General features: G+C 35.6%; 53 protein-coding genes, 1 riboswitch and 1 other annotated feature (2 of these 55 running past the window's edge). Of the genes, 35 read left to right on the plus strand and 18 right to left on the minus strand.

Translation table 11 applies throughout. The features are described from left to right. From ACFXN8_RS06560 to ACFXN8_RS06605, 10 genes are all read left to right on the plus strand, one after another. Window positions 1–566, plus strand: partial view of a hypothetical protein gene (locus ACFXN8_RS06560; RefSeq protein WP_386843782.1) — the final stretch only. Its footprint begins 4,012 nt before the window's first position; 566 of the gene's 4,578 nt are visible here — the last part of the coding sequence; the start codon falls outside the window, past its left edge; its stop codon occupies window positions 564–566. Window positions 567–581: 15 nt separating this feature from the next. Beyond that, on the plus strand, window positions 582–1,445 hold the full coding sequence (locus ACFXN8_RS06565; RefSeq protein WP_386843784.1) for a phage tail family protein: 864 nt from the start codon (window positions 582–584) through the stop codon (window positions 1,443–1,445). A 12-nt stretch (window positions 1,446–1,457) separates the two neighbouring features. Continuing rightward, window positions 1,458–3,077 carry a hypothetical protein gene (locus ACFXN8_RS06570; RefSeq protein WP_386843786.1) on the plus strand — a complete coding sequence of 540 codons (1,620 nt, stop codon included), beginning with the start codon at window positions 1,458–1,460 and terminating at the stop codon, window positions 3,075–3,077. Window positions 3,078–3,090: 13 nt separating this feature from the next. Continuing rightward, window positions 3,091–3,531 carry a hypothetical protein gene (locus ACFXN8_RS06575; protein WP_386843788.1) on the plus strand — a complete coding sequence of 147 codons (441 nt, stop codon included), beginning with the start codon at window positions 3,091–3,093 and terminating at the stop codon, window positions 3,529–3,531. Then, window positions 3,531–3,641 (plus strand): CD1375 family protein, encoded by a 111-nt coding sequence (locus tag ACFXN8_RS06580; RefSeq protein ID WP_386843790.1) that lies wholly within the window; start codon window positions 3,531–3,533, stop codon window positions 3,639–3,641. The genes ACFXN8_RS06575 and ACFXN8_RS06580 overlap by 1 nt, the downstream gene beginning before the upstream one ends. Window positions 3,642–3,732: 91 nt before the next feature. Further along, window positions 3,733–4,716 carry a hypothetical protein gene (locus tag ACFXN8_RS06585; RefSeq protein WP_386843792.1) on the plus strand — a complete coding sequence of 328 codons (984 nt, stop codon included), beginning with the start codon at window positions 3,733–3,735 and terminating at the stop codon, window positions 4,714–4,716. Between the two features lie 116 nt (window positions 4,717–4,832). Further along, a complete protein-coding gene (locus ACFXN8_RS06590) occupies window positions 4,833–5,984 on the plus strand; it encodes a siphovirus ReqiPepy6 Gp37-like family protein (protein WP_386843794.1) in 1,152 nt (383 codons plus the stop codon). 86 nt (window positions 5,985–6,070) lie between these two features. Continuing rightward, window positions 6,071–6,799: a hypothetical protein gene (locus ACFXN8_RS06595; protein ID WP_386843796.1), complete on the plus strand. Its 729-nt coding sequence runs from the start codon at window positions 6,071–6,073 to the stop codon at window positions 6,797–6,799. A gap of 136 nt (window positions 6,800–6,935) precedes the next feature. Continuing rightward, entirely contained in the window at window positions 6,936–7,334 is a 399-nt protein-coding gene (locus tag ACFXN8_RS06600; protein WP_386843798.1) for a phage holin family protein, read from the plus strand. Window position 7,335: 1 nt separating this feature from the next. Continuing rightward, complete coding sequence (locus tag ACFXN8_RS06605) at window positions 7,336–8,073, plus strand: N-acetylmuramoyl-L-alanine amidase (RefSeq protein ID WP_386843800.1); 738 nt, start codon at window positions 7,336–7,338, stop codon at window positions 8,071–8,073. An 85-nt stretch (window positions 8,074–8,158) separates the two neighbouring features. Here ACFXN8_RS06605 and ACFXN8_RS06610 read toward each other — a convergent pair whose 3' ends face one another. Then, a complete protein-coding gene (locus ACFXN8_RS06610) occupies window positions 8,159–8,593 on the minus strand; it encodes a hypothetical protein (protein WP_386843802.1) in 435 nt (144 codons plus the stop codon). Between the two features lie 380 nt (window positions 8,594–8,973). Between ACFXN8_RS06610 and ACFXN8_RS06615 the strand changes: the two genes are divergently transcribed. Beyond that, a complete protein-coding gene (locus tag ACFXN8_RS06615) occupies window positions 8,974–10,710 on the plus strand; it encodes a hypothetical protein (protein WP_386843804.1) in 1,737 nt (578 codons plus the stop codon). Window positions 10,711–10,727: 17 nt separating this feature from the next. Next, window positions 10,728–11,000, plus strand: coding sequence for a hypothetical protein (locus ACFXN8_RS06620; protein ID WP_386843806.1), 273 nt, complete (start codon window positions 10,728–10,730; stop codon window positions 10,998–11,000). A gap of 115 nt (window positions 11,001–11,115) precedes the next feature. Here the strand turns inward: ACFXN8_RS06620 and ACFXN8_RS06625 are convergent, their stop codons facing one another. Continuing rightward, entirely contained in the window at window positions 11,116–12,069 is a 954-nt protein-coding gene (locus tag ACFXN8_RS06625) for a PH domain-containing protein (protein WP_386843808.1), read from the minus strand. Window positions 12,070–12,194: 125 nt separating this feature from the next. Further along, the gene (locus ACFXN8_RS06630) at window positions 12,195–13,394 is read right to left on the minus strand and encodes an MATE family efflux transporter (RefSeq protein ID WP_386843810.1); all 1,200 of its coding nucleotides are present in this window, start codon (window positions 13,392–13,394) and stop codon (window positions 12,195–12,197) included. 516 nt (window positions 13,395–13,910) lie between these two features. Here ACFXN8_RS06630 and ACFXN8_RS06635 point away from each other — a divergent pair. Continuing rightward, window positions 13,911–14,987 (plus strand): undecaprenyldiphospho-muramoylpentapeptide beta-N-acetylglucosaminyltransferase, encoded by a 1,077-nt coding sequence (locus tag ACFXN8_RS06635; protein ID WP_376074456.1) that lies wholly within the window; start codon window positions 13,911–13,913, stop codon window positions 14,985–14,987. A gap of 121 nt (window positions 14,988–15,108) precedes the next feature. Here the strand turns inward: ACFXN8_RS06635 and ACFXN8_RS06640 are convergent, their stop codons facing one another. Then, window positions 15,109–15,657, minus strand: a complete 549-nt coding sequence (locus ACFXN8_RS06640; protein ID WP_376074455.1) for a GNAT family N-acetyltransferase — start codon at window positions 15,655–15,657, stop codon at window positions 15,109–15,111. A 542-nt stretch (window positions 15,658–16,199) separates the two neighbouring features. On the opposite strand from ACFXN8_RS06640, the gene ACFXN8_RS06645 reads away from it, so the two are divergent. From ACFXN8_RS06645 to ACFXN8_RS06690, 10 genes are all read left to right on the plus strand, one after another. Further along, window positions 16,200–18,227, plus strand: a complete 2,028-nt coding sequence (locus tag ACFXN8_RS06645) for a diguanylate cyclase domain-containing protein (RefSeq protein WP_386843813.1) — start codon at window positions 16,200–16,202, stop codon at window positions 18,225–18,227. A 24-nt stretch (window positions 18,228–18,251) separates the two neighbouring features. Next, complete coding sequence (locus ACFXN8_RS06650) at window positions 18,252–18,419, plus strand: hypothetical protein (RefSeq protein ID WP_386843815.1); 168 nt, start codon at window positions 18,252–18,254, stop codon at window positions 18,417–18,419. A gap of 114 nt (window positions 18,420–18,533) precedes the next feature. After that, window positions 18,534–19,208, plus strand: coding sequence for a response regulator transcription factor (locus tag ACFXN8_RS06655; protein ID WP_386843817.1), 675 nt, complete (start codon window positions 18,534–18,536; stop codon window positions 19,206–19,208). Then, the gene (locus tag ACFXN8_RS06660) at window positions 19,205–20,590 is read left to right on the plus strand and encodes an ATP-binding protein (RefSeq protein ID WP_386843819.1); all 1,386 of its coding nucleotides are present in this window, start codon (window positions 19,205–19,207) and stop codon (window positions 20,588–20,590) included. The genes ACFXN8_RS06655 and ACFXN8_RS06660 overlap by 4 nt, the downstream gene beginning before the upstream one ends. Window positions 20,591–20,822: 232 nt before the next feature. After that, a complete protein-coding gene (locus ACFXN8_RS06665; RefSeq protein ID WP_386843821.1) occupies window positions 20,823–23,645 on the plus strand; it encodes a 2-oxoglutarate dehydrogenase E1 component in 2,823 nt (940 codons plus the stop codon). 92 nt (window positions 23,646–23,737) lie between these two features. Then, window positions 23,738–24,967 (plus strand): 2-oxoglutarate dehydrogenase complex dihydrolipoyllysine-residue succinyltransferase, encoded by a 1,230-nt coding sequence (odhB, locus tag ACFXN8_RS06670; RefSeq protein ID WP_386843823.1) that lies wholly within the window; start codon window positions 23,738–23,740, stop codon window positions 24,965–24,967. An 841-nt stretch (window positions 24,968–25,808) separates the two neighbouring features. After that, window positions 25,809–25,994, plus strand: a riboswitch (Lysine riboswitch). Window positions 25,995–26,109: 115 nt separating this feature from the next. Then, a complete protein-coding gene (locus ACFXN8_RS06675) occupies window positions 26,110–26,976 on the plus strand; it encodes a transporter substrate-binding domain-containing protein (protein WP_376074448.1) in 867 nt (288 codons plus the stop codon). A 185-nt stretch (window positions 26,977–27,161) separates the two neighbouring features. Continuing rightward, window positions 27,162–27,887, plus strand: coding sequence for an amino acid ABC transporter permease (locus ACFXN8_RS06680; protein ID WP_386843825.1), 726 nt, complete (start codon window positions 27,162–27,164; stop codon window positions 27,885–27,887). A 12-nt stretch (window positions 27,888–27,899) separates the two neighbouring features. After that, the gene (locus ACFXN8_RS06685; RefSeq protein ID WP_376074446.1) at window positions 27,900–28,631 is read left to right on the plus strand and encodes an amino acid ABC transporter ATP-binding protein; all 732 of its coding nucleotides are present in this window, start codon (window positions 27,900–27,902) and stop codon (window positions 28,629–28,631) included. Window positions 28,632–29,086: 455 nt separating this feature from the next. After that, window positions 29,087–29,284, plus strand: coding sequence for a DUF6501 family protein (locus tag ACFXN8_RS06690; RefSeq protein WP_386843828.1), 198 nt, complete (start codon window positions 29,087–29,089; stop codon window positions 29,282–29,284). A gap of 169 nt (window positions 29,285–29,453) precedes the next feature. Here ACFXN8_RS06690 and ACFXN8_RS06695 read toward each other — a convergent pair whose 3' ends face one another. The 3 genes from ACFXN8_RS06695 to ACFXN8_RS06705 all read right to left on the minus strand — a co-directional run bounded on the left by ACFXN8_RS06695 (window position 29,454) and on the right by ACFXN8_RS06705 (window position 31,976). Next, window positions 29,454–30,518, minus strand: a complete 1,065-nt coding sequence (locus ACFXN8_RS06695) for a toxic anion resistance protein (protein ID WP_386843830.1) — start codon at window positions 30,516–30,518, stop codon at window positions 29,454–29,456. After that, window positions 30,515–31,165: a 5-bromo-4-chloroindolyl phosphate hydrolysis family protein gene (locus tag ACFXN8_RS06700; protein WP_376074443.1), complete on the minus strand. Its 651-nt coding sequence runs from the start codon at window positions 31,163–31,165 to the stop codon at window positions 30,515–30,517. Before ACFXN8_RS06700 ends, ACFXN8_RS06695 begins: the two co-directional genes overlap by 4 nt. 463 nt (window positions 31,166–31,628) lie before the next feature. Beyond that, window positions 31,629–31,976 carry a DUF3139 domain-containing protein gene (locus ACFXN8_RS06705; protein ID WP_386843832.1) on the minus strand — a complete coding sequence of 116 codons (348 nt, stop codon included), beginning with the start codon at window positions 31,974–31,976 and terminating at the stop codon, window positions 31,629–31,631. Between the two features lie 220 nt (window positions 31,977–32,196). Between ACFXN8_RS06705 and ACFXN8_RS06710 the strand changes: the two genes are divergently transcribed. Together ACFXN8_RS06710 and ACFXN8_RS06715 are read left to right on the plus strand one after the other, a co-directional pair. Continuing rightward, entirely contained in the window at window positions 32,197–32,319 is a 123-nt protein-coding gene (locus ACFXN8_RS06710) for a hypothetical protein (protein WP_386843834.1), read from the plus strand. A 686-nt stretch (window positions 32,320–33,005) separates the two neighbouring features. Then, the gene (locus ACFXN8_RS06715; protein ID WP_386843836.1) at window positions 33,006–33,257 is read left to right on the plus strand and encodes a hypothetical protein; all 252 of its coding nucleotides are present in this window, start codon (window positions 33,006–33,008) and stop codon (window positions 33,255–33,257) included. Window positions 33,258–33,851: 594 nt separating this feature from the next. Here the strand turns inward: ACFXN8_RS06715 and ACFXN8_RS06720 are convergent. Next, window positions 33,852–34,388 (minus strand): methyltransferase family protein, encoded by a 537-nt coding sequence (locus ACFXN8_RS06720; RefSeq protein WP_376074439.1) that lies wholly within the window; start codon window positions 34,386–34,388, stop codon window positions 33,852–33,854. 535 nt (window positions 34,389–34,923) lie between these two features. Further along, window positions 34,924–35,040, minus strand: coding sequence for a YjcZ family sporulation protein (locus ACFXN8_RS06725; RefSeq protein WP_376074438.1), 117 nt, complete (start codon window positions 35,038–35,040; stop codon window positions 34,924–34,926). A gap of 142 nt (window positions 35,041–35,182) precedes the next feature. On the opposite strand from ACFXN8_RS06725, the gene ACFXN8_RS06730 reads away from it, so the two are divergent. The 3 genes from ACFXN8_RS06730 (at window position 35,183) to ACFXN8_RS06740 (ending at window position 37,222) form a co-directional block, all read left to right on the plus strand. Further along, complete coding sequence (locus ACFXN8_RS06730; protein ID WP_386843839.1) at window positions 35,183–35,479, plus strand: hypothetical protein; 297 nt, start codon at window positions 35,183–35,185, stop codon at window positions 35,477–35,479. Between the two features lie 276 nt (window positions 35,480–35,755). After that, window positions 35,756–36,442 carry an MBL fold metallo-hydrolase gene (locus ACFXN8_RS06735; protein WP_386843841.1) on the plus strand — a complete coding sequence of 229 codons (687 nt, stop codon included), beginning with the start codon at window positions 35,756–35,758 and terminating at the stop codon, window positions 36,440–36,442. A 72-nt stretch (window positions 36,443–36,514) separates the two neighbouring features. Beyond that, complete coding sequence (locus tag ACFXN8_RS06740; protein ID WP_376074436.1) at window positions 36,515–37,222, plus strand: DNA alkylation repair protein; 708 nt, start codon at window positions 36,515–36,517, stop codon at window positions 37,220–37,222. An 891-nt stretch (window positions 37,223–38,113) separates the two neighbouring features. On the opposite strand, the gene ACFXN8_RS06745 is transcribed toward ACFXN8_RS06740, so the two are convergent. The 3 genes from ACFXN8_RS06745 to ACFXN8_RS06755 form a co-directional block, all read right to left on the minus strand. Then, the gene (locus ACFXN8_RS06745) at window positions 38,114–38,827 is read right to left on the minus strand and encodes a hypothetical protein (protein WP_386843843.1); all 714 of its coding nucleotides are present in this window, start codon (window positions 38,825–38,827) and stop codon (window positions 38,114–38,116) included. 853 nt (window positions 38,828–39,680) lie between these two features. Further along, a complete protein-coding gene (locus ACFXN8_RS06750) occupies window positions 39,681–39,962 on the minus strand; it encodes an acylphosphatase (protein ID WP_386843845.1) in 282 nt (93 codons plus the stop codon). Window positions 39,963–39,980: 18 nt separating this feature from the next. Next, window positions 39,981–41,708: a methyl-accepting chemotaxis protein gene (locus ACFXN8_RS06755; RefSeq protein WP_386843847.1), complete on the minus strand. Its 1,728-nt coding sequence runs from the start codon at window positions 41,706–41,708 to the stop codon at window positions 39,981–39,983. A gap of 128 nt (window positions 41,709–41,836) precedes the next feature. Between ACFXN8_RS06755 and ACFXN8_RS06760 the strand changes: the two genes are divergently transcribed. Both ACFXN8_RS06760 and ACFXN8_RS06765 read left to right on the plus strand, forming a co-directional pair. Then, window positions 41,837–42,118 (plus strand): DUF1033 family protein, encoded by a 282-nt coding sequence (locus ACFXN8_RS06760; protein ID WP_386843849.1) that lies wholly within the window; start codon window positions 41,837–41,839, stop codon window positions 42,116–42,118. A 224-nt stretch (window positions 42,119–42,342) separates the two neighbouring features. Then, window positions 42,343–42,543: a cold-shock protein gene (locus ACFXN8_RS06765; protein WP_049665398.1), complete on the plus strand. Its 201-nt coding sequence runs from the start codon at window positions 42,343–42,345 to the stop codon at window positions 42,541–42,543. Between the two features lie 442 nt (window positions 42,544–42,985). Here the strand turns inward: ACFXN8_RS06765 and ACFXN8_RS06770 are convergent, their stop codons facing one another. Further along, window positions 42,986–43,351 (minus strand): winged helix-turn-helix transcriptional regulator, encoded by a 366-nt coding sequence (locus tag ACFXN8_RS06770; protein WP_386843851.1) that lies wholly within the window; start codon window positions 43,349–43,351, stop codon window positions 42,986–42,988. Window positions 43,352–43,494: 143 nt separating this feature from the next. Between ACFXN8_RS06770 and ACFXN8_RS06775 the strand changes: the two genes are divergently transcribed. Next, the gene (locus tag ACFXN8_RS06775) at window positions 43,495–44,370 is read left to right on the plus strand and encodes an SDR family oxidoreductase (RefSeq protein WP_386843853.1); all 876 of its coding nucleotides are present in this window, start codon (window positions 43,495–43,497) and stop codon (window positions 44,368–44,370) included. A 121-nt stretch (window positions 44,371–44,491) separates the two neighbouring features. On the opposite strand, the gene ACFXN8_RS06780 is transcribed toward ACFXN8_RS06775, so the two are convergent. Both ACFXN8_RS06780 and ACFXN8_RS06785 read right to left on the minus strand, forming a co-directional pair. Beyond that, window positions 44,492–45,301 carry a S1C family serine protease gene (locus ACFXN8_RS06780; RefSeq protein WP_386843855.1) on the minus strand — a complete coding sequence of 270 codons (810 nt, stop codon included), beginning with the start codon at window positions 45,299–45,301 and terminating at the stop codon, window positions 44,492–44,494. Window positions 45,302–45,551: 250 nt separating this feature from the next. Then, window positions 45,552–46,538 carry a S66 family peptidase gene (locus tag ACFXN8_RS06785; protein WP_386843857.1) on the minus strand — a complete coding sequence of 329 codons (987 nt, stop codon included), beginning with the start codon at window positions 46,536–46,538 and terminating at the stop codon, window positions 45,552–45,554. A gap of 482 nt (window positions 46,539–47,020) precedes the next feature. On the opposite strand from ACFXN8_RS06785, the gene ACFXN8_RS06790 reads away from it, so the two are divergent. Beyond that, window positions 47,021–47,491 (plus strand): DinB family protein, encoded by a 471-nt coding sequence (locus ACFXN8_RS06790; protein WP_386843859.1) that lies wholly within the window; start codon window positions 47,021–47,023, stop codon window positions 47,489–47,491. 77 nt (window positions 47,492–47,568) lie between these two features. On the opposite strand, the gene ACFXN8_RS06795 is transcribed toward ACFXN8_RS06790, so the two are convergent. Beyond that, the gene (locus ACFXN8_RS06795; protein ID WP_386843861.1) at window positions 47,569–48,318 is read right to left on the minus strand and encodes a LytR/AlgR family response regulator transcription factor; all 750 of its coding nucleotides are present in this window, start codon (window positions 48,316–48,318) and stop codon (window positions 47,569–47,571) included. A 12-nt stretch (window positions 48,319–48,330) separates the two neighbouring features. Further along, window positions 48,331–49,194: a GHKL domain-containing protein gene (locus ACFXN8_RS06800; RefSeq protein ID WP_386843863.1), complete on the minus strand. Its 864-nt coding sequence runs from the start codon at window positions 49,192–49,194 to the stop codon at window positions 48,331–48,333. Window positions 49,195–50,225: 1,031 nt separating this feature from the next. Here ACFXN8_RS06800 and ACFXN8_RS06805 point away from each other — a divergent pair. Together ACFXN8_RS06805 and ACFXN8_RS06810 are read left to right on the plus strand one after the other, a co-directional pair. Next, on the plus strand, window positions 50,226–50,891 hold the full coding sequence (locus tag ACFXN8_RS06805; RefSeq protein ID WP_386843865.1) for a septal ring lytic transglycosylase RlpA family protein: 666 nt from the start codon (window positions 50,226–50,228) through the stop codon (window positions 50,889–50,891). 242 nt (window positions 50,892–51,133) lie between these two features. Next, the gene (locus tag ACFXN8_RS06810) at window positions 51,134–52,243 is read left to right on the plus strand and encodes a TolB-like translocation protein (protein ID WP_386843867.1); all 1,110 of its coding nucleotides are present in this window, start codon (window positions 51,134–51,136) and stop codon (window positions 52,241–52,243) included. Between the two features lie 188 nt (window positions 52,244–52,431). Here the strand turns inward: ACFXN8_RS06810 and ACFXN8_RS06815 are convergent, their stop codons facing one another. Further along, window positions 52,432–54,036, minus strand: coding sequence for an ABC-F family ATP-binding cassette domain-containing protein (locus ACFXN8_RS06815; protein ID WP_376074424.1), 1,605 nt, complete (start codon window positions 54,034–54,036; stop codon window positions 52,432–52,434). Between the two features lie 1,391 nt (window positions 54,037–55,427). Between ACFXN8_RS06815 and ACFXN8_RS06820 the strand changes: the two genes are divergently transcribed. Further along, window positions 55,428–57,314, plus strand: a complete 1,887-nt coding sequence (locus tag ACFXN8_RS06820; RefSeq protein ID WP_386843869.1) for an FAD-dependent oxidoreductase — start codon at window positions 55,428–55,430, stop codon at window positions 57,312–57,314. A gap of 344 nt (window positions 57,315–57,658) precedes the next feature. After that, window positions 57,659–57,671 (plus strand) — a binding site (T-box leader); it runs 208 nt beyond the window's last position.

Below are 57,671 nucleotides of genomic sequence, written 5' to 3' on the forward strand. Positions count from 1 at the left end.
AAACGGAATGGGCAAATAAAATAAAAGAAGTTCGTACAGGTACCACAAAAGAATTTAACGCAATGGTAGCAACGATGCCTTCAATTGGCCGTAACGTGATTAAAGGAATGCAACAAGGGTTATCTGAATTAACACCTGATCTTCTTGCACAAGCTCAATCTATCGCTGAAAGTATCAAAGCCACTATTCAAGGCGCGCTAGACATTCATAGCCCGAGCCGTTGGGGTAAGAAGATGATTGGTCATAACTTAGTTAAAGGGATTATTATCGGTCTTGCAGATATGAAATCAGAAGCAATTAAAGCTGCTGAAAGAGTAGCTGAGTGGATTCAACCACATGTCGAGGTACGAGATATCATCAGTGATATTAGTGGTGCGATCGATGCTATTCAAACAGAAATTGAACACAAGGTAAAAGTGGATGTTGAGGTTAAAGGTGAAGGTGGACAAGGTACGAATGATAAAGGCGTACATCAAGAGGTACACTTACATTCCCCAACACCATTGAGCCCATCTGAAAATGCAAGACAGTTAAAACGAGTTGCTCAAGAAATGGCTTACAATTAAAGGAGAGGTCGCCTAATGGAGATAGTCACATATACCAATCGTTTTGGAGAGGTCGTCACATTTGGCGGTCCTCCTTTTTATTTGCAAGAAATTACAGGGCTCGGTGATGTACCAGCCATCTTACAAACACAACGGGTACCTTATGAGGATGGAAGTACCTTAATTGATGTATTGCTAGAGGAAAGACCGATTGACATTACATTCCTAATCGTAAACGCAATAGATGAGGGTGGGTACGAAACAGTATCAAGACGCAGAACAGAGGTAGCGCGTATCGCGAATCCTAAACTTGGTCCCGGTACTCTACGTTATGAAAATGACTATCTAGTACGTGAGATTTTAGTAGTCGCGTCAAGCGTGCCGGTTTTCCCGGATGGTGGTGGCCGAGCTAAGACCTTGCAAAAAGGCATGATTAATTTTGTTGCACCGGATCCGTATTGGCGTAGTTTAAAAATCGATGAAGAGCCAGCATTCAAACCGTTGTTTCAGTTTCCATTTAGTGGACCATTTCAGATGGGTATGCAACGAGACAGACGGATTATCAACAATGACGGAGATGCGGTAGCACCACTTTATATCGAGTTTTATGGTCCTGCTAAAAATCCAAAAATAGAAAACGTAACAACTGGAGAGTTTATCAAGGTCAATCAGACATTAGTTGAGGGCGAAAAGATGGTGATTGATACTACACCAGGTACGAAGTCTGTTGAGTTTGTAGCTATAGATGGTTCACGCAGAGACGTAATAAATTGGCTTGATTTAGATAGCATCTTTTTTAAACTACAACTTGGAGAAAACGACATCAATTATACAGCTGACAATGATGTCCAAGGGGCTGTCGTAAATATCAGCTATCACAAACGCTACAACGCAGTATAAGGAGGGATAAATGTGGCTGAAATATTTAAGTTTTTTAATAGTGCACCAGGGGATGAGAGATGGCACTACGCGAGTGATTTTGCGGATTTTTTTGCAAATGTTTTGTCTAGTGGGCTGTTACATAAAGACGGCACACCTAATCTACAAGTAAAAGTAAATGCTGGTACCATGCAGACGTATGTAGAGGCAGGAGAGGCTTTAATACAAGGTTATCAATATCAAAATACAACACCACTATTCTTAACACACGGATTACCTGAGCCGAATCTAGACCGTATTGACCGCATCGTCTTGCGATTAGATAAACGAAATAACGCACGATACATTAGATTGTTCGTAAAAGAAGGGGTATCAGCTACAAATCCTGCACCTCCAACCTTACAACGTGATCAATACGTATTTGAATTATCTTTAGCTCAGATTCGTTTAACAAAGAATACCTCAACGCTTGAACCGTTAAAACTTATCGATGAACGAATGAATCAAGATGTATGTGGTATCGTTTATTCGCTTATTAGCGTACCAACTAGCGTGTTCCAGCAACAATGGGATTATTGGTTTAATAACAAGAAACAAACGCTTGAGAACGATATGGAAGCATGGCAGGCATTACAGAAACAAGATTTCGATATTTGGGAATCGCAAGAGAAGGCAGATTTCGATGCATGGAAGTCGACGCAAAAACAGGAATTTTTAATATGGTTTGAATCTATTAAAGACATTTTAGAAGGTGATGTCGCTGCAAATTTGGCAACAAGAATATTAGCGTTAGAGCAAACGGTCGGAACTCATATAGCTGACGATGTTTCGCATATCAAGTGGATCGAAACAGTAGGTGGTACAGCAAACGCATTAACTGCAACAATTGACGGTCTTACAAGCTATAAAAATGGCTTGGGTGTGTCATTTCCTGTTAAATCAAACAGTACTGCAGCAATGTCATTAAACATAAATGGATTAGGTGCTATCCCTATCAAGAAGGCGAATGGCACAGCATTTAATAATGGGAAAGCTAAGGGCGTTTATACAGTTCGTTATCGTGATGGGGCTTTTATCTTACAGGGTGAGAGTGAGGTGGAAGTCGGAAAACAAATAATCACGCCGAGTACGGTGAACCAAGCTATCACGGCAGGTGTTCATGACGGAACGGGTTATGTAGTAGGTAGCCCTAACTTGATCCCTGCAAACATAAAGAAGGGTGTCAATATATTCGGGGTCACTGGAGACGCATCAACATATCCTGCACCATCACATGGAACAACAGTGGTAGCAGGTGTATATGATCTATCACAAACGAGTAGAACGACATGGGATTTTGCGAAGTCGATATACCCAAATTTCTATGGCGATGTTACGCTAGTGTTTGATCTAGCCAAATATAGTGGTGGATTAAATGATAAAGTCTATGCTTATGTTACCAAAAATGGTGCAACAATAGGGCAAGGAAATTATAGCACCAATTCATCGTCGTCAACTGTATTCACAATAAACACTACAGTGTTAGGGACCGACATCATAAGACTGTATATAAGTTGCGGATCATCAAGTAACGGCATGTATGTTAATAATTCGATGTTTTTATTGTGCTTCGGTGGAACACCACCACTTGGCGTATTTGAGAAAAACTTCTAAAGGAGGGTCTACAATGATAGGACCAAAATTATATTTCGACAGAACCACAGGTGAGGTCATTTTGACTATTCCAGAGCAAAATAATGTCGATGCAGTTGAAACCACAAAAGAGCAAGATTTCATCATGTTTGGTGTGCTTTCCGTAAGAAATCCAGAGATGGTCAACTTCATTCAGCTACCGTATGGTCAATACCGTAGCGATTTCGAAATCGCAAATAGTTGGAAGGTTGATATAAAGACAGGACAGTTACTATTTGATTATCCAATCTTTGATATTCCACTATCAGAGCAACTACAGCGTTTAGTTTCTGAAAATGAGAAACTTAAAGAAGAAAATAAAACATTAATGTTAGCACTAGCAGAGTCAGCAGAGGCACAGCAACAAGACAAAATAGAAAATCAATTAGCTATTGCGGAATTGGCAGAATTAATAGCAACTAAGGGGGATATATAATGGCAAAATTATATTGGGATTTAATTAAAATGAATTTGCGAACAGTTGATCAGGTGCCGTTGTTGTGGCGAGAAGCTGTACAAGCATTACTAAATAACGAAAACAAGTAAACGCAGCATAAGCTAGCGTTATTTTTTTGTCCAAATTTGAAGGTAATCCTTTCCTTTTCGTCGAATTAAGTAGATGGAAAGGAGAGGTTATATGGATTATTTATTAACTCCATTGCGACATTTTAAAATAGAAAATTACAAAGATAGTATACTTTTTTCGATAGATAATGGACAAATTTACTTATCAAATGATAGTGAAGATCAAGAGGAAATAGTAAGAAGTTATCAATATGTAGAGAGTTTTGGCTTAGTGCACGCAAAGCAAGTGAAGAATAATTTCGCATGCATAGTAAAGTATAAAGAGTGTCCTACTAACCTATCAATAAGAACTACAGAAATGCATATTCATTTTACGAAAAGTAAATATTTTATAATGTCTCTTTGGTTTATTAAAGATAACTCAGTAATACCGTATTCTACAACGATATCTAGTGATGAGGAGATTCCACCTCAAATTCTCATAACTGGTGAATACTACACTTTTTCTGATGGAGGAATTAAAGATGTTTCCTTTACTTATGATGAAATCAAAGAGGCTGAATATTGGGCTCAAGTACTCTTAACTCATGCTATTAAATTAAGTGGTGAGAAAGAAATAAAACCCGATGAAATTGTAAATATTAGTTTATTTCCGTACAGTGAAACCACTAGTTTAAGTAGGGCATTTTTGTATTTAGATATTGCTAGACAAGAATCATTTTTACCTGCGAAAATTGCTAGTTATATTACGATTTTAGAAATATTATGTGCAGTGAATGGTGAAAATACTTATAAAGTTTCTGAAAGAGTAGCCGCTTTATTAGGAGGGGATTCTGATGAGAAAATGGATCTCTTTAACAGTGTAAAAAAGGCATATGATTTTAGATCAAAGTTTGTTCATGGATCACATATAAACTATACTGACGTTTCAAAAGTAAGTGAGATAAGTACTGGCTTAGATGAAATAGTAAGAAAAGTTTTTAAAAAAATTATAAAAGATTATTTAAAACTAAATTATTCAAATAGAAGGAAAGAGGGATTTTTAAGTTTTGAAGAAGTAGATAAAGAATTTGTGAAATTAGTATTATCCAATTAAATCTAAAATATTAAGCATTCTCAGATTGAGGGAGCTCAAATAAACCCAAACGCTTGAGAACTTGCCTTCCACACATTGTGGAGGGTTTTTATTATGCCTTCGAAAGGAGAAAACACGTGCAAAATATCCCTTTAAGAATTATCGATAATGATTTTAACTTACTAGGCGAAGTTGACCGATACTCTTCAGCTCAAATAGGCATTTCATGGTCAGACATCGGAGAGTTAGAGCTTCGAATTAACCGATACTTACAGCATGCCGACAAATTAGTTAAAGGTAATATCATCTTCCCTTACAATCGCTTAGACCAAGCTTATATCATTAGACACCGAGAGATTGAACTTGATGAAAACGGCAAGCAAACAGAGAACTGGACTATTAAAGCCTTATCATTAAAAACCTTTACGTCTCAACGTCTTATCTATCCAGCGACAGGTAAGACTCACGAAAGTGAGAAAAGCAATGTAGAAACAGTAATGAGGCATTTTGTGAACACGCAGATGATTAACCCAAGTGATCCGGCTCGTATCTTCCCACGATTAGTGCTTGGCACCAACAAAAATAGAGGTCCAGTCATTGAAGAAAATTCGAGGTACGATGCATTAAATGAAAAGCTGAAAGAATTGTCAGAGCTACACGGGTTAGGCTGGAACATTGAGCTCGATTATAAAAATAAGCGTTTTGTATTCACTGTACAAGAAGGAAGAAACCTAGTAGCAAATGAACTAGATCTTCCACAAGCTATTTTCTCGACAGAATTCGGAACAATTGAATCTCTTGAGTACACTGAAAGTGACTTGGATTATAAGAACTTTGCCGTTGTTGCAGGGCAAGGTGAAGGTGTAGAACGCACAATCATCTCTATTGGTGATTCTACAGGTGCTGACCGATATGAGATGTTTGTAGATGCTCGTGATATATCGGAAGAAGATGAAGACGGGGAGCCACTTCCTGTTGAAAAGGTTGTAGCTAATTTAAATAAGCGTGGTAATGAAAAGCTATCTGAACATGCTCAAGAAACTTTTTTTGGCGGACAGATACTTACTACATCACGTTTAGTATTAGATAGAGATTACAGTATAGGGGACATGGTGACCGTACGTGATAATGGCTGGGGTGTCACGATGGATACTCGAATTACAGCGGCTAAAATTATTTATGAATACGGTAAACGGAAAATCGAGGTTGTATTTGATAATGACAAACCAACATTTATCAGCAAAATTAGACGTGAAATCAATGCATTCAAATATGAGTTGAAGAAATAGCTTCAAACAAAAATTATATTTGTCTAATAAAGAAGGGAAAACTTTCTTTTTGTCGAATTTACCTCTAGATTGGAGGAAAGAAAGAGATGAATTTCTTTGAATTATTATCAGGAATAAATATTAAATCGTTAGTACCTTTTGCATCAATAGCTCCATTTTTAATAGTTATGTTAAAACTAGGTGTAGATTCATTTAATCTAAAAGCTGTGGAAAAGGTTTTTATGGTACCTTCGAAGCGATTATTGATATTTTTTTCTCAAATTTTAATAATTAGTTTTGTATTATTTTTGTCTTTTTACACATTTTATGGATTACCTAATGATTTTAAAAAGGTTCAAATTATAGGATTAGCAATTATTAGTATAATAAGTACATTAATAATTTTTATAATTGTATTTCCATTGTTCAATGTATTAAGTGTTAAATTTAAGTTCTCCTTTATAGATTCGGAGCACGAGTGGGAGATTGAAAAGAGAATTAATAAAAATAGAGTTTTAACTTCTAGGGATAATGAATTTTTTAAGCATTTTGAAATTAATTCGGTATTGGATAAAGAATTGAAGATTATAATGGTGAAAAAATACCTACCAGGACATAAATTTATTAATACTTCATTTATATTAATTATTTTTGCGTTGATATGTATAATGAGTTTTAGTTTAGTTATTATTTGGAAAAGCATGAATGTTGAAGGTCTATTCTATAAAGTGCTTTTTGGTATTGTATTATTAATTTGTTATTTATCATATATTTACGCAACTTGTATAAAAATCAATGAGAATTTGATGCGAAAGTATTCTAAAAAAGAAAAATAATACGCCTTTCATATATGTTGAAGGTTTTTATTATGCGCTATGAGAGCAATTGAGATGGACAACAGTACGTGTTACTGAATCTCGATGCTTCTCATAGCTTTTTATTTTCATTAAAAAGGGCAAAGGAATGATGTTAATGGAAAGATGGGTAGCAAGAGTAAGTGGAGTAATCGGCACTTTGGTGTCTTATTCAGTAAATGGTTTAGGGATGGCAGTGACAGTATTAATAGGTTTTATGGCAATTGATTATATAACTGGTATTTTGTCAGGTGTTGTAAATCAAAACCTAAACAGTCGAGTAGGTTTCAACGGTATCATACGAAAAATTTATTACTTAATGCTAGTCGGATCAGTGTATTTACTATCGCTAGTGATTCCAGGTATCAAGTACGCAGGTGATGGGGCAGCAATTGCATTCTGTGTACTCGAATTTATTTCTATCACGGAGAACGGTACAAAGATGGGCTTACCAATGCCGGACTTTATTAAAAGCATTTTATCGATTGTGAAGGATAAATCAGGAGAGGGTGAGTGAAATGACAAAACCACAAGAAATAGAATTCCACGTAGGACATTACGGGGATGGAACTGGAGCACGTGGTATTGTTGACGAAGTACAATATGCTCGTAAATTTATTAAACGTATTTATGATATTTGTATGTCTAATGGTGTGCCATCGACGTATTACGAAGATAAAATTTCTAAAAATCAAACTCAAAATATTAACCACTTAATCATTCATCATAATGCAGATACTAACGGATTTATTGTATCTGGTCATCTTAATTCGAGTGGTTCTGTAACAGATCAAGGCATCGGAGCCGAAGTGCTTTACTATGATCAGGTTACTGTTGCTCAAAAAGTAGTAGAGGCTATATGTAACGCTAGTGGTTTGAAAAATCGTGGAGCTAAAAAACGCACAGATTTAGGTGTACTAGTACGAACTTACGAGCCGGCTATTTTAATTGAGTTTGGATTTGTTACTAGCAAAAAAGATGTTGAGTTGATGGACAAACATTTTCAAGCGATTTGCCAAGCTGTAGCAAAAGTATTGGCCGCGCATATTGGATTTACAATAATTCAAGTTGAAAAGGATGATGATAAAATGAAATTCACAAACGAGGCAACTAAAGGTGCGGTACGTGATCTAATTAAGCAAGCAGTAGATAAAAAGCTGATTGATAAGTCATGGTTAGATAAATTTGACGCTGGCACAATGACAAATGGCGATTATGAAGGCTTGAAACTTATCATTGCACAGCGTAGTAACTAAAATGTAAAGACCAAGATAGCTTAATTGCCGTCTTGGTCTAAGTTCATAAATTTAAATATATATTAAAAAATATTATTATAACAAATTAATACCACTTTATTTTTAAATCATAGTATGATGCGCCAGCACTAGGTCTTGTATCTACTACTTCAATATAATTCCAACCGTTAGTTAAATCATTAGCTAGTATAACATCTCTGTCCGTTCCAATTTCTATAAAGTTACCGTTTAAAACACTTAGTTTATGAGAGCCCTTACTATCAAAAGTTACAATGAGACCATCATTACCATCGAAATAAAATTTATAATATTTAATAGGATTATAAGTGTTAGTATAGGAGTTTCCGCTGCCTCCATTCTTTAGTTCATAAGCTCGATCATGAATACTACTGTATGTATTTATAGTAGAAAGAGTTTGAATTTGGTTTGTATTTTCTGTTTCCGCTGCTGATACACCACCAGTTAAGCCACCAAACAATCCTAGAGAGATAACAGGTACAAGTAATAATTTTTTCTTCAAAATAAAAACCTCCTAAAAATATTATTATATTACAATATTAGGATAACGTAAATATTTTTGGTAGTCAACCAATTATGGGATATAGCTGTAGGAGGTGAAGTATTTATATACAAAACAAGCACTGAAAACACAGGTGGAAAAATTATTATTAAGTTACCAAAATAAATAAACCAGGCGCTCAAGTGAAAAATTGAGTACCTGGTCTTTTTTGTTTATTCGCATTGGAATGTCTTTATAACATGCTCTATCAGCTGCGATCTAACAAGTAATTAGATTCATTCGATACAGGGTATTTTTACTTATTTATCATTCCTTTATTGAGGTTGTTTATGGTAAAATTGGACGTAAATGTTATTTGATGTTGGAAAGGAGAGTTGGGAATGAAAAAAGTTGCATTTTGCTTTTTTAGTTTGATTTTGTTTATAAATATTATTTTCATGCATCCAGTACGTGCAGACGCATTTAGTGTTGTTGGTAGCAATGCGCTTAAAGCTACAGTGATTGGAACAATGGAACGTGCCGGAGTTAAATTTGAAAATCGTGAAGCAAAAGAAAGAGCTTTTGACGCTTGGAATATGAAAGCCTATGAAAAATGGAGAATCGATGAAGCTACAGGACGTAACAAAGATTTGTGGGAGGCTTTTGAAACTATAAAAAAAAGTTCTGTTACTCCTACTCCTTTGGATGAAGTACCGGGCTTTGGAAAAGTTTTAGTTAATGCAACTTGGTTTGGTATGGCTGCATGGATTGGTGCTGAGGTTGGTCTTGATATACAACAAAATGCACTGGATAAAACTCGTATGCAGTATTGGGCTGATGGCTATCGTACATATGAGGGTATATCTTATAATCCTAGTTTTGGTATACGTTATGGTTCATTTTACGAAAAAGATGGTTGGTGGAAAATTGATGTGCTTTGGATTCTTTCGTCTGATAGGTTGACTTTTTTGAATAGTACTTACAAAGATGATCCAGCTTTATATTTTCACATTACAAAAGTTGAAGATTATTCATCAAAGGATGTAAAGATTTTTTATGAAGAACAATATAGGTCTTGGCAAGGTGAACCGTTTATACAAAAAAATGATTTTTTGTGGGATAAAACAAAAATCCCTCCATTAGAAAAATATGATTTTGTGCCTAAACCTACAGACGTTCCAGCTCGTAATATTCCAGAGCCTTTAACAACTGTTGTTGAAGTGCCAGATGTAGGTAAGATACCGGGAGTAATGCCATCTGCAGAACCTGTACCAATTATTGTTCCTTTGGGTGACCCTTTTGCTGATAATCCGCATAATCCACCGTATGAGATTCCGGGTAAAGGGCCGGGAGAAAATCTTGATCCAGGAAAAGACACTGACCCGGAGGAAGACCCTGACGATAAAGAGCGAGATTGTAATGAGCCGAATGAAGAGATGAAAGTAGATTCAGGTGTATGTGAGGGCATACCTTATTTCGGTAAAAAATTAGAGTACATTTTTGGGAATGCAACGGGGAATAAAAACCATATAGAGCGTTCTCTGGCTTTAGAAATACAGTTAAATAGCATCGGAATTTTTAATGATGGAAAAGGTAAAAAACTTGTTCTTGATAACTTGTCAGATGCTTACAATAACCCTTCAAGCATTATAAAGACCCATGATAATGGTCGAGTAGTCAGAAAATCTATTCTTACAGGCCCCACCGGTGTACTTAAAGTTGAATCTGTATGGGATGCAGAAAAATTGATAACTATTAAACTTGAAGAAGATGTTGAAGAGGAGGCAGGAGGGAATGTTGAAGATGGTGATTCCAACGAGGGTAGTGAAAATGATTTAAGTAATATAAAAGATTTAGACGATATATTAAATGACCCAAGTATATTAAAAGGGGTTAAACCTAAAGACCTCCACAAATATTTAAAAGAGAATGGGTATAACCCGCAACCTCTCAGTGGAGGTTCATTAAAAGGAAAGCCTTTCGAAGAGGGTGGTGGATTTAAAGTTACATGGGGTGGTGATAGAATCTTACAATATCATCCTGGTAGTAGACACCACGGTGGAGTTCCATATTGGAAGATTTCTTCAGGTAAAACTGGAACAGTTCGGTATGATATGCAAGGGAACATCATTAAATAATTCATAAGGATGAGTTTATGGAATTAAAGAAAAAAATTGAATCGTTATTTGAGGAATTAGGTTTTAAAAAAGTTAGAGTAAATAGTACTACACTTTTTTTACATAGTGGTATTTATTACAAAGTTACTTTTATTAAAGGATTAAAATCATATGTTATTGAATTTGCAAATAGTTATGATGAAGCAAATAACAATGTTTTTGAGGATGGCGACTTATACTCCATGTCAATGAATGAAGATGAATTAATTAAAAAACTTCGTCATGACTTAGTGAATTACTATATTAACTAGTATGTTAATAAACCTTGTTAGCCTCTTCTCCTTTAAGGTTCATCGTATTAAAGAAGACATTCAACTAAATTAACAAAAAGACCACTCTTATTGAGTGGTCTTGTGATTTAGATTCCTAATAGCTGTTTCTTTTTAGTATCGAATTCCTCTTGAGAAGAATCCCATCATCCAACAATTGCTTGAATTTTAGTATTTCGTCAGCTGCGCTAATTTGATTTTGTACTACTGGTTGGGGAATTTCAACTTCATGATCATTTTCAGCAACTATTAATAGTGAGAGTTTCTCTAAATCCTTCTTATCACATTTAATAACTAAAGGTACTTTTTCATCGTTTTCTCGTTTAAGGAAAAGAGTGGCCATCGATTTATCCTTGCCGATATTAGCACCCATAGCCCCAGCAATTGAACCAGCATTACCGAAAGTACTTCCGATTAATGACCAACCAGCAATATCAAACGCACTCTTTTGAATGTTCTCGACACGTTCCCATTTTATTAAATTTAATGTTTCTGGTTCTCCACTATTTACTGAAATATCTATATAACCAGGTTTTGTTTGAGAAAGTTTGAAATTACTACCTTGACCCTTCAACAGATCCTTACCGTTAAGAATTTCGAGGTTCATTTTAATAGGCTTCATAACACGCACTATTTGCCTTTTTTCAGTTTCTTCTTGAACTGGAGGAAGGATTCCTAAAGCATTTTGTATTTCAGATAAAAAAGCTAAGCTTAAATCAACATTATTAAAACTTAGTGTATGTTCTTCATTATCATAAGTGAAACCCATTTCAGTAGTAGTTAATTTTTTGTTGAAATTTATATTGCTAATCTTATCTAAATCATACGATAAGAAGTTTTTTTGCTTATCTGTAGTTAATAATCTATTTGATGTAAGTACAGCTAAATATTGTTTTAATCCACCTAATCCACGAACGGCAATTCCAGCATTTTCAACAATTTCGTCGTCTTGTACTTGTTCACCTATCATTTTAATTTCCTTCTTTAGGTTACTTAACACGATCCGGCCTTCAGGCTTTAAGTATTCTTTTATTTGTTCTATCGCGTACATCGAATATCCACCTTTCACATCTGTATCTACACGCTTAAACTATACCACTTTTTACAGATTGTAGGGTAAACAAACTTTAGAATTTAGGGGCAACAAACTCCAAAAAGGCAACAAATGTCAATGCTTTAAAGCGATGAAGTGGGTAAACAAAGGCAACGAGGGTAAACAGACTTTGTTGCCGTTTCTTTGAATACCGAACTCTTGCGGTCAAAGGATTCTCTTATATAAGTAAACAAAGTAAACAAATAATATCTATTGAGTGTATTTATATAATATAGGTATATGTAGTATATATAATATATACCTAATACGCCTAATACACATATACTATATACATGAGAGAAAAATTGTTGCCGGACAAAATAAAAATAACCGCTAAGCGGATAACACAGATTCGTTATCTCCAGCTTAGCGGTTTTAATATAACTACGCCCATAGAGGTTAAAAGAAGAAATATATATTAAGTTTAAACTAGTGAAATTTAAAGCTATTTGATGAGCTGCAATAATTTCTGTACTAAAGCTACTCATCATCATCGTGACAGCAGAAAAAATACTCGTTTCTGCAAATAAGGATATTCCGATTGGCACGCCAATGATTAAAATTTCCTTCCAACGAAGCCATTCAAATGTTGGCCAGTCATGGAATAGGCGGAAGCGTTCAAAGGGCACACGTTTAGCGATAATCCAAACGGTGATCAAGAAAACAAGCCAGTATGTAATCGCTGTAGCAACGCCTGCACCGATTCCGCCAAGCTCAGGTGCACCAAACTTGCCAAAAATAAAAATATAATTCAACACAATATTAATAGGTGTTGTAAGTAATGTAATAATCATTGTAACGCGAGTTTGCCCAAGCGCATCGATAAAACAGCGCATGACAAAAAATAAAAAGAGTGGTATAAGTCCGGCGCACATCGCATGAACATAGGATTTAGCAATAGTATGTACAGACGCTTCTAAATCCATATTGCCAAGAATCCAATCCATTCCGACTAATAACGCAATAAAAATAAGTATTGCTAGAACGATGGCTACATAGATGCCTTGCTGAACAGCTTTCTTTGCTGCCATCTCTTTTTTAGCTCCAACAAGTTGTGAGACAATAGGTGTGATCGCAAGGAGAATTCCGGATAACCCTATGTAAATAGGCATCCATATAGAGGAGCCGATTGACACTCCAGCTAGGTCAGCGGTACCGTACCGACTCGACATTAAAATATCGAAGAAAGAAATAAGATAAATAGCTACTTGCGTCACTAAAATAGGTACGATAATTTTTAAGATTAATGCATATTTTTCTTTTAACGTAGTTGTTTGATTCATAGTGTATAATCTTCCTTCTTTAACATAATTAATTAATTAGTATAGCATACGAATTAGAGGAAAGTTGAAAAAATCAAATATGCCTCGACATAATTAGGTCGGACGATGTTCCTCTATTTCAGCAGATGATTGGACACCTGTACCTGTCGCTACACTTTCGGTACAAAAGACATCTGTAGCTGACGCTTCGCTTTCGCTACATAAAACACTTGCTGAAAGAAGTTAAAAGCTTCATCTGTATCTTTTTGTTCGCATATAGTAAAATAAAAGACTGTATACAAAAGTTGTGATGGCTACAATGGCTTTTAACTTCTTTCAGCGAAAGTCACCACCTATATAGGTGACGAGATGAATACGAGTTTAAGTTACTTTTTAGTGCGTATCCAAGCATCCGCTGAAATAAGTTAAAGCCTCCGGCGGATGTCACGGAATCGGAAAGGAGTTCTTTGTGTAAACACAAAGCCGGTTCCGGACGCAATTATGCCGGGGCATAATTGATGGAATAGGAGAATTTATGTGAAACAACAAACAATCATTTTAACCGGTGGAGGGACAGCTGGTCATGTATCGCTCAATCAAGCGATACTCCCGTCTTTACAAGAACTAGGTTATGATGTCCATTATATTGGCTCAGACCAAGGCATTGAAAAAGAATTAATAGGTGAGGCATTTCCTAGTGTTCCGTTTTACGGTATTTCAAGCGGGAAATTGCGCCGTTATTTCTCAATGAAAAATTTTACAGACCCATTTAAAGTGCTTGCTGGAATGATGCAGGCTTTTCGTATTATTAAAAAAGTAAAGCCCCAAGTCATTTTTTCAAAGGGTGGCTTTGTTTCTGTACCTGTTGTGATGGCTGCGAAACTTGCTGGTGTTCCAGTAGTCATTCATGAATCAGATGTGACACCTGGCTTGGCCAATAAAATTGCGCTACCATTTGCATCACACATCTTTACGATTTTTGAGGAAACATTACAGCACCTACCGAAAGAAAAGGCAACGTGCACAGGCTCCATTATTCGCCAAGAGTTATTTACGGGAGATCGAGCGAAAGGGTTATCTCTTTGTGGCTTTACCACATTAAAACCGGTTCTTCTTGTGATGGGGGGAAGTCTAGGATCCGTTGTCTTGAATGATGCACTTCGTCAAAATTTACCAGAGCTTGTAAAACAGTTTCAGATCATTCATTTGTGCGGTAAGGGGAATTACGACAAATCATTTGAATCTATGTCTGGGTACAAACAGTTTGAATATGTGACAACAGAATTACCGGATTTATTACATGCGGCAGACTTTATCGTCTCACGTGCTGGCTCCAATTCGATTTTTGAATTTTTAGCACTTCATAAGCCGATGTTATTAGTGCCGTTATCTGCACAAAAAAGTCGTGGTGACCAAATATTAAATGCTAACTTATTTAAAAGACAAGGCTACGCAGAAGTGTTACAAGAGGAAGAGTTAACAAAGGAATCCTTTAGAAAATCGGTTCATGTGTTAACAGAGCGCAAAACAGAAATGGTTGCAACGATGGAAAAAACGCAAAAACCGAAAACGCCAGAAGAAATGGCGAAATTGATTTTACAATATAAAAAGTAGGCTTTTTATTCGGAATCACTACCTTTTACTAAATCACAATTACAGCAATACTATGTAGCAAAGCTCAAAAAAGCTATGTGTCTGTCATGAAGACAGCGCACATAGCTTTTTTTTATGGAATTTACATCGCTTGTTCTTCGCCTTCTGCCATTTGATTGGCAGTTGTAAGATAGAACAAATCTTTTGGAATTTTATACAAATCAAATTGTGCCTCGCCTCTGTTAACCTGTGCTAATAATGTTGGGTGACTTTCATTTGCGCTCATAACATAGGGTAGCTTTAAGGCTGCACGCTGCGATTTTATATTTTCAACACGAATACGGAGAAATACCGTATGGAAATTATAATCATAAAATAGTTCATTCAAAAAAAGCATTTTAGCTTTTTGGTTATAACCTAACCCTTGATAAGGGAGTCCAATCCACGTTCCTAAAAAGCCTGCACCATCCTCAACATCATGAATGCTAATGGTGCCGATTGGTTGACCCCAATCATCAGTAATTGTCCTTGAAATAGCGAGTCCCTTCGCTTCTTCTTCAATCAGTTGTTTTGTCATAAACCAATATTCATCAGCGGATGTGGCTTTTTGACGGACAAAAGGGAAGACAGAAGGGTGTGATAATAGCTCATAAAGCTCTGTACATTCATGTAGGTCTCGATGTTTAAGCATACGAAACGCCTCCTTTACTAGGGTAGTTAAAACAATTCCTTTAAAACATAAAGAAGAAAACTAAAATTCGTACTGGAATTAAAACCCAAAGAACTAGACGTTAAAACTATGATATCCATAATCTCCCGCAGTCTTACTGATTTTTCGACCATACCGAAAAAAGGCTAGTTTTTTTAATATAATATAACAATCACACTGCTTTATGCAATCATTTTCCTCGCTAAAACAAAAAATAAGTTTCTGCATCAGTGAATTCTGAAAAGTCGGTCATTACGTACATTGTTATAAATTGTTAATACATAATTTTTAAGAGTATTAAGTCTAAAATATCAATTTTTAAACGAAATAATGTTTCTTTAGGATTATGTTATTTCTTCGAAAGAGGTAAAATATCAAAAAATATCCTAAAAAGGATATAAATTTTCCAATTCGAAAAGAGTGGTTCTTTTAAATTATGTTATAATAGTAGTATTGATTTTTTGGTATGAATAAAAACTATATGAAAATTTTATATTAATATTAACGACTTATGGGGTGACAGCATGGAATATCTTTTAAGTGAAGTCTTATTTAATGAATTATTTATTGGCAAAGACTTTGTCTTTTTAATGAAAAAAGCGGGAGACGATTATCAATATATTCGCTTAAATCAAGCAGCTAGAGCTTTGTTACCACATGAGGCGAATGGGAAAATGCTTTCTACCCTTACCTCGAGTCGCAATTTCACTACAATTCAAGAAAATTACAATCGAGCGATTTCGATGCATAGTCAAGTTGATTATGTGGATTATGCTTATTATAAATCAGAGATTCGTAAATATGAGACATCAGTTCGGCCGTTTAAATACAATAAAGAAGACTATATTTTAGCCATAACAAAAGAGATTCTCAATGATCGTAGCATCGAAGATAAGTTTTTATTTCTGCGTTCAATGTTTGATCATGCCTTCTTTTCGACGGTCATCTTATCAGCAGAAGGGACTATTTTTGAAGTGAATTCCAGCTTCACAGAAGACTTTGAATTAGATACTGAATCGGTTAAACAGCAATTATTCGTTGATCTACCAATTGTTCCTAAAGATGAAGTAGAAAACATACAAAACTATTTACAAAGAGCAGCTACGGGCGAAAACATTGGTGAAAAACTGATTAAACTTCATACACTGGATAAAAAAGAGCGGGTGTATTTAGTTTCACTATCCCCAGTTATGAAGGGGGATAACTCATTTGCTATTTTTCTGATCATGCAGGATTGCACACAATTCACCGAACAAAAGGCAGAGTTACGCTCGAAATCTCATGGTTTAGAGGTTTTTAAGGCTGCTCTCAATTCGGCAGCTTCCATTGCTGTTTTAGATAGAAAGGCAAAAATTTTAGAAGTGAATGATTTGTTTTTAAATGCAACCGGCTTCATAGCAGAAGAGCTAATAGGTCAATCTTCTTTTAAATTAATCGAGCCTCGTAACTATACAGATGAGTTAGTACAATTAATTAGGAAAACACTTGAATCGGGGAGTATTTGGCGAGGGGAGCTATGCTATCGTACAAAATTCCATGCTGATTTTTGGGTAGAGACAACGATAGTTCCATTGAAAAATGAAATTGGCGAGACAGAAAAATATTTATCCATTAACTATGATATTACGGACAAGAAAAGAATGTTAACGGAATTGAAAAATATTGAACGCACATTCCGTCTAATTACAGAAAATACAAATGATTTGATTGTCATTACAAACGAAGATGGCATTATTATTTATGCCTCGCCCTCCTATGAGATTTTTTTAGGCTACGAAAATGTAGAATTACAAGGCCAGTTTTACAATTACATTGTCGATGAACAAAGCAAGAAGGCTTGGCAAACGTTTCTAAATAATTTTTCGGGTCAAACGGAAACACAATTTGAGCTACTACTAAAGGCAAAGGACGGTACGCCTGTTTGGACTGAAGGAAACGTAACAGTTGTTCATGATCCGAATCGTGAAAAAGTTTCACAAATTATGATGGTGTCGCGTGAGATTACTCATCGTAAGGAACGAGAGAATGATCTATTATATTTAGCCTATCACGATACGTTAACTCAACTACCAAATCGTCGTTTTTTAAACAAGGAGTTCCCGAAATTATTGGCAGAAGCAAAAGAACATAATGATTGTTTAGCTATGCTCTATATCGATGGGGATGACTTTAAGAATGTAAATGATCGGCATGGCCATGACACGGGGGATGATTTTATCCGAAAGTTTGGTCAAGTATTAATTACTGCGGTACGTAATCACGATTTAGTGATTCGTATGGGTGGCGATGAATTTATTGTCGTCTTAACAGGGTTAACTCGGGATGATAAGAAAAGACATACTCAAATGATGGATATTATTGATCGCATCCGTAATGAACTAAAAAAAGGCTGGACGATCGAAAGACATCACTTTGCTCCAACAGCCTCCATTGGTATCGCTTACTATCCGGATCACGGCCAAACATTAAATGAATTGCTAGATTTAGCAGATCAAGCATTATATAAAGCGAAGCAAATCGGAAAAAATAATCTCTATATTACTAACACTTAATCAATTATGTCTCAGTATAATTTCGTGACATCCGCCGTAGGCTATAGGCCAACAGATGTTTTTTGCGCGAAAGCGAAGCGTCAGCAGCAACAGCATGAAGTTGGTCACTTAGTCGTTGCCACAGGACGTGGCGTTCTTAGACTGAGTTCCTCTATTTCAGCGGATATTTGGACACCCGCTGAATGGAGTTAAAAAAGTCTGTACTACAAGTAGTTGCTTGTGGTACAGACTTTTTGTTTGGTGGTATGCTATAACAGTATTAAGGAGAATACCCCTTATAATTAATTTGGAATAGAAGGTGATGAAATGCCTAAAAAAATACTTTTGGTGGAAGATGAGAAGCATATCGCTCGTTTTGTGGAGCTAGAATTAAAACATGAAGGCTATGATGTATTAGTCGCTTTTGATGGACGTGAAGGACTTGCGCTAGCTGCATCTGAAAATTTTGATGTGCTGTTACTAGATGTCATGCTTCCTGGTATTAATGGAATTGAAATTTGTCGTCGAATACGTACACAGTCAAAGGTACCTATTATATTGTTAACAGCACGAGATGCTGTGATGGATCGCGTAGCTGGCTTAGATGCTGGTGCAGATGACTACATAGTAAAACCATTCGCTATTGAAGAACTATTAGCTAGAATTCGTACTATTTTACGTCGGGTGACACCTGATGAAAAAGTGGGTGGATCATTACATTTTCGTGATATCGAAATGGATGTAGCGGCTTATGAAGTTTTTGTACAAGGGAATAAGCTTGATTTAACGAAAACAGAATATGATTTACTCAAATTATTAATAGAGCATAAAAATAAAGTTTGTACACGAGAGCTAATTTTAACCTCTGTTTGGGGATATGATACCGATATAGAGACAAATGTCGTAGATGTATATATTCGGCATTTGCGAACAAAACTACCGGGTGATATGAATGCCTATATCGAAACCGTTCGTGGGGTTGGGTACGTGATGCGTGAATGAAAAAATGGAGAGGTTATTTAGTCAATCAGTCATTACAAAGAAAATGGATGCTAACATCTAGTGCTGTTATATTTTTTAGCTACACAATTATTTGTATTGTCGTATATATTTCACTTCATACATGGCTATCAAATGACGAGGCAAGTAAAATCAAACGAACAAGTGATGATTTGTTGTATTTTTTAGAGTCACAGGGACCCAATCTTACCGTTCAGGAAATTAAGCAAAATAAAGGTCTTATAGATTCTATTGCTGATCGTGATCAAACAATTAGAATGTTTAATTCAGATGGCGTTCAGATTCTTCGTATTAATAATACCTCTCAGGCTGCACCTCTAACCTCAATGGGGGAAATTGTTGATATGACGATTGATAAAAAAGATGTCTTTGTCATTAATGAACCGATTCAACTTGGTTTCTTTCAAGGATATATTCAGGTGATTCATCCATTATCAAAGTTCCAGTCTTTGATGCACTATTTATTGACGACAATGCTAATAGCAGGCTTAGGAGCATTATTGTTATCAGCATCTATTGGCTATTATCTTGCCAATTATTTAATGAAACCACTACGTGCGTTACGTTCATCCATGAAAACCGTTATGGATAAAGGATTTAATGAACCGATTCAATTAACTTATACCTCTCATGATGAGATAGGTGATTTATTGAAAATGTACAATGCGATGATGAATGAATTGCAAATTTCATTTGCACAGCAGCAACAATTTGTTGCAGATGCCTCTCACGAGTTACGAACACCTATTCAAGCAATTGAAGGGCATCTCTCCCTTTTGAAAAGATGGGGAAAGGATGATCCAGAAATTTTAGAGGAATCTATTGATACCTCATTAACAGAAATTGCACGAATGCGTAAAATGATCGAAGAATTACTAGAACTTGCTCGTCGTGAAGAAAAAGACATCGATAGTGAGGCTGATGCAGTAGCTGTTCTAGAAGCGGTTATTGAGGAGACAAGGCTCCTTCATCCAGAAGCTCGAATAACGCTGTCGAAAGATGAGGAAATAGGGCGGATATTTATAACAGAAAATGCACTTAGCCAAATTGTTCGTAATATAATAGAAAATGCAATTCGCTATTGTGAAATAATTCCTGAAATTCAAATTTCACTAGCTGTTTCTGGGAAGGAAGTATTGTTTAGGATAGAGGATAATGGAATTGGTATAGCAGAGGAAAATATTCCATTTATTTTCGATCGCTTTTATCGAGTTGATGAGGCAAGAAATCGTCAAATCGGTGGTACAGGCTTAGGGCTTAGTATTACAAAAATGTTACTTGAAAAATACAATAGCTCAGTGGAAGTCAAGAGTGATAAAAATGTTGGAACCGTTTTCTTGATGAAATTCCCGCTGAAATATTGAGAAAAATACACGCTTTATTTCATTATTCTATTCTTTGAGAAAAAAATTGCTTAATTTGCTAAAAAGAGTTGTATTTTTTGTGAAGAGTAGTAAGATTGAGATGGAAAAAACGTTCTTTAAAATATGGGTATGTTGTGTTAAACATCCTTTTAAAGAGCGGAGAAATATTATATAATTAATTGTAATTTAATTAATGGAACTGCCGAAAGGCAAAATTTGGAGGTCATTTTTCATGTCGAACAACGTTACAACTGTAAGTTCTCCATGGTCAGCTTTCTCTGGTCCTAACCTAGGATATGTGATGGAGCAATACGACTTATTCTTACAGTCTCCTGAAGAAGTAGAACCGGAGTTAGTATTATTATTCCAACAATTTGGTGCACCAGTAGTAGTAGAAGGTGAAGTAGCTGTAGCTAGTAATGCAGCAGCTCCTGCTGGCGATTACAAGAAAGTGGTAGCAGCTGTGAAATTAGCAGATGCAATCCGTACAAACGGTCATTTAGCGGCAGATATTTACCCTTTGAAAAACCGTGAACTACAAACAGCTCAAATTGAAGAAAGCGCGTTCAACTTAAGCGCTGCAGATTTAGCTGAAATTCCTGCAGCTGTCTTCTTCAAAGATGTGCCAGCAAACGTGAAAAATGGTAAAGATGCAATCGATTACTTAAAATCTGTTTATACAGATAAAGTAGCATTTGAATATAATCACGTAGTAGCAACAGAAGAACGTGATTGGATTCAAGCACAAATTGAAACAGGTTCATTTAAACAATCATTAGCTTCTAATGAGAAAAAAGCTTTATTAGATCGTTTAACTCGTGTTGAGAACTTCGAGAAGTTTATTCATAAAACTTTTGTAGGTCAAAAGCGTTTCTCTGGTGAAGGTTTAGATACTCAAATCGTCCTATTCGATGAAATTTTGAAAACAGCTGAAACAAATAGCGTTGAAAATGTACGTATTGGTATGGCCCACCGTGGTCGCTTAAATGTGTTAACACACATTTTAAATAAACCATACGATATGATGTTCTCTGACTTTGCACATGTTTCTAATGAATTATTTACCCCAGAAAACGGTCGCCTTGAAATTACTAAAGGCTGGACTGGTGATGTTAAGTATCACATGGGTGCTTCATATATGCGTGAATCTGGTATGAATGTTAAACTTGCTTACAACCCATCTCACTTAGAAGTAGGAAATCCAGTTGTTTTAGGTACTGCACGTGCAGCACAAGATGACACTTCTAAACCAGGGCAAGCTGTCCATAACCGTACAAAAGGATTAGGTATTCTTGTGCATGGTGACGCTGCGTTCCCAGGTCAAGGAATCGTAACAGAAGTATTAAACTTTGCAAAAACTGAAGGGTTCACTACTGGTGGTACAGTTCACATCATTGCTAATAACATGATTGGATTTACAACTGAACTACAAGACTCTCGTTCATCTGTTTACTCTTCTGACCCTGCAAAAGGTTATGAAGTACCAGTTGTGCATGTAAATGCAGATAGCCCTGAGTCTGTAACTTTAGTAGGTCGTTTCGCAGCTAGCTACCGTCAAAAATTCGGTAAAGATATCATCGTTGACCTTATCGGTTACCGTCGTCATGGTCACAATGAAACGGATGATCCAACTGTAACAAACCCTGAAACATATAAATTAGTTTCTAAACATGAGCCAGTTCGTGCTTTATACGGCGCTCAATTAGCAGCTGAGGGTGTAGTTTCTGCTGATGAAGTAGCAGCTTTAGATAAAGCTATTTATGCAGAAATGCAAGCGGCATATGATCATGTAAAAGAAATGGCAGATAAAGATGAACATAAACATTTAGAAATGCCAGAAGAATTAAAAGTAGAATTCCCACAAATTGATACAGCAGTTGGTGCGGAACGTCTAGGAAAAATTAATGAAGAGCTTTTAGTGTTTGAAGAAAACTTTGAACCACAGAAAAAACTTGGCAAAATTTTAGAAAAACGCCGTGATGCATTTGCTTCTGCAAAAATCGACTGGGGTCATGCAGAAACTTTAGCTTATGCAACAATTATTCAAGATGGCACACCAGTACGTTTTACAGGTCAAGATGCACAACGTGGTACGTTCTCTCAACGTCACTTAGTGTTACACGACAAAAACAATGGTAATTTATTCACGCCACTTCACCATATTTCAGGTGCAAATGCATCATTTTCAGTACACAACTCTCCACTTACAGAAGCTGGGGTAGTGGGCTTTGAATATGGTTACAATTTAGAAAATGGCCATGTATTATCAGTTTGGGAAGCTCAATTTGGTGACTTTGCTAACATGGCACAAGTTATGTTCGATAACTTTATTTCAGGTGCACGTGCTAAATGGGGTCAAAAATCTGGTTTAGTCATTCTTTTACCACATGGTTATGAAGGTCAAGGTCCAGAACACTCTTCAAGCCGTATGGAACGTTACTTACAAATGTCAGCTGAAAATAACTGGTTCGTAGCAAACTGCTCAAACGCAGGTAACTACTACCACTTATTACGTCGTCAAGCAGCATTGTTAGGTACAGAAGGCGTTCGCCCACTTGTGGTTGTATCACCTAAGTACTTACTTCGTCACCCATTAGCTGCAGCGAATGCTGATCAATTAGCAAATGGTTCATTCCAAGAAGTAATGGAGCAACCAGGCCTAGGTTCAAAACCAGAAGCTGTAGAACGCATTGTTTTAGGTTCAGGTAAAGTCATGATCGACATTGCAGACCGTATTAAAGACGGTGAAGGCTTCGATCACCTACACATTGCTCGTGTAGAACAACTTTACCCATTCCCAAAAGAGCAAGTTGCTGGTATTATTGCAAAGTATCCTAATGTTAAAGAAATCGTTTGGGTACAAGAAGAACCTAAAAACCAAGGTTCTTGGAATTATGCATTAGAAACATTACACGACCTTTCAGAAGGTAAAAAGCTACGTTATGTAGGCCGTCCTGCAATGAGCTCGACTTCTGAAGGTGATGCAGATTCTCATAAAGCAGCTCAAGCCGCACTTGTAGAAGAAGCAGTTGCTGAGCCTGTAAAGGTTAAATAATCACATATTAAATTTTTGAGAGCCGGGCTACTTGCTTAGGCAGTAGCCCTTTTATGTGCACCAATGCACGTTAATTAAAGGAGGAAATGAAAGTGGCTGAAATTAAAGTCCCTGAATTAGCAGAATCGATTACAGAAGGTAGTATCGCACAGTGGGTAAAAAAAGTGGGCGATCGCATTGAAAAAGGTGAATTCATCGTTGAACTTGAAACAGATAAAGTAAACGCTGAAATCATTTCTGAAGAAGCGGGAGTATTAACTCAAATTTTAGCTGAAGAAGGCGATACTGTACTTGTAGGTCAAGTTATCGCAGTTGTTGAAGCTGGCGAAGGTGCAGCACCTGCTCCAGCAGCACCAGTTGAGGCAGCATCTCCAGCGCCACAAGCGGCACCTGCTCCTGTTGCAGCAGCTCCAGTAGTAGAAGAAACTTCTGGTGAGCGTGTAATCGCATCTCCAGCAGCTCGTAAACTTGCTCGTGAAAAAGGTATTGACCTTGCTGCTGTATCTCCAGTAGATCCACAAGGCCGTGTACGTGTACAAGACGTAGCAGCTCATGGTACAGCTCCAGTAGCGGCACCACAAGCATCTCCAGCAGCACCTAAAGCAGTTGCAGCAGTAGATGAATCACGTGTGACTGTTGAAAAAATGAGCCGTCGTCGCCAAACAATTGCAAAACGCTTACTTGAAGTAAAACAATCTACAGCAATGTTAACAACATTCAACGAAGTAGATATGACAAACGTTATGGCTTTACGTTCTCGTAAAAAAGACCAATTCTTCGAGTCAACTGGCTCAAAACTTGGTTTCATGTCATTCTTCACAAAAGCTGTAGTTGCAGCACTTAAAAAATACCCATACGTGAACGCACAAATCGCTGGTGATGAAATTCACTTAAACAACTTCTTTGATATCGGTGTAGCTGTATCAACAGAAGAAGGTTTAGTAGTACCAGTTGTACGTGACGCTGACCGCAAAAACTTTGCTGAAATTGAAGATTCAATTGCAGACCTAGCTAAAAAAGCACGCGACAAAAAATTAGGTTTAGCTGATCTTCAAGGTGGCTCATTCACAATTACAAATGGTGGGGTATTCGGTTCATTAATGTCTACACCTATCATGAATGGTACACAAGCTGGTATCCTTGGTATGCATACTATCAAAAAACGTCCAGTTGAAGTGAATGGTGAAGTAGAAATTCGCCCAATGATGTACTTAGCTCTTTCTTATGACCACCGTATTATCGATGGTAAAGATTCTGTAGGCTTCCTTAAAACTATTAAAGAACTACTTGAAAACCCAGAAGATTTATTATTAAATTCTTAATACCTGAGTTTGTTAAAACCTTGCGAAACATTTTTTCGCAAGGTTTTTTTATGGAACATTTGAGAAAGTAAAGGTTAAAGTAATCTGAACAATGGAAACGAAGCGACGTAAAGAAGAGCCGAAGTGACGGAAAGAGAAGCTGAAATGACGGATAAAAGAGCCAAAGAGACGGATAGGACTCGAAGCGACGGAAAGAAGGGCTGAAGCGACGGATAGAGGAGGCGAAACGACGGATAAAAGAGCCAAAGTGGCGGATAGGACTCGAAGCGACGGAAAGAGAAGCTGAAACGACGGATAAAAGAGCCAAAGAGACGGATAGGACTCGAAGCGACGGAAAGAAGGGCTGAAGCGACGGATAAAAGTGCCAAAGAGACGGAAAGAAAACGAAGCGACGGATAAAGCATTCGAGGCGATGGAAAGAAGGGCTGAAACGACGGATAAAAGAGCCAAAGAGACGGATAGGAAACGAAGCGACGGAAGAAGAGCCGAAGTGACGGATAAAAGAGCCAAAGTGACAGATAGGACTTGAAGCGACGGATAAGGCAATCAAAGCGACGGAAAGGAAACGAATCAAATCAACGGATAGGTTATCCCAACGTTTGCGAAAGTTTCATAAAGATGCATATAGTGCAAAGACTATTATTTTTACTGATCAACAATTTCTTTTGAATTAATAGAAAGTAAGTTAAGTATTAATTATTTGCGGATTTTCTTTAAAAAGGATAAAAAACCCTAATATTGTAATTAGTCAGAAAAATAATAAAATTATCTTGACGAATAAGTTAGTTTTATAGTAGTATCTTAATAATCAATTAAATATTCAAACCTCACGTTTTTTCTATTGTGAGGTAGAGGCGCGGTATTTATTAGTTCATTGTTGAGTAAAAGCAAGCGAAGACGCAATGAAGAAGGATCTATCGCCGAAGTGTAAAAGGAGCTCGTACTTTTATGCTGGGTCTGCAGTGAATAAGTGCAGGACTGTCCTAGTAGATTTTTTCCAGGTTTACTAGGTTGTGCTATCTCGGAATGATGGAATTATAGTGAGGATTTGGGCAACTGTTGAAAAGTAAGACCTAAGTTCAGAGCTTAGGCTTTTTTAGTACAGTTGTCTTATTTTTTTACAGAAAAAGGGGGAGTTTTACATGAAAAGAAAATGGTTAGTAGTAATGTTGACCGTAGTGACTGCAATTTTGCTAGCTGCATGTGGTACTAGTGACAAGAAGGAGCCATCGTCATCTAGTAATGACGGGGGCAATACGAGTAACGAGGAAGCTGGCGGCGAATTCCGTATTGGGATGGAAGCAAGTTATGCTCCGTTTAACTGGACGCAGCAAGGTGATGCAAATGGCGCAGTAAAAATTGCCGATAATGCAGAATATGCAGGCGGTTATGATGTACAAATGGCGAAAAAAATAGCTGAAGGCTTAGGAAAAGAATTGGTTATCGTAAAATTGGAATGGGATGGCTTAGTACCAGCTCTACAATCAAATAAAATCGATGCTATCATTGCAGGTATGTCACCTACTGAAGAACGTAAGCAAACGATCGACTTCACAGAAAACTACTATACGTCTGATTTTGTAATGGTTATTAAAAAAGGTAGTAAATATGAAAAAGCAACATCTATCCAAGATTTCTCTGGTGCAAAAATCACATCACAGTTAAATACATCTAACTACACTGTTATTGATCAAATCAAAGATGTAAAAAAACAAACAGCAATGGATAGCTTCCCAGCAATGCGAGTAGCATTAGAAGCTGGAAAAATTGATGGCTACGTAGCAGAACGTCCAGAAGGTATTTCCGCTGCTGCTGCAAACGATAAATTCACATATGTAAAATTTGAAGAAGGCTTCGATACAGATATTTCAAATACATCGATCGCAGTTGGTTTACGTAAAGGTGATGCAAATCTTGAAAAGATTAATGAAATCTTAAAAGGTATTTCTGAAGATGATCGCCAAAAAATTATGGAGGAAGCCATTCACCAACAACCAGCAGCACAATAATATGATTGCGCGGGCTAGCTGCTAGTCCGTGCAATATCATTATACTATATTAGAATCTTTCTAAATAATAATAATGTCTTAGCTAATTGTTTCATATGATAAAAGAAACAGGGGCCCAATGAAAATGGTAGATAGCTAAGACGATTGTAAAGAAAAAGCAACATGACGTTGTTAGGAGGTACATCATGAGTCTTGAATGGATTATTTCTATAATTGAGAACAACTGGCAAATGTTTTTACGAGGTGCGTATTATACACTACTTATTTCTATTAGTAGTACAATTATTGGTGCACTTATCGGATTTTTCATCGGAATTATGCATACCATTAAAGTTCGTAAAAAGGGTGTAAAATTTTATAGCTTAAAACTCATTAATTTTATACTAACATGCTATGTCGAATTCTTCCGTGGTACACCAATGATTGTACAAGCAATGGTTGTATTTTACGGCTTAGATATAGCATTTGGTATTGATATGCACTTTATTACGGCAGGTATTTTAGTTGTTTCACTAAATACAGGCGCTTATATGGCAGAAATCGTGCGTGGCGGTATTGTTTCAATTGATCAAGGACAGTACGAGGCTGCATCGGCAATTGGTATGAATCATGTTCAAATCATGCTACATGTTGTATTACCACAAGTTGCCCGAAATATATTGCCTGCAACAGGTAACCAATTAATTATGAACATTAAAGATACAGCAGTTTTAAACGTTATTGGGGTTACGGAATTATTCTTCCAAACAAAGTCGATTGCAGGTAATAACTTCCGCTATTTCGAATCCTTCTTCGTAGCATGTGTCCTTTATTTCATCATGACATTCACAGCATCAAGAATTTTACTGTATGTAGAAAAACGGCTGGATGGACAAGATGCCTACCAAAAAGCACAGAAAGAAGCAGTATAGGGGGGCTCATAAATGACAGTTATTAAAATAGAGCATTTAAGTAAATCATTTGGGCGTAACGAAGTGTTAAAGGATGTAAATTTCCAAGTAGAAAAGGGCGAAGTTGTCTGCTTAATCGGTTCTTCAGGATCTGGTAAATCAACATTACTACGCTGCATTAATTTACTGGAAACACCAAGTGGCGGTCAAATTATTTACAAAGGTGAAGATATTTTAGATGAAAAACATAATATCCAGGAATACCGTACACATTTAGGCATGGTATTCCAGCAATTTAACCTATTCAACAATCATAATGTGCTGAAAAATTGCACAGTTGGTCAAATGAAAGTATTAAAGCGTTCGAAGGCAGAAGCCGATGAAATAGCGCTAAAATATTTACAAATTGTTGGTATGGATCAATACGTCAATGCCAAGCCACGACAGCTATCTGGCGGTCAAAAACAACGTGTAGCGATTGCACGAGCATTGTCAATGAGCCCAGAAGTAATGCTGTTTGATGAACCGACGTCAGCCCTTGACCCAGAAATGGTGGGGGAAGTTTTAAAGGTAATGCGTCAGCTAGCAGATTCCGGAAATACGATGTTAATCGTTACACATGAAATGGAATTTGCCAAAGAAGTAGCAGATCGCGTTGTCTTTATGGATAAAGGTGTTATTGTAGAGGAAGGCCCTCCAGCACAGGTTTTAGTAAACCCTCAGCATGAACGGACAAAAGAGTTTTTAAAACGGACATTAAAATAAAGTTCGGTTACAATAACAAAAAAAGTGAGTCCAAATTAATGGGCTCACTTATTTTCTAGAATTCCATTCTGCGTATATAATAAAGCAAATTGCAAATGCAACGGCTAGTATAAAAAACCATTGCGGTACACTACCAAAACTCATGTTAACACCTCTAAGTAAAATTTTTATTAGTTATCTTCATTTATTAGGGGACTCCCAACTCTGCATGTAATGGGATGAGACCTACAGTGCATCTACTGAATGAAGATCATGCCTCCTGACGCATTGTTTATCTGTGCGAAAGCAAAGCGACAGCATCAATTACGCCAAGACGAAATTGATATAGTTAAAAAAATGGATAGTTACGGAGAAAATATCGTCTTCTATGGTTTTTTTCTCCACAAGAGTACAAAAATATTATAAAATAAGTTGTAGACATTAGCTTCGTGCTAGTAAAGAGAGGTAGAGAGATTATGTTACATTTAAAATGGAAAGATGCTGCAACTGTACGTACAGTTACTTGTAAGCATACAAATGCATCAAAATATTTAGTTTCAAACGTATTAACAGTAGGGAATCAATATGATGTAAAAAATGAAACAGAAGAATTCATTTTTATTATCGATAACACTGGTAATATTGGTGGCTACTATAAAGATTATTTCGAATAAGTAAATCAATTTCGCCTTGGTGTCATTGCGTCCGGATTGTGAATTGTGCACGCACAGTTCATTCCTGGGCATCCACCGAAGGCTTTATTTTCATTCAATAGGTTTGAATGAAAATAAAAGGGTGGTTCAGATGATTTCTGAGCCACCCTTGTTTGTTGGAAAAACGAAATCATTCCCTCTTGAAGGCCTTTATTTCAGTAACATCCTGTAGATGCTCTTTTTCCTGCTCGGAAGCCGTATGAAGGTCAAAGACATCTTGGATAGCTGATTTCAGCTCATGCTGTGTTTCTTTGAATTTTGATACTTGCTGTTCAAAAGAAGGGCTCGTAAAACGATCATGTGTACGAGATAATCTTTCTTCTAGCTGCGCGTAGCGATGATCCATATGCATAGATAACATCATAGCTAACTGATTTTTCCAAAGTGGTATAAGGGTAACGATTGAAAATTCTATTTTTTCCGCTAGTGTTTGATTGGACTGTTGGATCATGCGTATTTGTGGTGCAGTTTGTAAGGCAACCTGCTGAGAAACTTGTAAGTCATAAATACGTTGATCTAGACGTTCGATTTGAGCGGCAAAGTCATTAAGCTGTTGGATAGCTAGAGGCTGTTTCGCGGCCTGTACACTAGTCACCTTTTCAGGAAGTTCCACTTCAATGGCTTGATGCTTCTTCATTTGTCCTGCTGCAATAGCAGTCGCTAACTCTTCAAAGTATCCTCTATTATGTGCATACAGTCCTTCTAGCATTTCTACATCTTTAATCATTTGAAGTTGTGCACGTTCAAGCTGAACACCAATTCGTTCTACTTGGATACTAATACGTTCAAACTCCGTTAATGTTTGCTTAACAGTAGGCTCAATTTTACCAAACATTTTTTTAAAAAAGGACTGTTTTTTTGGTTCTAATGCGTTAGGGTCTACTCGGTCTAACGTATGCATTAATGAGTCTAGCATTTGGCCGATTTTTGTGACATCTTTCTGTTTTACTTGTGCAAGCATTCGATCGGCAAATTGAGAAAGTGATCGCTGTGAATCTTGCCCTAAAGACAGGACTGATTCGAAGTTTGTCAGGTCAAGCTGACTAGCAAATAGAAGTGCACGACTTTGTGCAAGAGGCGATAGCGTTTCATACGTCGCCATCGCCTCATTATTTGTAGTCTCTAAATAAGATTGCACAAGTGGGGAAATACCTTGTATTGTATTTAGTTGAAATGCGTGATCATTTGCCGTCACTTGTCATCGCCTCGCCACTCCAATTGTTCTTTTCGTCGTATATTTGAACGATTCGCAAATTCGATTTCCATTTGAAGATGGTCGATGTCGTTGGAAAGCGCATCCTTTAAATCAATTTGAATCGTATCATTCAAATCGGTAAGTGTTTCTCTTGTTTTTGATAATGTAATTTGGATTTCCTTATCCTTCACAGGCTGCCTTGATAACATCGTATATTTATCCGTTAATTCAACAGCGGATGGGAGATGTGCATAAAAAAACTGTTCAACATTATAAAATTTTCGTGGATCTGTTTTAACTATTTTCACGATATTTTTTGAAATACGTGTCATCTCGAGTAATTGTTTAAATGCAGAAACAGAGCGTACACGTAAGTAGTTTTGACTTAATGTTTGAATGTTTTTATTGGCTGCTGTAAGTTGTGTTTCAATATGTTTGTACTCTTCTTTTGTTATACCAGCTATTTGCATGAATTTCTTTTTCTGTCTATGTTTCAACAACGTCGTACTGGACGCATATGTTCCAGCAAACAATAAACTACCAAGTAAGTATCCTGGATTTGCCGCAAATGCTGCGATAGAAACAGTTGTGAGAGAAATTAAGAAGCTAGCGGTATGTCTAGAGAAAAACTGTCCGACACTGAGCATGTTTCTTCCTCCTAGCATTTAAATATGTCTATCTTCTTATACGAAATAATCGACATAAAGTTTCAACGAAAAAATAAACCTTACATAAATTTTACTGCTATTTGTAAAGTTTCTCAATGATATTACATTAGAACAAGAAAATCCTTTGCTTTATTAGGAAGAAAAGGGGAAAGACGAAATAGAAGTAGAACTAACTGTCCGACATTGCTGTTTGATCTAACCCAGTTGAGTGGTATTAGTCTATCAGGACCAATCATTTTCTTTATATCGTATTCAAAATGAATGTGATTCGCGATTATTTGCAGTGCTTTACACGATTTTTTTATTTTTTCTTATAATAGGTCAACTATTAGTATTGTTTTTTTATCTGTTGTTAATTCCTCACCAACGGCGTTATATAATAAAATAAATAAGCGTATTCGAGATTTTATTCTCAAAATACGCTTACATTTCGAGTAGAGAATCATGCCTGCTTTAAGTTTATACAAGGCTTAAAATGCTTTAATTGTTCTGTTGAAAGAGTTGTCCCATCTATTGTATGGTACTCAAATTGCCCTAAATGGTCTTTATCATGAGCTAAATAAAGATAGATGACATTTGGTTCATCTGAAAAAATAACGTTTACCCAATAACTTGGAAGACCTGCAAAATGCCATTTACATTCAATAGATTGGATAGCTTTCTTCGGATAAGACAAATCTTCAATCAAATAGTTTTCGATTCTTTTTTCATATAGTTGCTTTTTGATGTGTTCTATACAAAATGGTGCAAGCAACATAATGATTATCCCAACGATCAAAAATTTTTTCATTCGCCATAATAAGTTCTTCCTAATATTTTCCGATAGCTATTTTTTCGACAGTTAAGCTTCGAACACCTTGTTACGCTATTATTTCTGTAAGGGGATATAGAAGGTATTTTACTTTCGAATAATAAGTCCAGACTTGCGTGCGGGCTTTTCCTATTGGCTCTAAAAGGAATTTACCGATATTATCATTTGTGAAACAAGAAATATCAAAAAGTACCATTATATGTGGGAAGAAATACGAGATCATGCCGTATATACGGAAGGGCATATGAAAATTAAAGATGTGATTATGGGCATGGAAGAAGCCTATAAAAAGTTTGAAGCAGATTCATTAAATAGCAATTGAAAATTTTAAATGCAACAAAAGATAACTGACAATCATCCGAACTGCACCTTATTGTTAGACAATTGTGGTGCAGATTTTATATGGATAATTTTCTCCTGATGTGGTGATTTAATTGTCAGTATTTTTAAATTGCAATTGCACAAATATATGCTGTTCTCTTTAACGGTTTTATATAAAAATGATGATCCGTTTCCGCCACGTCCTGTGGCAATTTATCTGTGCAACAACAACAACAACAACACACGACTGAGTGACCAACATCATGCTGTTGCTGTCGCTTCGTTGCACTGCGCTTTCGCACAGAATGAAACCCTTTTGCTGATGCTACGCTTTCGCACAAAAAACATCTGTTGGCCCAAAGCCTCTGGCGGATGTCACGGAATCGGAAAGGGGTTCACAGAGGATGTTAGCCTAAAATCATCGCATCCATGCGATAACGGCTAACTGACCTGCACCGTGCAGGCCTAAGCCGATTCCGGACGCAATTATGCCGAGGCATAATTGATCTTCATTTGAATGAGATAAATATTGTTAAATAAGTTAAACAACATTATAATAGTGTTAATCAAATCTAATGTTAATTAAATCCAATTCTTAATATGTTATGTCCAAAGTTTTTTTCAATATCTCATATAACAAAGATTGCGCCATAATGATGACTTTATAGAAGAAAGGGAGTCTGCCATATGCTAAAAAACACAAACAAGAAGGTTGAGATATTGGAAACTAAATTTATTTTAGAGAAGTACAAGGAAAATATAGAATTAATTCAAAAATCATTAAACCAACTTGAGTTGGAAGTTAGTAATTTACAAAGTGAAGGATTGATTGAATTAGAAAAGTTGACGAACGAATTAAGTATGTTGCAGATGCTTTCAACGAGTATTGAATTTAAAACTAATCTAATCTGTAATAATAATAAAACCATAAGACATTAATGACTGAATAAAATATTGATATAAAGTTTAAAGTCACATTCAATTTAGTATGGGTTTTTATTATGGTTCACACGTTCGAATGTTACATATTCTGAGGGAGATAGATTCAAGAGTGTGCGTTAAAACGTAAATCAGAAGTTCAAAGTGTTTTCTTATTTTAGGAATACCTATAAAGCTTGATACACCTAAATATTATTAGCCTTCAAAAGTAAAGAAGCCAGACTATACAACGACTTATACTTGTTATACTAGTAACAAATGCTTCTAACAGGAATGAGCATTGGACTGTCTAATCCCATGAGGGGAGATATTCTAAAATCCATAATTAACTCACGATGAGTAACGAGTTCTGTTTTGATGTGCTAAATAAGGGTTTGTGTTATATTTCCATCTCTAAAAGGACTAATGATTGAATATCTATTTAAGTGTCTATAACAGGAGTGAAAATAAGTGAAATTTATTAAACTGAAAAACAGAAACGCGAAAATTGTGGATTGGAAAATTCGTAGAAAACACAGAATATAATCAGATATTATGCAGAATACACCGAATACACAGAAAAAGAACTTGTAGATGAATTTTCTCCTATAATCTCTAGTATAGAAACGGAATAATTCGCCAAGTCTTGGACTGATATTGTTTATATTGTTCACCAAACAGTGTAACAAGAATTCTCTCTTCAATTTTTATACGATACGAATACGCAAGGAAAAATAAAATGATATTTATGATAATGGCAATGAACGAAGATAAAGATATAGCAAATCCTAAAAAGGTCAAAAAAGACCCTAAATAACCAGGATGGCGAATATATTTATATAGACCGTTTTGAATTAACTTATGTTCCCCCTGCATTCCGACATTCCTACTGTAAAATCTCCCTAATATTTTCATTGAATAAAATCTTATCCATACTCCAATTAGCCCGACAATAACACCAAAAAACAGCAATGAATTAATCGTATTTATTGTAAAGAAATACGTAATCTCTGGAATGGTTAACATCAAGGCTAAAACTACACCGATAAAAAAACTAGAACCACGATTTTGTTTTTCTTCTTTAACAGGTGAACTTCTATAAAATTCTAATAATAGGTACAGAAAAATAGGTAAATATGCTATGAAAAACATAATTCTTTTTCCTTTCAATAAAGGTATCTTATGATTAACTCATTTGTTTTTTTCAATTAGGTCACGCAATTTGGAGATCCCTTCAGAAATAACTAATTGCTCTTCCTTGTTCGATGCCTATATTTTTGCAAGTAATGGCACATAATGCTCAATTCTTTCACGGTTAAACCGTTGCAATCCAATAGTGCATCAGGCTCAAAATTAACTGAGGACCAGTTAATTGACCTTTAGCTATTTCTTTATCTATATCTTGTTGTAAAGCTCACGAATTGCTTGCAAATTTTTAATGAAGTTACCCCAATCAATTTCATTTCCCAATATAATTCACCTCTTATTTTGCACGTCAAAACAGAACCCGTTACACGACGAGTAGTGGCTTTTTATTATGCATGTAATTGAATCATTAAAAGGGTCACCGAAGGGTAGTAACCCATAGAAAAGAAATAAAGATGTATTATTTTGAAAAATGCATTAGAGGTTTGAAGTATTAATTGCAATGTTATGGATTAAATATCTATGATTTATGTTAGAAATGTTAATACGAATTAAACAGGAAAGCAGCACCGATAATAATTAGAAGAATGAATAGAACAACAAGTAGCGCAAATGCAGAACCGTAGCCAGTACCACGATTACCACAATATTGAGACATAATAATTCCCTCCCTTCTGTAATTTATAATATGTATAGTTTTCGATAGGGGTTGAGATATCTATCATAGGTTGTCTTAGAAAATGATCTAATCATAAACATATAGTATTAAGACTAAGGTAAGGTGCTTAAAGCGAATACCTGTGGAAGGAGAGGAAATACCCGCGGAAGCAGGAAGAATACCCGGGGAAACAGAGGAAATACCCGCGAAGCAAAGCAATACCCGCGGAAGGAGGACGAATACCCGCGGAAGCGAAGCAAATACCCGCGGAAGCAAGGCAAATACCCGCGAAACAAAGCAATACCCGCGGAAGCAAAGCGAATACTCGCGAAAGCAAGGCAAATACCCGCGAAGCAAAGTGAATACTCGTGAAAGCAAGGCAAATACCCGCATGGATAAAAAAGACAATGGGCGAGGTTGCTTTCCGAATACATTGTAAGTAGATAAATAGCAATTACTAAGCATTTATTATTTGCTGAATATGGCATGTTGCTTATACTATTCTCTTTAAGAGGGATATATTTTTGTTCAGTAATTAGGCCATATTGGCAGGAACTCTCGGGCATGTAGTAGAAGTTAATATTATTCAATGAATTTGTAGGTTTTTGTGATAATGGAAGTATATGTGCAAAATTAGCTTTATTTTTTCAACTTCGTGTGTAACCTAACCCAACTTTAATAAATTAAAAAATTTAGTATGAAGGAGACCAAAGTTATGGAAATATCGAAGGGGGTAGAAATGCTCCATCTTGAATTTCATGGCCATATTATTCATCCAACTCTTTTATGGGATCAAGAAATGGCTGTTATAATAGATACTGGGTTCCCTGGACAAATGGAAGATATACACGAGGCAATGGAAAAGGTAGGAGTGTCGTTCGACAAACTAAAAGTTATCATTTTGACACATCAAGATAGAGATCATATAGGAAGTCTTCCTGAAATATTACAGAATTTTGGGAATACTATTAAAGTATATGCTCACGATTTGGATAAGCCTTATATTCAAGGGGATTTAACTCTGTTGAAAGATGGGCAACTAAAGAATCTACCAAAGGGCAAGGTGGATGATATCTTGAAAGATGGTCAAGAATTACCATATTGTGGTAGGATTCGGATTATCCATACTCCAGGGCATACTCCTGGCCATATCAGCTTGTATTTGAAACAAAGTAAAACTCTGATTGCTGGAGATTCGATGTACAGTGTAAACGGAATAATTGAGGGAATTCATGAACCGACAGCACTGGATATAAAAGAAGCTCATCACTCTTTGAAGAAATACCTAGACCTCGACATTGAATCTGTGATTTGTTATCAGGGAGGATTAAGTATGGAAAATATTAATGAGCAGATTCAAAAAGTAATTTCTGAATTTAAAAAGGCTACTATGTATACTTGAGAAGTATGGAAGACTTGATAAAGAATAGAAACAAGTTGGTACTAATTAAAATAAGAAAGGAAGTACAACACTTTGGATTTTGAAACAGTTATGCAGGAGCTTGAATCCCTCGGTAAGGAACGAACTAAAAAAATGTATATATCCAATGGAGCACATGAGCCTCTTTTTGGTGTTGCTACAGGTGCTATGAAACCTATTGCAAAGAAAATAAAAAAAAATCAACGTTTAGCTGAAGAGCTTTATGCTACGGGTAACTATGATGCAATGTATTTTGCAGGCATTATTGCAGACCCAAAAGCTATGACTGAGTCGGATTTTGATCGTTGGATGGATGAAGCGTATTTTTATATGCTATCTGACTATGTAGTGGCAGTAACATTATCAGAATCAGGTATTGCCCAAGATGTTGCTGATAACTGGATTGCAAGCGGTGACGAGCTGAGAATGTCAGCGGGTTGGAGTTGCTACTGCTGGCTTTTAGGGAGTCGCAAAGACAATGAATTTTCCGAAAGCAAGATTTCCAATATGCTTGATATTGTGAAAAATTCTATTCATGATTCGCCAGAAAGAACAAAATCTGCTATGAATAATTTTCTATCCACAGTGGGGATTTCGTATTTGCCACTACATGAAAAGGCTATCGAGACCGCAAAGGAAACAGGTATAGTAGAACTCAAAAGGGACAAGAAAAAATCAAGTTTTTTAAATGCTTACGAAAGTATTAAAAAAGAAATGGATAGAGGGAGAATCGGTTTCAAGCGTAAGTATGTTAGGTGTTAAATTTAACTTTGAATCGGTGTGTTGATCCAAACGAATAATATCCTAAGTCGCATCTAACAAGGTGTGGCTTTTAATTTTGCCTGCAAAGTCAAATGAATGTATCGAATTAACTTTGCTTATTGAACTAAGAATTATGAAGGACAAAACGCATAGAGAGCAAAGTTGGAATTTATAGTAACGCCTACTTTAATAATATGTGGTCGAAATGATTGTACAGTGTCCAGTAATATATTCTATTGAAATGAATGATAAAATACCAAACTCAAAATTAGTTATTTTGAGAGAAGTAACCATTATCCGTTCTTGGAAGAATCAAAGCAATTTATTGAAGAATATAAATAAAGGGAAAACTTTCTTTATTTAGCTAACTGGGTGCTTTGGTTTAATAATATTTAATATGAGCACTTCATGATGGGTGGTCTAATTTTTTTATAAATATGGCACATTACGAAATAATACAGGCTATTAATCAATGCAGAAGTGTCTTACATTCGCCAACAATTGCATACAGTGTTTAGAAGCATTTATTGAAAGGAAGTGGAGGTAAATGAAAGTAACGGTTAAAGAATGGCGTATAATGTCTGATCACAACAAACAATTACTTTTAAATGCGGTAGCAACTAAATAAAACATAGATGCAAGAGTGATTCAACATGAATACGATCATTTATATGACGTGTTCATTTCCCAGATTGGAAAATGTATTGAGCAAAAAATCGTCCAATAAAACGAAGAAAGGTAAAAAGAAAGAGGCAGGGACAAAAGTATTTTAGCTAAAGTAAAACCCGAACAAATTTGCAAGACACTCATACGGTGTTTTGCCATTGTTCGGGTTTTCTAAATATAGTGCTTAATTAATTTGAAAGTAATTCGGCTTTCGCAAAGAGCTAATTAGTTATGTTCCAGCCTCGTTTGTCTATTGCTTATGAAAAGAGGAATTACACATAACGATCCAATGAGAACGAACAGAATTAAGGTGTTGATTGGATTATCTTTTACAATGGTATCTTCTTGGTGTTTTTTTTCAAATTCTTTTACCTCTTCTGTTGAATTTACTTTATTATTTGGAACAAATTCATTTTTATTTACATCATAGTAATAGAATCCGTGTTTGTTAAAGGTGAAAAAGTCATCTTTAATCGTTTTATATGAACTTGAAATCATCGCTAAGTTCACTTTTTCCGTATCAATCACTTTTTTTTCATAGTTTTTACTTTCTTCTTTAAACAATTCTTTTTCTTTTTTTAATAAGTTAGCTGCTTCACTTTTTACTTTTTCTACATCTTGCAGCGTTATTGCTTTTTTCAATCCCTCTTCAATAAAGGCTATTTGTTCCATTTTCATTTTTTCTTCAAATTCTTTTGTTTTTTTCTCTAATAATGATTTATCTTCTCTTTCTGCTTTAATTAGCACCGTTTTTGTTTCTTGTGCTAATATTTTAGCGGAGTCGTTTTTGTAAGAATGAACTTCTTTATTGTTTTTATTATTTACTGCATCCAGGTGCTCTTCTGTAACGATTTTTGTTGCCATGCTGGCAGATGAAAAAACGATACTCATTATACATATTGACAGTCCGATCACACTTAGTTTTTGTAAAAATCTCATTTAAATCACTCCATTTTGTCTATTATTATCCATATAATCCGTTTTTGCAGTTTCTCTTTTTTATTCAAATTTTTTCTATTTTATGAGCAATCAAGGAAACATATGAATAATCATAAGAAATATAATAAGGAGGTTAATACGAAAGAATATTTCTTAACAAAAGAATAACTAAAGCGATTAGAAGATGACGATTTCTAATACATTAAGACAAAAAAATTTGGCCTGAGAACAGTGGAATGGCGTATGCATTCACTCCAACTTTTAAATTTTATCGACAAACTTTCACGTTTTATCGCCCAACTTTTAAATTTTATCAACAAACTTTCACGTTTTATCACCCAACTTTTAATTTTTATCGACATCCACCACCTACCATACAAATGCGTCACTGTTATATCTGTTCAATTATTTCAAGATGCATTACGCTTGATCGTGCATTCTTTCCGTTATCCAAAGATATATTATTGATCAAAACATCCAAATTGGTTATATGATTTAGGTAAAAAGAAAGTAAGAGGAATCACCCTTCAGATGAAGCATTAAAAAATATGCTTGGTTTCTTATTAAAAACTAGTGTTCCACGGCTAATAGCTAGAAGAGAAGAAGAACTAAAAGAAATATTAGAAAGAGAGCAATAATATAGCATCTAAAATTATTTGCACTTGTTACGGTAGGTGTTTTTTCTGGAAGGAAAAAAAAAGGACTGGGGTATTATTCCCAATCCTCATTAATAAAATATTAACTTGCACCCAGCAACGTCATTTTATAAAAAACGTATTCATTCATTATCCATAATAACAAAAGACCTTGAAATACATAGCTATAATGACACTACAAAAAAGGAGGAGCCAGACTAAACAATGTCTGACTCCATGCGTGCATAACCTTTTAAATCATCAAAAAGCTCTAATGCAAATGAATTGGAATCTGCTTGAGGGCTAACACCCTTTTGCACAAATACTAAGAATTCATCTATAGCTTTTTTTGATCCTTCTACTTCAACCTCAATTTGTTCCTGACCATTAAGTTTACAGTAACCTTTTAATCCTAGCTCAATCGCTTTTTGTTTAATGAAAAAACGGTAGCCAGTCCCATAAACATCTCCGAAAAATTTAATTAGCGCTCGCTTATTCAAGCTTACACCTCCTAGTGCTTAGTGCATAACACGTTCTTTTTCTAAATAGGCAATTAAATTATTGATATAATAGAGAACCTGCTTAGAAGCTTGATCTACTTCTTGTAAATGAACTTCAGCCTGTTGAATATTCCCAACCTTATAAGTCTCAGCTGCTAACTTCGCCGATTCATGAACACGTAAATGATAGGCGTCTAATTCACGATACTCCTGCAAGTGTCCGAAACGTTCTACTGTGCGAGCAGATGTATACCATTTACCGAGACGACAATCCGTATGCGAAGAAACATCACTTGGTTGGACGCTTTCAAGACCGAGGAACATATTATAAATGCGCCATTTCCATAAAATATGGTCGGCTTTTGATAATTGTAAAAGTGCTATAGACGATAACTGAACATTATTATTCGCAATAATGTCATTTCGGAATCGATTAATTTCTTTCCCTAATGCGTGAATATCTCTAGATGTGTTATGGCTATAATCGCGAATATCATCTTGAAGACTAGAAATTTCAATCATTCTTGCTGATACTTCATCAATAGCAGCTGCCTGCTCCTCTGATATCGCCGCTGTATTTGTAACATCCAGATTAATACCTTCAATGGCACTAACAATTGCATTTAATAATGGTAAAGACTCTTTAGCTTCCACTGTTGCATCTTTTATAATCTCTGTCGTTTCCGTAATTGAGACTGACACATCATTTGAATAGCTCTTTAAATGATGTACATTTGTAGATACTTCACTAAGCGCTGATACTGTGCCCTCAGCAAGCTTTCGAACTTCCTGTGCAACTACGGCGAAACCTTTACCATGTTCACCTGCTCGTGCAGCCTCAATAGAAGCGTTCAAAGCAAGTAAATTCGTCTGATCGGCAATTTGGTTTATTAACGTTACAACATTTTCGATATCATTTACGCGCTTTTGTAATTCTGAAAAGGACTCAACAATCGTTGAAAATGTCTCTTCAGTTTTAAAGATTTCGGAAAGGGCGTGCTCAATGGCATTTTTTCCTTGTACAGCGTGATCAACAGATTCAGTTGTTTTTTCTGAAATACGGGAAGACATTCGAGCAACTTCATTAATAGAAGCGGCAATTTCTTCAGTTGCTGCGGTAGAGGATTGGATTTCTTCATTTTGCTTATCTAAGCTAAATACTAGATCTTTCATATACATGATTTTTGCGTTGACATCCATTAAAGAGGAAATTTCAGCGACTACATTTTCAATCGTACGTTCAGTTAATACTTCAACGAGTAATTCCTGATCAACATTGACTGCAGATTGGAAAGATTTCATATATTCAAAAGCCTTATTAGGTTTTAAACCAAAATTATGTAATATGTATGTTGTAATATAAAATGCGAATTGATTAAAGATGACGATTAACTTACCAGGCTCATATTGATTCTTTCTGAATAAATTGAAAAATTTAACGGTTTCATCCACATATTCATCATCACGAGTAGCTAAGAAAAACTGAGTTAAGTATCGATTAATATAGTCTTCACTAATCGTTAGCTGAGAGGAGAGAGAGATCTCACTTAAATAGCTATTAAAAATAGCGTTCATTGAAGGCGTGATATCTTTTAATTTATAGAAGAGAGTTTTTAAATTCTCTTCATCTTGAGAATTGAAATGGTTAAATGCAAGTGTTTTATGAAAACGTCCTGTTGCATTTAAATTTGTACCACGCTTTAATAGTTCGTCGAGTTCGGCCTTAGGTCGAATACTTGAAAACATAAAAAAAATACCTCCCAAAAATAATGAATAATAAGGTAATAATAGCATATTACAGAGTGTTTTAATAGACATTTCAAATGTGTTTGCTAAAATGAAAATATCTTATTACAGCAGGGAATGTGGCAAATATGTATACAATCATTTACATGAAAGCTGATTATGAGCCTTGGTGGAAGTTTGAAGGCTGGGAGGCTTTTATTCAAACAAATGAAACCTTTGAAACGGAGGAGCAATTTGAGTCAGCGTTGCAAAGAAAACTGCAGCACTTCCGATTAACATATGACAATGAGGTAACGAAAGAAGGGGGATTTTGGGCCTTCTGGTCAGACGATGAAAGTGTTTTTTGCGAAGCCTGTGATGATGATGTACAAATTTATCACGGTATTATCGCTTTGAAATCTGAGTCATAGAAATAAAATTTTGACATTTTAAAAAAAACATTTTTCTTTATTTGACAAAATTATGAATGATGGTTATACTTAAGTTAACAATTTAATTGCTTCACCGGAAACATGAATTCACATATTACAAAAAGTGATCGCGTTAGTTCGGTACTCTTTGTAATATGTGAATTTTTTCATACGCTGAAGAAATTACATATTGTTCACTTTTATTTTTTTGGAGGTTTTCTTAAATGAAACAAGGTACAGTAAAATGGTTTAACTCAGAAAAAGGTTTTGGATTCATCGAAGTAGAAGGCGAAAACGACGTATTCGTACACTTCTCAGCTATCGGTGGCGAAGGTTTCAAAACTCTTGACGAAGGTCAAAAAGTGGAATTCGAAGTTGTAGATGGCAACCGCGGACCACAAGCTGCTAACGTAACTAAACTTTAATTCTCAGTAATTAAAAATACTTTCGTTAAACTTAAGGCATCCTATTGATATAGGATGTCTTTTTTTGCATTCAAATAGATTTAGGCGATGAAGGACAAACGATTTTACGTATAATTTTATTATGTAAACTTAAAAATCGTTCCAAGTCATTGTTGTTTTCGGTCCATTTAATTGAATAAGGGGCACAATTGAGAGAAAAGAGGAGGGGCTGAAATATATTTTAGTAAAAAAGACCAAGATCGTGTGCCCTGCGAGAAGCAAGAGCACGAAATATCCAACAGGGAGCGTTGGCGAAACTGTGTTTTGAGACAAAGCGTAAGACGCAGTGTCAGGAGCACAGCGACGTGATTCGTGCCTTGCACACGAAAAGCGAAGTTGATTTTTCAATTACAATTATTTTAGAATTCTTCAGACAAGCCCTTTTTCAATAATTTAGTATAGATTAATTTTGTTCCTTTTGTTTTTTCTCCATAAATTTTTTACCCCATTCTCCCATAGTGTTCAATACGGGTATAAAGCTTTTCCCTTGTGTTGTTAGCGAGTATTCCACTTTAGGAGGAACTTGTTTATACACTTCTCTATGAACCATTCCGTCCTCTTCCAACTCTCTCAGTTGTCTTGTCAATATTCCTTTTGAAATGCCTGGTAACAACCTTTGAAGTTCGTTAAATCTTCTTGTTCGTCGACTTATATACCATAAAATAACAATTCCCCATCTTCCAGCGATAACATTTTGAGTAAGTGTCAAAGAGCATACTTCTTCTTGTTCTTCGCTAGGTGGTTCTCCTTGAAAATTAAATCGAGCCATTGATTGTATGATTCCTCTCTTATAAGGTATCTTTTTTGCGACTATGTCATAAAAAAATGCCTACTTTTATTATTGTGACTGTGGATATAGTATATAACTAGATTTCATTTTTCAAAATGAAAATTTAATTGGAGGTAAAAAATATGAAAATATTAGTTACAGGTGCAACGGGAAAATTAGGGTCAAAGGTTGTAGAAGCATTATTAAAAGCTATACCGGCAAGTGAGTTGGCCGTTAGCGTTCGAAATCCGGAGAAAGCAGAAAGATTTCGAGCTCTCGGAGTAGAAATTCGACACGGAAATTTTGATCAACCAGAAACATTAGATGTTGCCTTTTCAGGAATTGATCGAGTTTTAATTATATCTACGTTTGGGGATTACGAAACAATAATGAGACAGCATACGAATGCCGTAGCCGCTGCTGAACGTGCTCAAGTGAAATTTATTGCTTATACTAGTGTAACAAATGCAAGTGAAAGCAAATTTTTCCTCGCTTCATCTCATAGAGCCAGAGAAGAAGCTATTTTGAAAACAGGTATTCCTTACTCATTTTTACGAAACAATTGGTATTTTGAAAATGAAATTGGTAGCATCCAGGGCGCGATGGTAGGGGCACCTTGGATTACATCAGCAGGAAAAGGAAAAGTTGGCTGGGTACTTCGACAAGATTTAGCGGAGGCGGCAACAAATGTATTGATTGGGCAAGGACACGAGAATACAATTTATGAGCTTTCTGGAAAGCTAATGACGCAAGAGGAATTAGTAGCTGCTCTTGGAGATGCATTAGCGAGAGAAGTTCATATACAACAAGTCGATGATGCTACTTATGCCGACATTATGAAAGGCGCAGGAGTACCAGAAGCACATCTTCCTATGCTAGTAAACATACAAAAAGCTATTCGAGATGGTGGTTTAGAAATTGAAAGTAACGATTTAGAGAAATTACTCGGTCGCCCTGCTACATCGATAAACGAAGCTCTTAGTCATATTATTAGTGAAATCTCTCAAACAGGAAATTAAAATTAATCAAAAAAATGACCTTCTTAATGTAATGAAGGTCATTTTTTAAAAAAAGGACTAGAAGGCTTTACTTCTGAAGAATTAAACAACTATGTTTTCAACTGTATTGTAGCCGTAGGTATTATTTATTTAATATACGCTGTAACACCTGAACGGGTATAAATAAACCGACACGGCCATATGGATCTTTTTTCGCCGTTGCAAAGACAATTCCGATAACCTCACCATCAGCATTTATGACAGGGCTCCCACTATTACCTCGATAAACAGGGGCATCCATCATCATAACAGGTTCCTTCCAATCTTCAAGGGATGTTGACTCCAGTAAAGTTCCTTCATTTGCAATGCCCGTAAAGGCTAGTGGATTACCAATGAAATACACATGCTCATTTTTGCTATAGCTCGGATTTTTAGCAAGTGAAAGGGAAGGTAGATCATCACCGGTTACTTGCAATAATGCTAAATCTACGTCTGGGTAACTTTCCACTAACTTGGCACCCATTAAACCTTCCTCAGGGAAAACAACGAGTAATGATTGAGCACCTTCTACAACGTGTGCATTGGTTACGATAAGTCCATCTGAAGAAATCACAAAACCAGTACCTTTACTAGAACCTGTAGAGATCTCTACAACAGCTTTTTTATAGGTTTTAATATCTTCTTGCGCTGATAGCCGAGCAGACACCTTCAAAAATTCAAGAGCGGGAATGGAGTAAATTTGAAAGATAAGTGCAAATGTATTCAAAAATAACACAAATGCCATACTCCAGACAATCCATTTAACAATCGGTTTTTGTTTTTTAGGCTTTTTATCTTGCCGCTGTTCTTCTTGTTCTTGAGCTAACGCCTTTTGCTGTTCAGCGAGGACAAGCTCGATCAATTCTTCTTCCGTCAATTCTTCATCTGTTGTTGTTCTATGTATTTCACTCATAAAAGCCCTCCTTACTCAAAATGAAAAGCGCCCAAGCAGGACGATTGTAAAGTGTATTTCATGCAAGTTCGGCTCTTTCATTTGTTTGATGTTCAACAAGACTGTTTGTTCTGGTGTTTTGTCCTCTGCCTTAGTATCGCTTACCGTCAACGAGTAGTGTAAGAGAGAGTACAAGTTCAAGGTGACTTATAGGCAAGCTCTTCCAGCTATTTCCCCTCATTATACTTGAAGTTCCTAGGTTATACGAATGTTAGGAAAACCAGGTTTCTAGAAAGGGAATCTCTTTGCTAGTTGCATTGACGCGTACACGTAAGCCGATGGGCATGGCGTGCAGGGGATGAGTGTGGCAGCAATCAACATCCGCGATGATAGGCATAGTTCGTCCATCTAGCTGCTCTAGCAATACATCATATGGCTTTCTTCCGGTCCCTAAATCATCATATTGTTCATGTTTACCTAAAATAATTGCTGAAGCTTTGTCGAAAATGCCGTGTAGTTTTAGCATGGCAAAGTTTTTCTCAACGACAGCTATAGTTTTAGATGTGTCTTCAAGAAGTAAAATATCTCCCTCATGAATGTGAGGGAAGTAAGATGTTCTAATGAAGCCGTTCAACGTATTTATATTGCCACCTATAAAACGACCTTCAGCAATGCCAGGTTGAACTGTAACCCAAGAGTTGTGATGCTGAGTTTTTTCAGTCGTTTTTTCTAACCAGTTTAGTCGATCATCTGTCCATATAGGTGGAATTGGCATGTTATAGGGAATCGATAATGAATGTAAAAACAAATCTTTAAAATATAGCTCGGTATACTGGACAAAAGGTGGGGATTCACCAAATGTAGAAGCAACAGAAGGTCCATAAAAGACAGGAACACCAGTCATGGCGAGAAGTATAGCAGTAACGTCGGATAAACCGATAAGTATTTTGGGATTTTGCTTAAATGCTTCGTAGTCTAAATATGGCAGCATACTTTTGGCATTAGTACCTCCCATTGTTGGTAAGATCATTTTGATGTGGGGATCACGAAGTAGGGCATTAAGCTCTTCTGCTCGTTCTTTCGGTGTACCGGAGCGGTAAAAATCTCCTTTTCCAGTTAAAGAGCCTTCTTTTATCGTAAAGCCGAGTGCTTGTAGACGTTCCTTGCCTCGTTCATAGCGAACCTTTGCAATAGTTGTAGCAGGTTTAGAAGGCGAATAAATGCCAATGGTATCGCCTTTTTTTAATGGGGGAAACATAAAATACCTCTTTCTATTTAACTTCTTCCAGCAATTATTTTCTGTAGCGAAAGCAAAGCGTCAGCTACAAATGTTTTATGTAACGTAAGTGAAACGGCAGTTACAAATGTTTTATGTAACGAAAGCGTGGTGAGATGAATGCTGGTTTAGATAACTTTTCAGCGTGTGTCCAAACACCTGTACCTGTCGCTACGCTTTTGGTACAAAAGACATTTGCTGAAAGGAGATAAAGTCTTTAGCAGAATATGGACGCAATTATGCCGTGGCATTATTTTGATTATAAGACAAAGCTATTATACATTATTACAATTTTTTGAGCATGTACTTGTACTTTACTAGAGAGTTGTAAAAAGTAACTGAAATGGATAGTTGTAACAGAATAAAAAATAATTATATTATGTAAACTGATTGCTAGAAACTTGTAAGTGAGTTTAGAATTTAATATGATAGAAATGAATTTACGAAAAATGGGGGACGTTTATATGTATCGTCATGTAGAAGACTTTTTAAATGAGTGGTCAGCATCAGCACAAGGTACTATTCAAGTATTAAAAGCAGTAACAGATGAAAAGCTAGAGCAAAGCATCGTGGAAGGTCATAGCTCACTAGGTTGGTTAGGTTGGCATTTAGTTGGAGCTGCTGGTTATTTCAGTTATTTAGCAGGTTTAAAAGTGCCAATGACTCGACAAGAAGATCCAATTCCATCTACAGCTGCTGAAATTGTAGCTGCTTATGAAAATGTAGCAAATAGTGTGAAAGAGGAAGTGGCAAAGCTATCAAATGAAGACTTGCTGGAGGAAGTAAAAGGCTTCACTGGACCAATAGCTAGAGGTGCATTATTACGTGTAATGGTCGATCACCAAACGCATCATCGTGGACAAATGACGGTGCTCCTACGTCAAGCCGGTTTACCAGTACCAGGCGTATTGGGGCCAACGAAGGAAATGCAATAATTTTAGTGCAGCAGATAAACTGTTATCTGCTGCATTTTTATTTATGCTGGCAAGGGGCATTGTCAATCTTAGCTTTATTATAAGATAATATTAAAAGTGGAAGGTAGCGCATTCATCAACGCTTTTTTATAGCGGAATGAATAATGACAAATCGACCCATTTTTCATTGTAATATTTCGATAGGTTAAATCAATCTTTTGAATTTGTTGTAAATTAACAATATATCCGCGATGGCATCGGAAAAAGCGGTCATCCAATTGCTGCTTAATATCTGTTAAATTATTGAAAAATTCATAGACACCGCTTTTCTCAATTAGCTCAATTTTATGAGGATTTGGTGATGTAGCAAAGTAATAGATATCATTAAAAGGAATTATTTTTATATGTTCGCCTATTTTCACTTGGAACGACATATCAATTTTTTGAGCATGAATTTTTTTATGTTTTTGATAAGCAATATATAAGGTATCAATTAAATTTTCAGTTGTATTTGCCTCATTTTTCACGATAAAATCTAATGCCGCCACTTTGTAAGTAAACGTTAGCTTTAATTTGTCCGCATAGTTGGTAATAAAGATAATGGTTGCCAATGGATCTTTACTGCGTATAGCATTCGCTAGCTCTAAGCCATTTATCTCATGCTGAAGCTCAATGTCTAATAAAAAGCAATCTGCTCGATGCTCCTTTAAGTAGGTAAATACTTCAGACGGATTAGAGGCAATTAAAGCAATCTCAATTTCCTCATATTGAAATAAAAAAGAGTGAACAATGGTCGATTGTAGATATTTCCGTTGACGTGCGTCATCCTCACAAATAACAATTTTCATAGTAGACACTCCCTAAAAGATTTGTAGCTCCTGTATAAAATGTTGCTTTTCGATACGCGTGTTTAATGTAACATTAGGATAATTCTGTAGAATTCCCTTCACATTAGCTAAACCAATCCCACGCTTGTCTCCTTTAGAAGAGGATTGATAATCAAAGATAGTCGAAATACTAAAATTTGCATCCTGTAATGGATTGTCAATAACGATAACGACAGATTGTTCATGTGAGGGGAGAATGGCAATATGCACGACCGAATCGGCTATAGCAACACTTGCTTCAATAGCATTATCAATCAAAATGCCTAGCACCCTCGTTAAATCAATAAGGCTCATATGAACAGAGGCAATCGTCTGCGGAATTTCTATCGTAATTTTTTGTTGTAAACGATTTGCTAGTAACAATTTAGAAGATAATAAGCCTTTTAGCTCGACAATTTGCAAATTTCCCAATGTACCAATTATCTTGCTTTGGAATAAGGTCTGCTGCTCCATCTGCATAATATCCGAATAAAAATATTGCCTTAACCCCTGTAAATCTTTATCTTCAATATAATTTTGCAAAGACATTAAAATATTTATATAATCGTGGCGAAACTTTTGCATATCTGCATTCACTTGCTCCAATGCATGCAGATATTCAAAAAACTGCTGCTGTACCACTTCCTTTTGCTGAATCGTCTGCATTTTGTTGAGATTTGTAACGAGTAAACTAACAGTAAGTATAATCAATAAGATGTATGTGATTTGAATAAAGAAATTTACAGTCGTCAATGTCTTATTATCTTGCCCCCCTAAAAAAACATATTTAGGTAAAACATTCCGAGTGTCAGTGTCCCGATAAAAATTAGCAATAGCTGCATTTTCGAGGACAAACACAGCGAAGACCACTTCTTTTTTACAATAGTTTTATAGATGATAATAAGGGATATAAAGCATAATATAAACCAAAGAGTTTCTAGTAGAGTTGAATTAATAGCAAATTGGCTATTGACAAGCAGTGAAAGATTATCTGAAAAAACCGTAAGTATTAGAACGACAATAACATCAAAAAAAGCTATATAACTCTTTTCGAACGAGTAAAATAACAAACTAACAACAATAAAGAAATAGCAAATAGCAATAAGTTTTGAAGCATATGAGAACAATAAGTAAAAAGGTACTATAACAAAACTAATAAATTGTAAAAGTATTATTTTAGTTGGGCGAATAGTAAGGAGATAGAACAATGTCCCAAGAATAAAAGTAACATCTCTTAATAAGTAAAAAAGCATATTAGGCTACCCTTTATATAAAGGATGTTCTTTTTAAATTTTCCAGAAAGTTCTTCTCCGTTAACTGGCATTCTACAAACATAAACCATATTATTTTTGGTGATACACATAATAATAGATGAGCTATTTTTGATAAGCACTTCAAGATGATTCATGTAAAATAGCCTCCCTTTTTTTGAATATTTATTTCGAATAAAAGCATAAAGAGATTCAAGAGAATACCTAATGCTATGAATTTTAGTGAATCAAATAACATTAAATAATAAATAATAAACAGTTTACCTACCTCGCAAAGAATCAGCTTAATACCATATTCTTAACTTCTCTGATTGAAAATGTGATTCGAGCGTAAATAGATTCCTCCGTAAATACACATCTTTCTTTCCTATTTTACATAAATTTCGTGAAAAACGTGAAGAAATTTCTTGAAATGTCATTTATTCTTCCGAATCGTTAAAATAGCTACGAGAGTCGATTTTTTGGGGAAATAACTTTATTTTCAGGAGAAATTATCCTATATGAGCTACTTTTAGTGTACTCTACTTACAAGATATGATATAGCTAGCTAACATTCAATCATTAAAATAGTAATTTAAAAACTTCATATCTTACAAAAAACGAAGGGAAAGATGTAGAATGAAAAAACTATTATTAGGTTGTTTAGTAGTATCCTCTTTAGCTATGCCGGATCTTGCTTTCGCAGCTGATTCAAGTGAAAACATCTCAACTAGTACAGATGATAATACGACTATTCCAGCGTACATGGCACCGGGTACAGTTATTAAATTTAACGAACAGGAAGAATCTGTTGTTTTAAGAGAAGGAGATAATACAACAAGTTTAATGCAATCTAGACTTCAAACAGTGGATAGTGAATCAGATTTACCAGTTATAAAACCTGGTATGATAGTAGTCTATGATGCTTTAGGAGCACCGATTGTGGTTGTTCCAGAAAGTAGAGAATCCATTAATGTTGAAATGAAAGAAATTAGTCCGTTAAAAGGAATACTTCCTGTAGCCTTAAAAACAGAATCGGGTAAAATTTCTTGGTTTGATATTTGGGCAGAAAGTTCTACAGCATCTGGTCAAAAAGCGGATGATGGTGCAGCTCATAAATCAATAGGTTTAAAAACATCTGTTTCTGTAAAAAGTAACGATAATTCAAAAACTACAACAGTTAGAATTTTAGATAGAGGACCGTATGTAAAGGGAAGAATTTTAGATATGTCTAAACAATCATTTGGTAAACTACATTCTACGAGTACGGGGTTATTTAACGGTACGATTAGTTGGAATGGTTAATAATTCTTTCTGATTTATCTATTTTTATGGAGATGAATAGTCAGTTTACACTATCTTTTTTGGCGTAAACTGACTTTTTCAGTGATTCTGATTGAAAGTAGATTCTTTTTAATTAGGGGAAATAGGCTGTATAGATTTAAAAAATAACTGAGTTCCTTATCAAAATGAAATGTAGTGTTTAAATGGTTATTGGTATGTGATAATGCAATTCTAAAATAACTTCGCAAAGGATGAAGTGCATAATGTATAGATTTATTTTTAAATGCAAGAAAATGATAGGTGCCAATGGTATCATTTTTTTATCGTTACTATTAGTTTTGTTTGGGTGTCAAAAGAAAGAAGACGACAGTACGCTTGTTAACAAAAATGAAGAGAACAGTACAACTATTGATGATAATGAAGAACTCATTGTTTCTGTATTTGATAAGGAAGGCAAAAGTAGCGTAGTAGAGATAAATGCTGAAAAAAATGTAGAAAATGAATTAATTAATAATGAAGAGGTTTGGTTACATGCAACACTTTCAGGCAATAAACAATATCTTGCCTATACAAGTGCAAAAGGTGAGGGACCTTGGGAGATTTATTTATTAGACAGAAATAATAAAAAAACTTATCAAGTTACAAACGATACTTTAGGACAACTTATTCCTAGATTTGGTGATAAGGAAGGCAACACCATCTACAGTGAAATAATAGGAGCAACATTCCCTGTCTCCAAGATTGCGAAAGTAGATGTGCAAAAGAAGAATTCTATTGTATTTGATACTGAACAACCTGACCGCTCTGTTGAAATGTATGATATTTCTAAAGACAAAATTATTGGTGTATTTGTCTCTGATAAAGAGAATACGGCAAGACGGCAAGCTGCAAATGAAGATGGTGGACCTATAGGGCAAATTATCTATTCAATATATGAAATGAATTTAGATGGCTCTGACATGAATTTTGTAAAGAATATAAAGGCCGTCGATATTGATTCGATTGCATTGGGACCTAATGGGAGTTCTATTATTCTTGGAGGGAAAAGTATAAATAAAGATGAAGGAAGCGGTATTTATCAGTTATCTCTTACAGACAAAACATTAACCACCATATTAACAGATCAAATGATTAAAAACAGTAAGAATCCCATATTATCAGAGATTGGTCATAGAAGGTTAGCAGTATTGTCAAAAAATGAGCGATTTATTTATTTTTCAGGTATACCTAAAAATGCAGAAGATGTTAATTTTGACGGTATAATTTCTAAAATACAATGCATCTATAAGTATGACATAGAAAATAAAGAAATAACAAAGGTTTATGAGTATAAAAAACCAGCTTTTTTTACGGATTTGACGGTTACGTATTAGAGCATTTCTTTTGATAAAAGGTGATGAAGGTATGAAGAAATTAGTGATTTATTTTCTCATCACCCTTATTGGCTTTTTTTATCAATAAATTAATATGAAGGAATCCTAATAAAAATCCTTTCAAGTAATAGTATTCAAAAAAATACTCTCCCAAACGTATTGGGAGAGTATTTTTATATAGGAATGTATTAGTTTAAGCCTTGGCTATCTTTCCACTCTAGGAATTCATCATAAGTTAATAGTTTATCTAAAATTGTGCCGTCTTCACGTATTTCGATGACGCGGTTCGCAATTGTTTGGATGAACTGATGGTCATGAGATGTGAAGAGCATCGCACCTTTGAAGCGCATAAGTCCTTCATTTAGTGCTTGAATAGATTCAAGGTCAAGGTGGTTCGTTGGTTCATCTAGTAAAACAACGTTTGCTGTAGCAAGCATCATTTTAGATAGCATACAACGTACTTTTTCGCCCCCTGATAAAACTGAAGGGGATTTTTTCACTTCTTCACCAGAGAATAACATACGACCTAAGAAGCCGCGTAAGAAGCTTTCTGTTTCATCATCAGGAGAATATTGACGTAACCATTCCACTAATGATTTCTCTGAACCTTCGAAGTATTTATCGTGATCATTTTCAAAGTAGCTTTGAGAAGTTGTTACGCCCCATTTGAATGTACCAGCATCTGCTTTTCTTTCGTCCATTAGAATATCAAGAAGAGCCGTTTTTGCCATTGGATTACCAAGTAAAATGATTTTATCCTCTTTGTTCATCGAAAAGCGAATATCTTTAAATAGTGTTTCGCCTTCATTGCTTGCTGTAAGGCCTTCCACTGTTAACACATCATTACCGATTTCACGTCCAGTTTGGAAGTTGATGAATGGATATTTTCGGCTAGAAGGTTTAATGTCGTCAAGCTCGATTTTATCCAACATTTTCTTACGAGAAGTTGCTTGGCTTGATTTCGAAGCGTTCGCAGAGAAACGAGCAACGAATGCTTGTAGCTCTTTAATCTTTTCTTCTTTCTTCTTGTTTTGGTCTGCCATCATTTTTTGTGCTAATTGGCTAGACTCATACCAGAAGTCATAGTTCCCAACATATAATTGGATTTTAGAGAAGTCTAAATCCGCGATATGCGTACACACTTTATTTAAGAAGTGACGGTCATGGGATACGACAATAACTGTATTTTCAAAGTTAATTAAGAATTCTTCTAACCATTGGATTGCTTTTAAGTCAAGGTGGTTGGTAGGCTCATCTAGTAATAGAACGTCTGGTTTACCAAATAGAGCTTGTGCTAATAATACTTTGACTTTGTCAGAACCTTCAAGGTCAGCCATTAGCATATAGTGAAGCTCGTCGCCAATCCCTAACCCGTTTAATAATGTTGCTGCTTCTGAGTCAGCTTCCCAACCATTTAGGTCAGCGAATTCACCTTCTAATTCAGCAGCACGCATGCCATCCTCATCAGAAAAGTCTTCTTTTGCGTAGATAGCGTCTTTTTCAGCTTTTACTTCCCAAAGACGTTTGTTCCCCATAACAACTGTATCTAATACATTGAATTCATCGTATTCAAAGTGATTTTGTTTAAGGACTGATAAACGTTCGTCCTTGCCCATTGATACGTTACCTTCCTGTGCTTCAATTTCACCAGAAAGAATTTTTAAAAATGTTGATTTACCAGCACCATTCGCTCCGATTAAACCGTAGCAATTCCCCGGTGTGAATTTTATATTTACGTCTTCAAATAGTTTACGATCGCCATAGCGAAGACCTACATTACTTACTTGAATCATGCAAGTTCCTCCTTTTTTCACAATGGCACTAGTATATCATGAAATATGTACCATAGTCTATAAACATTATTAAATCAACGTTTGGCGTTATTTTAACAATGAATTACCTCAGATTCCTGCCGTTCCACCTGTAACTAATATTGAATAAAGATCTAGATTTTTTCAAAATATGTCCATGTTAGCGTTGTGACTTTACTTCCAAAATGGCTTTCAATGTTGCTTTTTCTATGTAAAAATCGCTTTTTTCTTCTGTTCGCGTTTTTTTGAAGCGTCCAGAAATATCTAAAGTAGTATCGGAATAGTAATCCCATCGTTAGATACCTTAAGAAATGAACATAAGAATGTAACTTTATAGAAAATAATAAGTCTATATATATAGGAGGGATAAAGTATGAATAAATTCCCACTTTGCATGTTGACATTTTCAGCTTCATTGCTTTTAAGTGGTTGTTCTGTAACAAAACAAGATAATGCTGTACAACAAAGTAAAGAAAAGCATACGTAATTAGTGATGGTAATATTTATTACTCTTACACACTTTATGATAATGAATATACAAAAGATGAAGTATATGGCGAAGTTAAGAAGGTAGTACCTTCAGATACGATTATAAAAGAAGATTTAACTTCAAATTATTATGATGACGGAACACTTATATACACAGCAAAGGGAAATAAGTGCATTAAAACAAATCTTAACTCTATAAGGGAGAATGATTTTTTTGAAAAAAATTAGTTTGATCTTGTCTTTTATGTTTTTATCAATTGGTTTAATTGCTTGCCGACAAAATAATGACAAGAAGGTTGATAATGTAACGTTTAATACAGAAAACTTGGAAACGAAAACTGAGGCCATATTGTAGTTTAATTTTTGATCATCATAAAACAATCATAAAGACCTACGACAATTTTATAGGTTCTAGTTGCTTCATTGCTACAATATCGCTAGAATGATTATGTATCTTTTTGTTTTATGTTATACATACATATTTATTGTTTCTTATGCTTTAAATGCATTTGAAAAGTTCTTAAAGTTGATATTCTGCTATTCCAACTCCAACGTTTCACCTCTACGAATATCAGTATAGGTAACTGTCAGTAGAAGACTATTTTCATTATATTTTCATGTCGCACCGTCCAGAAATGTGCTACCACTTGTTATAGGAAATAATAAACTTTGAATTGTTTTAGAAGGATTCTATTTTCCTATTGCATGAAAAATTATTTTGAAGAGTACCTAGACTGTAACGACCTACTAGGTTTGCTACGAACTCATGTTGAAATGTAAAACCGTTAATAACTATATAAATATGTCATGTCAACTTTTTTAAGAGATGAGCATGATTAAAAACAAGAAATACAGATGGGAATTTTATCAATTGGAGGTATGTTATGGGTAAGGGCTTGGTAAGATCAGCCATTTTAATAGTAGTCATTGTACTAGGAATAGGAAGCTATTATTTTATATCAGATATTAGAAGTGAAATGGCACATAAAAAACTTTTGGAAACCTATGAAAAGCCAATTCCAAATGAAACTATATATGAAGAATATGATGTAATTGTCATTGGTGGAGAACCAGAAGGGGTTGCTGCTGCATTATCAGCAGCTCGTAACGGTGCAAAAACACTGCTAGTCGAAAAGCGTGAGGAATTAGGAGGGCTATTTACGTATGGAATGCTCAATTTCCTTGATATACCTCGAAATGACGCTAAACGACCGGTCAGTATGGGTATTTTTAAAGAATGGCACGACCTTGTTAGAGGGAAAGATGCATTTGGAATTTTAGATGCTAAGGCTGCCTTTAAAAAGCTTGTCGATGAAGAACCAAATTTAACGCTTTCTGCACAAACAGAAGTCGTAAATGCCAATCTTGATAAGAATCAGCTAACATCAGTGAAATTAAAAAATAAATATGGCACGTATGTTGTGAAAGGCAAGGCATTCATTGATGCTACACAGGACGCTGATTTTGCTGCAATGTCAAAAGTTCCTTTTTTCATGGGTGGAGAAGATATTGGCATCAAGGATAAAAGAATGGCTGTTACCTTGATGATTCATTTGAAAAATGTTGATTGGGCTGAGGTGAAGAAAGCAGCAAACTCAAATACTTTTGGTGGTGCTCACCTGAATGATTCAGTTATGTGGGGGTTTACAAAACTTCATGATGACTATAAGCCAGTACAAGAAGGTACGAGATTACGAGGCTTGAATTTAGCAAAAGTAGATGATGAATATTACATTAATGCTTTACAAATTTTTGGAATTGATGGCTTGAATGAAGGTTCAAAACAAGAAGCGATTGAAAAAGGAAAGAAAGAGACAGACTATATTTTACAATATTTGAAAAAGAAGTTTCCTGGCTTTGAACATGCAGAAGTTGTGAGCTATCCGGAGGAACTATACGTCCGCGAAACAAGACATATTTGGGCAGAATACCAATTACCGATGTCCGATGTTTGGAAGAATAGTGATCATTGGGATAGCATTGGCTTAGCTGCGTACCCAGTTGATGTACAAGCGCAAACGCCTCACGATTATGGATACGTTATTTCGGCTCCAAATCAATATGCCATTCCTTTCCGTTCTTTAGTGCCTAAAGAAATCGATGGCTTGCTTGTAGTGGGTCGTTCTGCAGGGTATTCATCGCTTGCAGCGGGAAGTGCACGTGTCGTTCCAACGGGTATGGTGACTGGACAAGCAGCAGGAGCAGCAGCAGCATTAGCGATTAAAGATGACGTAACCTTTAGAGCAATGAGCAAGAACAAAGAGCTTATCAATACCTTAAGGGAAGATTTAAAAAAACAAGGGGCTTCTGTAGATCCTTTTAATATGGATTATCCATATAAAGGTGAATGGTATGATAAATCCATTCAAACATTAATCAATTACGGCCTCGTAGTTGGTGGTTATTCGAATGACTTACATGTTGAAGATTCAGCAACAAAGATTAAGTTTGCGAAAATGCTAAAAGAGGGCATTCAACGTGTTAGTCCAGAGAAGATGAAAGTACTAGGCGATAAGCTAGATACCGTTATCTATAAAGTAGCTAAAAAAGAAAAAAGCCCAATTACAAGAGATGAAGTTGCAGAATTCTTGACGGAAGTATTAGTAGGCAAGTCAAGTGATAACAATTGGGATTTATTGATTGAAAAAGGGGTTATCAGTGAAAAATTAGCAAAAAGATTTACTGAAAACAAGGAACTAAAATTAAAAGAGATGTATGCCATTATGGCTGATGTCATCCATTATGAAGAAAAAGAACATTCCCACTTGTGAGGAATGTTCTTTTTCCTTAAGTTATAGGCATTAATGATGTAGATGAGAATCAAAGCACTGTGAGACCTTGTACCTGAAGTAAGGAAAATTAGTTCAATTAGCAACTGTACCATTATCTTAGATTTTGAATACTGACACTGCATCTTGATTTCCGTTTAGGATGTTAAATTGTCGTCAGTCCTTAGACACACCAACATCCATTGGTACACTTAGAGCTGTACCTGGTGGTGTACTTGTAATGCCCTATCACCGAAAGTGTTCTATTGGAATCGATTCGGTAAATTTAAAATTAAAAGACAGTTGACTTAAAAAAGGAACCGTTATACAATATTTTGAAATTACAGTTAAATTCTAAGA

Source organism: Lysinibacillus sp. NPDC059133 (assembly GCF_042755925.1).
GTDB lineage: Bacteria > Bacillota > Bacilli > Bacillales_A > Planococcaceae > Lysinibacillus.

Coding starts and splice junctions, on each gene's coding strand:
- ACFXN8_RS06655 (WP_386843817.1), top strand. CDS start 18,534: ATGCCTAAAAAAATACTTTTGGTGGAAGATGAGAAGCATATCGCTCGT.
- ACFXN8_RS06575 (WP_386843788.1), top strand. CDS start 3,091: ATGATAGGACCAAAATTATATTTCGACAGAACCACAGGTGAGGTCATT.
- ACFXN8_RS06755 (WP_386843847.1), bottom strand. CDS start 41,708: ATGTTTTCAAGTATTCGACCTAAGGCCGAACTCGACGAACTATTAAAG.
- ACFXN8_RS06630 (WP_386843810.1), bottom strand. CDS start 13,394: ATGAATCAAACAACTACGTTAAAAGAAAAATATGCATTAATCTTAAAA.
- ACFXN8_RS06620 (WP_386843806.1), top strand. CDS start 10,728: ATGGAATTAAAGAAAAAAATTGAATCGTTATTTGAGGAATTAGGTTTT.
- ACFXN8_RS06820 (WP_386843869.1), top strand. CDS start 55,428: ATGGGTAAGGGCTTGGTAAGATCAGCCATTTTAATAGTAGTCATTGTA.
- ACFXN8_RS06685 (WP_376074446.1), top strand. CDS start 27,900: ATGACAGTTATTAAAATAGAGCATTTAAGTAAATCATTTGGGCGTAAC.
- ACFXN8_RS06705 (WP_386843832.1), bottom strand. CDS start 31,976: ATGAAAAAATTTTTGATCGTTGGGATAATCATTATGTTGCTTGCACCA.
- ACFXN8_RS06615 (WP_386843804.1), top strand. CDS start 8,974: ATGAAAAAAGTTGCATTTTGCTTTTTTAGTTTGATTTTGTTTATAAAT.
- ACFXN8_RS06780 (WP_386843855.1), bottom strand. CDS start 45,301: ATGAGTGAAATACATAGAACAACAACAGATGAAGAATTGACGGAAGAA.
- ACFXN8_RS06680 (WP_386843825.1), top strand. CDS start 27,162: ATGAGTCTTGAATGGATTATTTCTATAATTGAGAACAACTGGCAAATG.
- ACFXN8_RS06790 (WP_386843859.1), top strand. CDS start 47,021: ATGTATCGTCATGTAGAAGACTTTTTAAATGAGTGGTCAGCATCAGCA.
- ACFXN8_RS06735 (WP_386843841.1), top strand. CDS start 35,756: ATGGAAATATCGAAGGGGGTAGAAATGCTCCATCTTGAATTTCATGGC.
- ACFXN8_RS06700 (WP_376074443.1), bottom strand. CDS start 31,165: ATGCTCAGTGTCGGACAGTTTTTCTCTAGACATACCGCTAGCTTCTTA.
- ACFXN8_RS06770 (WP_386843851.1), bottom strand. CDS start 43,351: ATGGCTCGATTTAATTTTCAAGGAGAACCACCTAGCGAAGAACAAGAA.
- ACFXN8_RS06660 (WP_386843819.1), top strand. CDS start 19,205: ATGAAAAAATGGAGAGGTTATTTAGTCAATCAGTCATTACAAAGAAAA.
- ACFXN8_RS06725 (WP_376074438.1), bottom strand. CDS start 35,040: ATGTCTCAATATTGTGGTAATCGTGGTACTGGCTACGGTTCTGCATTT.
- ACFXN8_RS06580 (WP_386843790.1), top strand. CDS start 3,531: ATGGCAAAATTATATTGGGATTTAATTAAAATGAATTTGCGAACAGTT.
- ACFXN8_RS06585 (WP_386843792.1), top strand. CDS start 3,733: ATGGATTATTTATTAACTCCATTGCGACATTTTAAAATAGAAAATTAC.
- ACFXN8_RS06710 (WP_386843834.1), top strand. CDS start 32,197: ATGTGGGAAGAAATACGAGATCATGCCGTATATACGGAAGGGCATATG.
- ACFXN8_RS06785 (WP_386843857.1), bottom strand. CDS start 46,538: ATGTTTCCCCCATTAAAAAAAGGCGATACCATTGGCATTTATTCGCCT.
- ACFXN8_RS06600 (WP_386843798.1), top strand. CDS start 6,936: ATGGAAAGATGGGTAGCAAGAGTAAGTGGAGTAATCGGCACTTTGGTG.
- ACFXN8_RS06640 (WP_376074455.1), bottom strand. CDS start 15,657: ATGCTTAAACATCGAGACCTACATGAATGTACAGAGCTTTATGAGCTA.
- ACFXN8_RS06665 (WP_386843821.1), top strand. CDS start 20,823: ATGTCGAACAACGTTACAACTGTAAGTTCTCCATGGTCAGCTTTCTCT.
- ACFXN8_RS06595 (WP_386843796.1), top strand. CDS start 6,071: ATGAATTTCTTTGAATTATTATCAGGAATAAATATTAAATCGTTAGTA.
- ACFXN8_RS06625 (WP_386843808.1), bottom strand. CDS start 12,069: ATGTACGCGATAGAACAAATAAAAGAATACTTAAAGCCTGAAGGCCGG.
- ACFXN8_RS06775 (WP_386843853.1), top strand. CDS start 43,495: ATGAAAATATTAGTTACAGGTGCAACGGGAAAATTAGGGTCAAAGGTT.
- ACFXN8_RS06645 (WP_386843813.1), top strand. CDS start 16,200: ATGGAATATCTTTTAAGTGAAGTCTTATTTAATGAATTATTTATTGGC.
- ACFXN8_RS06815 (WP_376074424.1), bottom strand. CDS start 54,036: ATGATTCAAGTAAGTAATGTAGGTCTTCGCTATGGCGATCGTAAACTA.
- ACFXN8_RS06795 (WP_386843861.1), bottom strand. CDS start 48,318: ATGAAAATTGTTATTTGTGAGGATGACGCACGTCAACGGAAATATCTA.
- ACFXN8_RS06720 (WP_376074439.1), bottom strand. CDS start 34,388: ATGTTTTTCATAGCATATTTACCTATTTTTCTGTACCTATTATTAGAA.
- ACFXN8_RS06690 (WP_386843828.1), top strand. CDS start 29,087: ATGTTACATTTAAAATGGAAAGATGCTGCAACTGTACGTACAGTTACT.
- ACFXN8_RS06715 (WP_386843836.1), top strand. CDS start 33,006: ATGCTAAAAAACACAAACAAGAAGGTTGAGATATTGGAAACTAAATTT.
- ACFXN8_RS06565 (WP_386843784.1), top strand. CDS start 582: ATGGAGATAGTCACATATACCAATCGTTTTGGAGAGGTCGTCACATTT.
- ACFXN8_RS06675 (WP_376074448.1), top strand. CDS start 26,110: ATGAAAAGAAAATGGTTAGTAGTAATGTTGACCGTAGTGACTGCAATT.
- ACFXN8_RS06745 (WP_386843843.1), bottom strand. CDS start 38,827: ATGAGATTTTTACAAAAACTAAGTGTGATCGGACTGTCAATATGTATA.
- ACFXN8_RS06810 (WP_386843867.1), top strand. CDS start 51,134: ATGTATAGATTTATTTTTAAATGCAAGAAAATGATAGGTGCCAATGGT.
- ACFXN8_RS06760 (WP_386843849.1), top strand. CDS start 41,837: ATGTATACAATCATTTACATGAAAGCTGATTATGAGCCTTGGTGGAAG.
- ACFXN8_RS06765 (WP_049665398.1), top strand. CDS start 42,343: ATGAAACAAGGTACAGTAAAATGGTTTAACTCAGAAAAAGGTTTTGGA.
- ACFXN8_RS06805 (WP_386843865.1), top strand. CDS start 50,226: ATGAAAAAACTATTATTAGGTTGTTTAGTAGTATCCTCTTTAGCTATG.
- ACFXN8_RS06605 (WP_386843800.1), top strand. CDS start 7,336: ATGACAAAACCACAAGAAATAGAATTCCACGTAGGACATTACGGGGAT.